34 protein-coding genes and 1 pseudogene are annotated in these 50,592 nt (G+C 64.2%); 14 read left to right on the forward strand and 21 right to left on the reverse strand.

Features of this window, described 5'->3' with window-relative positions; all coding sequences use genetic code 11:
• A partial coding sequence (locus EAH75_RS19300; RefSeq protein ID WP_140653116.1) for an integrase core domain-containing protein occupies positions 1-270 on the forward strand: 270 nt, incomplete at its 5' end.
• A gap of 297 nt (positions 271-567) precedes the next feature.
• Here the strand turns inward: EAH75_RS19300 and EAH75_RS19305 are convergent.
• Positions 568-792 (reverse strand): hypothetical protein, encoded by a 225-nt coding sequence (locus EAH75_RS19305; RefSeq protein WP_140806547.1) that lies wholly within the window; start codon positions 790-792, stop codon positions 568-570.
• A gap of 174 nt (positions 793-966) precedes the next feature.
• On the opposite strand from EAH75_RS19305, the gene EAH75_RS19310 reads away from it, so the two are divergent.
• Genes EAH75_RS19310 through EAH75_RS19320 form a run of 3 tightly spaced genes read left to right on the forward strand, consistent with a single transcriptional unit; the run spans position 967 to position 4,556 of the window.
• Complete coding sequence (locus EAH75_RS19310; protein ID WP_140652041.1) at positions 967-1,413, forward strand: hypothetical protein; 447 nt, start codon at positions 967-969, stop codon at positions 1,411-1,413.
• A complete protein-coding gene (locus EAH75_RS19315) occupies positions 1,410-2,903 on the forward strand; it encodes an ATPase domain-containing protein (protein WP_140652039.1) in 1,494 nt (497 codons plus the stop codon). The genes EAH75_RS19310 and EAH75_RS19315 overlap by 4 nt, the downstream gene beginning before the upstream one ends.
• Positions 2,904-2,927: 24 nt before the next feature.
• A complete protein-coding gene (locus EAH75_RS19320) occupies positions 2,928-4,556 on the forward strand; it encodes a diguanylate cyclase domain-containing protein (RefSeq protein WP_140652037.1) in 1,629 nt (542 codons plus the stop codon).
• Positions 4,557-5,079: 523 nt separating this feature from the next.
• Here EAH75_RS19320 and EAH75_RS19325 read toward each other — a convergent pair.
• Together EAH75_RS19325 and EAH75_RS19330 are read right to left on the reverse strand one after the other, a co-directional pair.
• Positions 5,080-6,756: a ShlB/FhaC/HecB family hemolysin secretion/activation protein gene (locus EAH75_RS19325; RefSeq protein WP_140652035.1), complete on the reverse strand. Its 1,677-nt coding sequence runs from the start codon at positions 6,754-6,756 to the stop codon at positions 5,080-5,082.
• A gap of 44 nt (positions 6,757-6,800) precedes the next feature.
• Positions 6,801-14,393 (reverse strand): YDG domain-containing protein, encoded by a 7,593-nt coding sequence (locus tag EAH75_RS19330; RefSeq protein ID WP_140652033.1) that lies wholly within the window; start codon positions 14,391-14,393, stop codon positions 6,801-6,803.
• A gap of 477 nt (positions 14,394-14,870) precedes the next feature.
• Here EAH75_RS19330 and EAH75_RS19335 point away from each other — a divergent pair, with 477 nt between their 5' ends.
• The gene (locus EAH75_RS19335; RefSeq protein ID WP_140652030.1) at positions 14,871-15,929 is read left to right on the forward strand and encodes a helix-turn-helix domain-containing protein; all 1,059 of its coding nucleotides are present in this window, start codon (positions 14,871-14,873) and stop codon (positions 15,927-15,929) included.
• A 441-nt stretch (positions 15,930-16,370) separates the two neighbouring features.
• A pseudogene (locus EAH75_RS19695) lies at positions 16,371-16,550 on the forward strand (hypothetical protein); the annotation flags it as partial.
• A gap of 177 nt (positions 16,551-16,727) precedes the next feature.
• Here EAH75_RS19695 and EAH75_RS19340 read toward each other — a convergent pair.
• From EAH75_RS19340 to iadA, 4 genes are all read right to left on the reverse strand, one after another.
• Entirely contained in the window at positions 16,728-18,506 is a 1,779-nt protein-coding gene (locus EAH75_RS19340; RefSeq protein ID WP_240046222.1) for a Mur ligase family protein, read from the reverse strand.
• Positions 18,503-21,298 carry a cyanophycin synthetase gene (gene cphA, locus EAH75_RS19345; protein WP_140652026.1) on the reverse strand — a complete coding sequence of 932 codons (2,796 nt, stop codon included), beginning with the start codon at positions 21,296-21,298 and terminating at the stop codon, positions 18,503-18,505. Before cphA ends, EAH75_RS19340 begins: the two co-directional genes overlap by 4 nt.
• A gap of 84 nt (positions 21,299-21,382) precedes the next feature.
• The gene (locus EAH75_RS19350; RefSeq protein ID WP_140652025.1) at positions 21,383-22,231 is read right to left on the reverse strand and encodes a cyanophycinase; all 849 of its coding nucleotides are present in this window, start codon (positions 22,229-22,231) and stop codon (positions 21,383-21,385) included.
• Between the two features lie 79 nt (positions 22,232-22,310).
• A complete protein-coding gene (iadA, locus tag EAH75_RS19355; RefSeq protein ID WP_140806548.1) occupies positions 22,311-23,483 on the reverse strand; it encodes a beta-aspartyl-peptidase in 1,173 nt (390 codons plus the stop codon).
• A gap of 133 nt (positions 23,484-23,616) precedes the next feature.
• On the opposite strand from iadA, the gene EAH75_RS19360 reads away from it, so the two are divergent.
• The gene (locus EAH75_RS19360; RefSeq protein ID WP_140806550.1) at positions 23,617-24,096 is read left to right on the forward strand and encodes a DUF2127 domain-containing protein; all 480 of its coding nucleotides are present in this window, start codon (positions 23,617-23,619) and stop codon (positions 24,094-24,096) included.
• A 6-nt stretch (positions 24,097-24,102) separates the two neighbouring features.
• Here the strand turns inward: EAH75_RS19360 and EAH75_RS19365 are convergent, their stop codons facing one another.
• The 5 genes from EAH75_RS19365 to EAH75_RS19385 form a co-directional block, all read right to left on the reverse strand.
• A complete protein-coding gene (locus EAH75_RS19365) occupies positions 24,103-25,011 on the reverse strand; it encodes a DMT family transporter (RefSeq protein WP_140806551.1) in 909 nt (302 codons plus the stop codon).
• Positions 25,008-25,889, reverse strand: coding sequence for a glycosyltransferase family 2 protein (locus EAH75_RS19370; protein WP_140806552.1), 882 nt, complete (start codon positions 25,887-25,889; stop codon positions 25,008-25,010). Before EAH75_RS19370 ends, EAH75_RS19365 begins: the two co-directional genes overlap by 4 nt.
• A gap of 100 nt (positions 25,890-25,989) precedes the next feature.
• Positions 25,990-26,730, reverse strand: a complete 741-nt coding sequence (locus EAH75_RS19375) for a hypothetical protein (RefSeq protein ID WP_140806553.1) — start codon at positions 26,728-26,730, stop codon at positions 25,990-25,992.
• Positions 26,731-26,759: 29 nt separating this feature from the next.
• Positions 26,760-30,623, reverse strand: coding sequence for a phosphoribosylformylglycinamidine synthase (gene purL / locus EAH75_RS19380; RefSeq protein WP_140806554.1), 3,864 nt, complete (start codon positions 30,621-30,623; stop codon positions 26,760-26,762).
• Positions 30,624-30,732: 109 nt separating this feature from the next.
• Positions 30,733-31,506 carry a DsbC family protein gene (locus EAH75_RS19385; RefSeq protein ID WP_140806556.1) on the reverse strand — a complete coding sequence of 258 codons (774 nt, stop codon included), beginning with the start codon at positions 31,504-31,506 and terminating at the stop codon, positions 30,733-30,735.
• Between the two features lie 253 nt (positions 31,507-31,759).
• On the opposite strand from EAH75_RS19385, the gene EAH75_RS19390 reads away from it, so the two are divergent.
• Positions 31,760-32,434 (forward strand): Fe2+-dependent dioxygenase, encoded by a 675-nt coding sequence (locus tag EAH75_RS19390; RefSeq protein ID WP_140806557.1) that lies wholly within the window; start codon positions 31,760-31,762, stop codon positions 32,432-32,434.
• Positions 32,435-32,504: 70 nt separating this feature from the next.
• A protein-coding gene (locus tag EAH75_RS19395) for an IS3 family transposase (RefSeq protein ID WP_241668998.1) occupies positions 32,505-33,592 on the forward strand; the annotation gives its coding sequence in 2 pieces (ribosomal slippage) (positions 32,505-32,757 and positions 32,757-33,592; 1,089 coding nt in all).
• Positions 33,593-33,645: 53 nt separating this feature from the next.
• Here the strand turns inward: EAH75_RS19395 and EAH75_RS19400 are convergent.
• The 5 genes from EAH75_RS19400 to xerD all read right to left on the reverse strand — a co-directional run bounded on the left by EAH75_RS19400 (position 33,646) and on the right by xerD (position 41,316).
• Positions 33,646-33,912, reverse strand: coding sequence for a hypothetical protein (locus EAH75_RS19400; protein WP_194150636.1), 267 nt, complete (start codon positions 33,910-33,912; stop codon positions 33,646-33,648).
• A gap of 78 nt (positions 33,913-33,990) precedes the next feature.
• Positions 33,991-34,371 (reverse strand): hypothetical protein, encoded by a 381-nt coding sequence (locus EAH75_RS19405; RefSeq protein WP_140806558.1) that lies wholly within the window; start codon positions 34,369-34,371, stop codon positions 33,991-33,993.
• Positions 34,368-36,509, reverse strand: a complete 2,142-nt coding sequence (locus tag EAH75_RS19410) for an RHS repeat-associated core domain-containing protein (RefSeq protein WP_140806559.1) — start codon at positions 36,507-36,509, stop codon at positions 34,368-34,370. Before EAH75_RS19410 ends, EAH75_RS19405 begins: the two co-directional genes overlap by 4 nt.
• A complete protein-coding gene (locus EAH75_RS19415) occupies positions 36,470-40,000 on the reverse strand; it encodes a DUF6531 domain-containing protein (protein ID WP_241668999.1) in 3,531 nt (1,176 codons plus the stop codon). Before EAH75_RS19415 ends, EAH75_RS19410 begins: the two co-directional genes overlap by 40 nt.
• A 398-nt stretch (positions 40,001-40,398) precedes the next feature.
• Positions 40,399-41,316 (reverse strand): site-specific tyrosine recombinase XerD, encoded by a 918-nt coding sequence (gene xerD / locus EAH75_RS19420; protein WP_140656458.1) that lies wholly within the window; start codon positions 41,314-41,316, stop codon positions 40,399-40,401.
• A 51-nt stretch (positions 41,317-41,367) separates the two neighbouring features.
• On the opposite strand from xerD, the gene EAH75_RS19425 reads away from it, so the two are divergent.
• The 3 genes from EAH75_RS19425 to EAH75_RS19435 all read left to right on the forward strand — a co-directional run bounded on the left by EAH75_RS19425 (position 41,368) and on the right by EAH75_RS19435 (position 44,076).
• On the forward strand, positions 41,368-41,871 hold the full coding sequence (locus EAH75_RS19425) for an RDD family protein (protein WP_140656461.1): 504 nt from the start codon (positions 41,368-41,370) through the stop codon (positions 41,869-41,871).
• A 47-nt stretch (positions 41,872-41,918) separates the two neighbouring features.
• Complete coding sequence (locus tag EAH75_RS19430; protein ID WP_140656463.1) at positions 41,919-42,686, forward strand: class I SAM-dependent methyltransferase; 768 nt, start codon at positions 41,919-41,921, stop codon at positions 42,684-42,686.
• A gap of 91 nt (positions 42,687-42,777) precedes the next feature.
• Positions 42,778-44,076: a polyhydroxyalkanoate depolymerase gene (locus EAH75_RS19435; RefSeq protein WP_140656483.1), complete on the forward strand. Its 1,299-nt coding sequence runs from the start codon at positions 42,778-42,780 to the stop codon at positions 44,074-44,076.
• On the opposite strand, the gene ltaE is transcribed toward EAH75_RS19435, so the two are convergent.
• From ltaE to lptF, 3 genes are all read right to left on the reverse strand, one after another.
• Positions 44,051-45,070 carry a low-specificity L-threonine aldolase gene (ltaE, locus tag EAH75_RS19440; RefSeq protein ID WP_140656466.1) on the reverse strand — a complete coding sequence of 340 codons (1,020 nt, stop codon included), beginning with the start codon at positions 45,068-45,070 and terminating at the stop codon, positions 44,051-44,053. The genes EAH75_RS19435 and ltaE overlap by 26 nt on opposite strands.
• Positions 45,071-45,146: 76 nt before the next feature.
• On the reverse strand, positions 45,147-46,262 hold the full coding sequence (lptG, locus tag EAH75_RS19445) for an LPS export ABC transporter permease LptG (RefSeq protein ID WP_240046352.1): 1,116 nt from the start codon (positions 46,260-46,262) through the stop codon (positions 45,147-45,149).
• The gene (gene lptF, locus EAH75_RS19450) at positions 46,259-47,383 is read right to left on the reverse strand and encodes an LPS export ABC transporter permease LptF (RefSeq protein ID WP_140806560.1); all 1,125 of its coding nucleotides are present in this window, start codon (positions 47,381-47,383) and stop codon (positions 46,259-46,261) included. The genes lptG and lptF overlap by 4 nt, the downstream gene beginning before the upstream one ends.
• 98 nt (positions 47,384-47,481) lie before the next feature.
• Between lptF and EAH75_RS19455 the strand changes: the two genes are divergently transcribed.
• On the forward strand, positions 47,482-48,969 hold the full coding sequence (locus EAH75_RS19455) for a leucyl aminopeptidase (protein ID WP_140656472.1): 1,488 nt from the start codon (positions 47,482-47,484) through the stop codon (positions 48,967-48,969).
• Between the two features lie 23 nt (positions 48,970-48,992).
• The gene (locus EAH75_RS19460; protein WP_140656475.1) at positions 48,993-49,415 is read left to right on the forward strand and encodes a DNA polymerase III subunit chi; all 423 of its coding nucleotides are present in this window, start codon (positions 48,993-48,995) and stop codon (positions 49,413-49,415) included.
• Positions 49,416-49,430: 15 nt separating this feature from the next.
• Here EAH75_RS19460 and EAH75_RS19465 read toward each other — a convergent pair.
• Positions 49,431-50,592, reverse strand: a 1,162-nt coding sequence (locus EAH75_RS19465; protein WP_140656478.1) for an ATP-binding protein, incomplete at its 5' end; no start/stop codon positions are given.

Consider the following 50,592-nt stretch of genomic DNA (forward strand, 5'->3'; position numbering starts at 1 on the left):
TTGGTCTTTACCAGCCGACACTACACGCGACTGGTACGCAGCTATGGCCTGCGGCAGGAATTCATCACACCACATTGCCCACAGCAGAACGGCATGGTGGAGCGTGTCATCCGCACGTTGAAGGAGCAGTGCGCGCATCGGCATCGCTTCGAAACACAGCAGCACGCGATGCGCGTGATTGGCGACTGGATCCAGTTCTACAACCACCGGCGCCCCCATCAGGCGCTGGGCATGAAGACCCCCGCCGAGGCTTATGCTTTAGCGGCCTGACCTGTGCAGGAAGTGCTGGGTCATTACAGTTGCGCGTGGTTTCGAGGTAAATATGCGACCGGGTGGGTAGCAATGACGATGCAGTTCAAGGTGGCGTTGGTGCCGTCCCATGAACTCGCTGGTGAATGCCTCAACATGTCTGATCATATTTTCTTGGCTAACCAGAACAGCTTCGAGCCATTTCGCGAAATCCGAATTGTCTTCTCAAAGTTGCGATCGTCGATGCGATCGAGATGAAGAACCTTCTGCATCCCCGGAAGCTTTCAAACGAGTCGCTGCGACAGTGTGATCGGATATCTACACGATGCCCTTTGCCCGATGGTCGAACTTGCGCCATTGACCGTCGATACCCTCGACGGTGATCAGTGCATCGTTACCCTCTTGTTGCACCTTCAGAGCCGCGCTGATTGCGAACCGAAGAGCATCGAGGCGGCTATTGAATTCTGAATGACCATCGTTGCTCGACCCCACACACCATTCGCCAGGATGCAACGGTGCATATGGGATATCGAAGATGATCATAAATGCTCATGCGCAACTGAATCGTCCGAAGTGTGCCTCTATGACGGTGATCACACCGTAAAAGTTAGCGATGGATCGTAGCCAACTTTTGGAGGGGCACTTTGGCTGGCTGGATATCACGGTGCATCATCACGGTACCGGCACTGATCATCAATTAGCCTAATACGTTACTAAATGGGTGCCTTTGCCAGCCTAGTGGAAAGCCAAGAAAGCCATCGGATCGTCGTGACGCTGGTGCAAAGAGCCAGAGATGGCGCTGATGTGCAGCAATTGGCCGAGTTCATCGTCTCGGCCTGGCAGACGATTGAAACTTTCCTTTCGCCCATTATTGGACAGCGCAGCGTCGCAACGCTCTATAAGCGCAGCTTCTATCTCGCCAGCCGAAAGCATCCATGGCTGATGGATATGCATGAAGGCATGCAAGCAACAATGAATCTTGCCGCATTGAAAGCTGCACTTCTTGAGCAAAGTAGCGCCGAGATCGCTGCAGGCGCCGGGGTCGCACTGCAGATGTTTTACGAGGTGCTTACCAACTTGATTGGGGCATCGCTCACCGAACGACTACTGCGATCCGTATGGGCAGATCTGTTACCCGCTCCTACGCAGGACAACTCAGCATGAATAAGACTGTGACCATCAACCGCTTGGCCACCGGCGTGCCTGGTCTGGACGACGTGCTCGGAGGAGGCCTCCCGGAATTCTCGTTCAATCTGATCGCGGGGCCACCGGGTTGCGGCAAGACTACCCTTGCGCACCAGATGATGTTCGCTCTGGCCACGCCGCAAAGTCCGGCAATCTATTTCACCGTGCTCGGCGAGCCGCCGTTGAAGATGTTGCGCTACCAGCAGCAATTCGAATTTTTCGACGACAAGTCGATCAATCAAGTGGTTCGCTTCATCAGCCTTACCGACGACATGATGGCAGGAGGCCTTAAGCAGGTGCTGCGTCGGATCGTGGACGAAGTAGAGACCCAAAGCCCGGCGCTTGTGTTCGTGGACTCCTTCCGGTCAGTGATGCTGGCGAGCGCAGCCGAAGGTCGGGCTTACCTCAATCTCCAACATTTCGTGCAGCAGCTGGGCATGCTGATGACAAGCTGGCAGGCCACGACGTTCCTCATCGGAGAATACTTTAACGAGGCTGATGCCAATCCGGTGTTTACCGTTGCGGACGGTTTGATCTGGTTGAGTCAGAGCGTGCAACGCAACTCCATGGTGCGCAAGTTGCAGATCATGAAAATGCGTGGTCAGCCCACGTTGCCGGGATTGCACACCTTTCGTATCGATGCTGCTGGCTTGCGTGTGTTCGCACCCAGTAGGGTCTCTATTGCGACGCCTTCCGTCTCAGCCGCAACAGACTCCAATGAAAGGCTTCGGATGGGCGTGCATCGTCTGGACGACATGCTGGGTGGCGGCTTGCCACGCGGTTATTCCATGCTTGTGGCTGGCCCGTCAGGGTCGGGCAAGAGCATTCTTGCGGCAGCCTTTCTTGCGGAGGGCGCACGCTGTGGAGAAACCGGTGTCATCGCGGCTTTCGAGCAGGTTCCCAACCGTTCTCATACCCCGATCCTCGCTGAGTTGATCCACAGGGGTAGCGTGGGCCTGGTGAACAACCGGGCACCAGACTTGTCGATCGACGAGATCATGCTTCTACTGGTGTCGGAGATCCGTCGTCTCAAGGCGACTCGCGTGGTGATCGATTCGTTGTCAGGTTTCGAGCTCGCTTTAGCTCCGACCTTTCGCCCGGACTTTCGCGAAAACCTATCGCGTATGATCGCCGCCCTCGCGGCGGAGGGCGTCACGGTGCTGATGACCTCTGAGTTGGAGGATCGCTACACGGATCTGCGCTTCAGTCCGTACGGCACTGCGTTCATGACAGACGCCATCATCGTGCAGCGTTACATTGAGGTCGACAGTCGGTTACTGCGCATGATGGCAGTGGTCAAAGTGCGGGGGAGCGCTCACTCGGATGAATTGCGCCTCTTCAGTATCAACGACGACGGCATCCAAATCAGCGACATGCTCACTGATCAAGAGGGATTGCTGGGCGGCAGGCCTACGAAGAAAGGTGCTCGGGATCTATCCCCCCTCACCGCCGAGAATCCTCATGCTTGATCCCGGCGCGTCAGGTTTTTTTCTATGAGCAGCGGTCCGATCGATGATGCTGAAGCCGTAGCGCTCGCGGCACGTGAACTTGCGCAACTGCAACTGCAGGCCGAGCAGGTGCGGACGGTATTGGACGGCTTGCAACAGAATCTGATTGAAGTAGAGAGCAGCCTGGATAGTAGCCAAGCGGCGCAGCTTCTTGAAGCTAACGAACATTTGATGCAGGCGGCTCTTCTTGCTCATAGTCATGCCGATACCGTTAAACAGGCACTGGAGCAAGTATCACGTGCCGCCGAACTCGATGCGTTGACCAAACTCCCGAATCGCCCTGTGCTATTCGATCGCCTGGCCCAGGCCATCGCCATGGCGAAACGTACGGAACGTCGGGTAGCGATTCTCTTCATCGATCTGGACAAGTTCAAGCAGATCAACGATACGCTCGGTCATACAATAGGCGATGAAGTACTTCAACTGGCGGCACACTGTCTTTGCTCTTCCGTTCGTGACGCAGATACGGTAAGTCGCCATGGGGGTGATGAATTTCTGATTCTTCTCCCTGAGTTGTCCGAAGCATCCGATGCGGCCCTCATCGCCGATAAGGTAATTACGGCCCTGGCCATGCCCAGTCGACTTGGTGATCACGTGCTGCGCTTGGCTGCGAGTATTGGCATTAGTATCTACCCCGATGACGGAGCGGATGCCGATACGCTGATCCACCACGCGGACATCGCGATGTATCGAGCGAAAATGCGCAGCGCAGGCAGCGTTGAATTTTATGGCAGTCAAGCTGCGGATGAGCCCCTTTCCAGGCCGAAAGCGCTGGCATCACTGAAGCGGCCTTTGGTTCGTTACGAGGATGCATTGCTTGAGCACGAGCGTCGACATGCGCATCTGTGCGAGGCAAACGAGCAGCTCCTCATGGCGGTGCTGAATGCGCAGGATCTGCAAGCAGCGGCAGAGCAAGCGCAACGTAAGCAAATAGAGTTTTTGGCGTTGGTGGCGCACGAGCTGCGCACACCGCTTACGCCTATTCGCATAGCAACAAGCCTGATGGTAGAAGTTGGACCGGAGGAGTTGCCCAGAATGCAGGCGATCATCGAGCGCCAAGTGACGCACATCACTCGACTCGTGACCGATTTGCTCGACATATCTCGCATCAATACCGGAAAACTGCGGATCGAGTGTCGAAGGATTGACATCGTCACCATTCTCGATGCCGCCATCGAGGGATGCCGGCCAGCGATGGATTTGCGCTTGCAGAATTTCCGATTGCAGCTACCTGCTGTTGTCGTTGAGGTGCAAGGCGACCCCGTTCGGCTCACACAAGTCATGAGCAATCTGATCACCAACGCATCGAAGTGCACGCAGGAAGGAGGGCAGATCAGGCTACGGCTTGTGACGACTGACACCACCGCTGTGATAACTTTGACCGATAACGGCATCGGCATCAGTGCCACCGCAATGCCCGAGATCTTCAACCCATTTGTGCAGGATGCGCATGCCATTGGATTCAACGGAACGGGTCTAGGTATCGGGTTGACCGTGGTTCGCGAACTGGTTGAAGCGCATGGCGGTACGATCGAGGCCACAAGCAACGGGAAGGGATTCGGCAGTCAATTCGTGGTGACTTTGCCTTTGGCCTCAGCATCCTTGCCATCTTGAGATACAAGGGCCACTACCATGACGCCATGGAGCCGGCCTGTCGTTATTGTTCGCTTTTGGCCGTGGGCTGCCCTTGCGGCTCCCATGACGCCCAGACAAGCTGCGACGGGCAGAGGTCGACCCAATTGAGCCGGTCGCGAACGTCCGCTTTGGAAGAGCCCATTTTCCCCAGAGTGACGGTAAAATTGTGGCTGCGCGAGCAGATCCGAAGCGTTTATGGCCGGCCTCTGGTCTTGCACGAGCTGCGCAACGATGGAGTTTGCGTGGGCAAGAGCCGGTGTGTTCGAATACATCGAGCGGTTCCATAACCCAAGAATGCGGCGAAGGACCGCCAGCCAGGATTTGAAGTTTTCCACCTTTTTTACAATCGCCGCTTTGGTTTGGCCGCGCTGATCTCCCGCCTCATCATCGCTGCCGCGTGGACCCCTCCACTGAGCTATCGCCTCGCAACCTTGGATGCGTGATGTGGGGAATCAGGAGAGCAAAAGACGGCATTCAATTACCTCCGTCCCCTACGCACTGCTCAGAAGCCCCTGACCACCTGTAACCATGCCCGTGCGGAGCTGCGCTTGCCGAGCAATGTGGGTGTGGCGCCCACCGGCGTGGCCAGTTGCACTTGCGCCTGCCAATGGCGGGTGCCGACCCAGCTGAAGCCGATGCCGACGCCATCGAGGTCGAATTGATTGCGGCCGGCGATCCACGGGTCGGCATTGACGCGCAGGCTGCCATGGTCGACAAACAGGCTGCCCTCGCAGCGGCCGGCGCAGTCGAACGGCAGGTCGTGGCGTAGCTCTACCGTGTCCAGCCAGCCGCTAGCGCCGGCGATGCTGGAGACGTCGTATCCGCGCACGCTGTTCGACCCGCCCAGCAGGAACTGCTCGGAGGAGTCGAGGTTGCGGTTGCTGTACTGGCCGCTGAGGCTCACATACACGCGGGTAGCAGCACTGAGGTTCTGCAGGCGGGCGAGGCTGGCATTCCAATGGGTGTAGCTACCTTGCGTGCGTGCGGTGGCAGCGTCGGCGGCCGCTGCCGCGGCGTTGGCGAAGCCGAGCCGACCGTGGCCGAGGCTGAGGCTGGCGCTGGTCAGCCCGCCGCCGCCCCAGTCGTCGCCGTGCTGGCTGACGACGCTGGCTGTCCAGTGGTTGCTGTGGCGGTCGTTGCGCAGGGCGGTGCTGTCGATGCGGTCGCGCAGTTGCTTGCGGTCGAACTGCAAACGGACGTCCAGTCGGCTGTCGTGCGTGCGCACCAGCGGCTGCGTCAGCCAGGCACTGGAAACCCGGGCGGTACCGTGCGCATCCAGCGCATCGAGCGGACCACCCAGCGCGTAGGCCAGCATCGAATACGCCGCGCCGAGCCGGGTGCCATGCCCGTTCAGGGTGAACTGGTAGCCCAGCCGGCCGTAGCGCAGGCCGCGGCCGGAGGTGAGCGTACCCAGGCTGAGCTGGTCGCCGTGGCGCATCGGATTGTTGATGTCGAGATAGGCTCCCACGCGCAGGCGGCCGGTGTAGCGGCTGCCTGCGGTGTCGGCGACCAACTGGCCTTGCAGAGTTGGTTCGGCGTCGGCCTGCACGTCAAGGGTCGAGGTGCCCGGTTCTGTACCGGGACGCAGGATGGCGTGGGGTTCCACGCCGGGCAGGTCGCCGAGCAGCAGCAAGCGGGTATCCAGCGTGGACTGGGTGACGACCTCGCCTGAGTGCAACGGCGCCAGCGTGGCGCGCAGCAGGCCGTCGCCGATGCGGCTTTGGTTGGCCAGTTCGATCTGGTCGTAGCGCGCCTCGACCACCTGCAGGCGCACCGTGCCGCCGCTCAAGGTTTGCGCCGGTACCAGCGCGCGGGCCAGCGGGTAGCCGTGCGCGTGATAGTAGTCGGTGATCCGCTGCGCCAGCACGTTGAGCTGGGTCAGGGTCTGCGTTTCCCCTTCGCCGTCGGCGACCAGAGCATGCAGGGTTGCGTTGCCGAAGATGGTGTTGCCTTCCACCTGCAGGTGCGTCACCGCGAACGGGGTGGCGTCTTCAGTGGTGTTGCTGGTCGGCGATTCGATCACTAGGCCGGGTGCGGCGACGGGTTTCTCCAGCGGTTTCGGCGGCACTTGCTGCAGGATCTGGCCGCTGTTGGGGATCGTCTGTGCCGGCGTGGCCAGCGGCAGGGCGAAGCAGGCCAGTGCCAGCGGGGCAAAGTGGAAGCGGAACGGTGACGGCATGCGGTGATCCTTGCGCGGGGTGCGGGATGTGCGGGTTGCGTGATTCACGGCAGACGAACTCCACCGTTGACGATGTGCACATCCGGGGCATACGGCGCGTGGACAGCATCGGTGTCGTCGGAGGATTGCTGCAGCCCGGCGACGGTGCTGACGACAAGGCGCGGCGCGCTGCCATCGACCACGTGTAGCGCGGTGGCGTTGCCTAGCGCCTGCTCTAGCAGATAGTTGAGTGCGGACAAGCCGCTGCCGTCGATGGCGTACGGCCCGGCCGGGCTGGCCGCGGTGGCTGGCGTCTGCCATGTCAGCGTGCCGTCGGTGGCATCGGCCAAGGTATCGCCACCGACCAGCCCGGTCACGGCACCGCCCAAATCACCCGGCATCTGTCCGATCTTGAAGTGGGCGGTATCCGCGCGGTACGTCAACGTCGCGGGGGTGACATCGGCGGTCGTGGTCGCGCTGGTTTTGAAGCTGTAGTTGATCGCTTCGCTGCCGCTGGCCGTGATGCCGAAGACGCTGACGGTTTTTCCGGTACCGACATTCTTGTTGAGGAAGCTGCCGGTACCGGTGAAGTTCACCGTATCGCCGGACAGCACGCCGGCACTTGCCAGCGTGACCGCATCGGCCGTGCTGCCGTCGTAGACGCGGTTGGTACCGGTGGCATCGACGGTGATGCCGAGCTGGCTGATGTCAGCCGTCGTGTTCGCGGTGGTGTTGTAGCTGTAGTTGCCCGCATCGGCACCGCTGGCGGTGATGCCGCTGACGGTGACGGCCTTGTTGCTGCCGGCGTTCTTGTCGGCGAAGGCCGCCGAGGCGTTGCCGAAGGTGACAGCATCGCCCGCCACTAGGCCAGTTGTGCCCAGTGCTGCGATCGTCGCGGCCGTGCTGCCGTCGTAGACCTTGTCCACACCGATCGCGTCGACCGTGATCGTCTTGGCGGTAATGTCGGCTGCCGTGTTCGCGGTGGTGTTGTAGCTGTAGTTGCCGGCGTCGGCGCCCGTGGCGACGATGCCGCTGACACCGATCGCCTTGGCGACACCGACGTTCTTGTCGGCGAAGGCACCGGTGCCGTTGAAGCCCACCGTGTCACCGACGAGAATGCCGGTGCTGGCCAGTTTCACCGCATCGGCCGTGCTGCCGTCGTAGACGCGGTTGGTACCGGTGGCATCGACGATGATGCCGAGCTGGCTGATGTCAGCCGTCGTGTTCGAGGTGGTGTTGTAGCTGTAGTTGCCGGCATCGGCACCGCTGGCGGCAATGCCGCTGACGGTGACGGCCTTGTTGCTGCCTGCGTTCTTGTCGGCGAAAGCACCAGTGCCGCTGAAGCCCACCGTGTCACCGGCCAGGAGGCCGGTGCTGGCCAGTGTCACTGCATCGGTGGTGGTGCCGTCGTAGACGCGGTTGATGCCGGTCGCGTCAACCGTGATGCCGAGCTGACTGATATCGGCAGTGGTTGCGGCCGTGGTGTTGTAGCTGTAGTTGCCGGCATCGGTGCCGTTGGCTGCAATACCGGCGACGCTGACGGTTTTGCCAGTGCCGACACTCTTGTCGGTGAAACTGCCGGAGCCGGTGAAGTTCACCGTGTCGCCGGCGAGGAGGCCGGTGCTGACCAGTGTCACTGCCTCGGCGGTGGTGCCGTCGTAGACGCGGTTGATGCCGGTGGCGTCAACCGTGATACCGAGTTGGCTGATATCGGCCGTCGTGCTCGCCGTGGTGTTGACGTTGTAGTTACCGGCGTCGGCGCCGTTGGCGCTGATGCCGTTGACGGTCACGACTTTTCCGATGCCGACGTTCTTGTCGGCGAAGTTGCCGGAGCCGGTGAAGTTCACCGTGTCACCGGACAGCACGCCTGCACTGGCCAGGGTGGCGGCATCGGCGGTGCCGCCGTCGTAGATCTTGTTGGCTCCGGTCGCATCCACCGTGATGCCGAGTTGGCTGATATCGGCCGTTGTGCTCGCCGTGGTGTTGTAGCTGTAGTTGCCGGCATCGGTGCCGTTGGCGCTGATGCCGTTGACGGTCACGACTTTTCGGATGCCGACGTTCTTGTCGGCGAAACTGCCGACGCCGGTGAAGCGCACCGTGTCACCGGCGAGGAGGCCGGTACTGGCAAGTGTCACTGCCTCGGCGGTGGTCCGGTCGTAGACGCGGTTGATGCCAGTGGCGTCAACCGTGATGCCGAGCTGGCTGATATCGGCAGTGGTTGCGGCCTTGATGTTGTAACTGTAGTTGCCGGCATCGGTGCCGTTGGCGCTGATGCCGTTGACGGTCACGACTTTTCGGATACCGACGTTCTTGTCGGCGAAGCTGCCTGTACCGGTGAAGTTCACCGTGTCGCCGGCGAGGAGGCCGGTGCTTGCCAGTGTCACTGCATCGGTGGTGGTGCCGTCATAAATGCGGTTGATGCCGGTGGCATCGACGGTGACACCCAGCGGGGTGATGGTGCTGTTGGTGTTGTCGAAGTAGGCCACGGCATAGTTACCGCTGTTGTTGCCGTCGTCCAGGACGTAGCCGCTCAAGTAGCTCACGACCTTGCCGGTGCCGACGTTCTTGCCGTCGCCGCGGTTCTTGACGTCCGCGAAGATGAACTCGTTGGCGGTGAAGGCGTCGGTGCCGAACAGCTTGCCGCTGAGCACCACGAAGTAACTGTCTGCGCTCACACCACCATCGTAGGTCTTGCTGACGTCATGGGGGGTGATCGTCAGCGGGGCTTGGTTCACCGTGAGCCGGCCAGCTTTGTAAACGATGGCATAGTTGCCGGCCGTGAGACCTTCGGGTGTGATCACGTAGACGCCCGCGTTGGTGTTGCTCTGCGCGCCGCCGACATAGCCCAGTGTGCCACCGAGGACGGCGGCGGTATCGCCGTTGACGAAGCCGCTGTAGGTGACGCCGTAGCCGCCGGTGTAAACGAGCTTGTCGTAGGTCTTGCTGAAGTCGGTGGCGGTGACCGTCAGCGTCGCCGGGTTCACCGTCAGTGCGGTGCCGTTGTCTGCCGTTTGCGCGAACACGTAGTTGCCGTTGTTCGCGGTCAAGCCATTGCCGTCGATAGCGTAGCTGCCGACGTTGCTGGTGGCGGTGGCACCGGTGGTGAAACTGGCGATGCCGGTCGTGGCGCTGGCCAGGCTCTCACCGTTGACGAAGCCGGTTACCGTACCGGTCAACCCGCTCGGCGTGTTGCCGTAAGTGGTGGTGGCGGCATCGGCCAGATAGGTCAGCGTCGCCGGGTTCACCGTCCGTGCCGTGCTGTTACCCGCCGCCTGCACGAACACGTAGTTGCCGTTGTTCGCGGTCAGGCCGTTGCCGTTGATGGCGTAGCTGCCGACGTTGCTGGTGGCCGTGACAGCGGTGGTGAAATTGGCGGTGCCGGTCGTGGCGCTGGCCACGGTCTCACCGTTGACGAACCCGGTCACCGTGCCGGTCACCCCGCTCGGCGTGTTGCCGTAAGTGGTGGTTGCGGCATCGGCCAGATAGGTCAGCGTCGCCGGGTTCACCGTCCGTGCCGTGCTGTTACCCGCCGCCTGCACGAACACGTAGTTGCCGTTGTTCGCGGTCAAGCCGTTGCCGCTGATGGCGTAGCTGCCGACGCTGCTGGTAGCCGTGGCAGCGGTGGTGAAATTGGCGGTGCCGGTCGTGGCGCTGGCCAGAGTCTGGCCGTTGACGAAGCCGGTCACCGTGCCAGTCAACCCTGTCGGCGTGCTGCCGTAGGTGGTAGTTGCGGTATCGGCCAGATAGGTCAGGGTGGCTGGGGCGATGGTCAGCGTGCCGGGCGTGAAAGCGATGTCGTAACCCATCTGGCCTGAATACAGGTCGCCAGCCAGCGCGTAGCTGCCGGCATTGGTCGCCGGGGTGCTGGTTCTGGCGTTGGCGTCGCCCAGAATCAGGCTCGCATCCACAGTGCTCGACGGCAGCCACGAGCTCGGCTTCAGCGTGCCGAGGATCAAGCTGCTGCTGCCAGCAAAGGCGGTGCCGTTGTAGACCGTGCCGAGATTGTTGGCGGTGACCGCCAGGCCAGTCATGAAGGCACGCAACAACGGCGCGGTATCACCCGCGTAGATCCGCCAAGCCGCGGAGCTGCCGCCGACGGCACTGATATCCGTGCTCCAGGCCGCAAAACTGACCGGGTCCATCATCTGCACGGTGGTGAGGCCGGTGCCGCCGCCATCACTGGTGGATTGGCCTGTGGTTTCCGTGTCCCAGTAACTGCCGATGATGGTGCCGCCGCCGTAGAGACCGACCAGACCACCGACATAGTTGTTGCCGCTAACCGCCCCGGTGGCATAGGTGTTGGTGATCGTGCCGCCCGCTTCGTTGGATCCAACCAAGCCGCCTACGTAGTTGCCGCCGCTGTTATACAAGATGCCGTTGACCGCCCCTGTGGCATAGGCGTTCGTGATCGCGCCAAGGTTGCTTCCGACCAGACCCCCGACATGGTTGTTGCCTCTGACCGCCCCGGTGGCATAGGCGTTGGTGATCATGCCGCCCGCTTCGTTGAAGCCAACCAAGCCACCGACGTAGTCGCGTTCGTCGGAGGTGAGGCCGTTGATCATCCCGGCGGCATAGGTGTTGGTGATCGTGCCGCCGTTGTCTCCGACCAGGCCGCCGACGTAATTCTGGCCTGCAACCGACCCGCCGAGCAGACCGAGATTGCGGATCGCGCTGCCGCTGCCAGTGACGCCGAACAGGCCGACGTAATCGGTATTTGGCCAATGGATGGTCAGGTTGTTGATGGTGTGACCAAGGCCATCGAAGACGCCGGTGAACGGTGCGCCTGAGACGCCAATCGGCCTGAAGCCGTTGTAGGCGATGATGGGGCGGCCTTGGGCGTCGAACTCAACGCCCACCCATACGATCGAGGCGCTGGCGTCGATGTCGTTGCCCAGCACATAACGGCCGGCGAGGCCGGTGTTCACGGCCTGCAACTGATTCAGATCCAGGATGACGGTGTAGAGGTTGGGCCGGTTGCTGGGCGTCACGGTGCCGGTGGGCAGGTCGTTGGTGTTGAATACCTGATTGCCGGACATGCCCAGCAGGTATGGCGTGGTCTGGTTGCCGACGTTGCCCCACCTGGCGGCCGTGAAACCTCCGGGCAGCGCTGCGATCAGTGCCTTGGTAGTCAGGCCGGTACCGCCGCTGCTGGTGGACTGACCGGTGGTTTCCGTGTCCCAGTAGCTGTTGCTGATCGTGCCAGCATTATTGAACCCAATGAGACCGCCGACGTTGCTGCCGGTGCCGCTGACCGTACCAGTGGCATAGACCTGGCTGATCGTGGTGCCGGATACGTTGTTCCCGACCAAGCCGCCGACATAGTTGCTGCCACTGACCGCACCGGTCGCATAGGCTTGGTTGATCGCGCCGCTGATGTTGTATCCGACCAGACCGCCGACGTCGTTGCTGCCGCTGACCGTACCGGTCGCATAGGCTTGGCTGATCGAGCCGCTATCGTTGGTGCCGATCAGGCCGCCGCCCTCACCGCCGCTGCTGCTGACCGTACCGGTCGCATAGGCTTGGCTGATCGGGCCGTGGTTGTTGTACCCGATCAGGCCACCGACAGTGGCCACGCCGCTGACCGCTCCACTGGCATAGACTTGGCTGATCCGGCCGCTGCTGTCGTTGTATCCGACCAGGCCGCCAGCGTTGGCACCGCCGGGATCGCCCTTGATCGCACCGATGGCGTAGGCCTGGCTGATCGTGCCGTAGTTGTACCCGACCAGGCCGCCTACGTCGCTTTGGCCCTCGATCGACTCGCCGAGCAGGCCGATGTTACGGATCGTCGTTGTGGTGTAGGTGTAACCGAACAGGCCGACGTTGCTGGAGCCGGGCCGGTTGATGGTGAGGCCACTGATGGTGTGGCCGAGGCCGTCGAAGGTACCGGTGAACATCTGGAAATCGGTAGCGTTGAAATGGTGGCCGATCGGCACGAAGCCGGAGCCGATGCTGGAGCCGAAGGCGGAATTCCCCCAGCTGGCCGTGGCGCTGGCGTCGATATTGGCACCCAGCGCGAAATAGCAAGCGCAGTTGAGGGCACCGCTGATGCCTTGCAGGTCCGTTCCGGACGTGCTGCCGGGGGCACCCAACGTCGTGATGATGGTGTACGACTGGCCGTTGATTTTCAGCGTGTTGCTGCCGCCGGTGAAATCCACCCGGCCACTCTGGCCCGGCATGGTACTGATCATGTTGACATTGACGGTGCCGCCGCCAATCGCCGCATCGCCGCCGTTGGCGGTGCTCGGGTTCAGCGCGAGGCCGGCGCTGCCGCTGGCCGTCATCACGGCGTTGATATCGATATCGTGGGCGGCGGTGAGCGTGAGCGTGTTGGCGCCCCAGTTCACTATATCGTTGACGTGGATGTCGCCGCTGCCGCTGGCGTTGGCGCCTTGGCTGGACTGAATGGTGACATTGCCACCACCAAGCTGGCTGCTCAAGGTGCCGCCGCTCATGTCGCCACCGCTGAAGGCAATGGTGAAATCGTGCGGATCGATCAGCCAGGTGCCGGCGTTGCCCGTGGCCGCCAGGGTGGTGATCTTTGTGCCGTCGGCCACTTGCACATGCGCCGCCGAGGTGTCGATGAAGCCACCGTCGCCGCCATTCGGCGCGCTGGCGTCCAGCGTGCCGTCCACCTGCGTGGTGCCGGCGGCCATGCCGCCGAGCAGCACGATCTTGCCGGCGCGGTTTTCGACCGTCCGCGCCTGGATCGTGCCGCTGTTGTTGACCACGCTGGCCAGCAGGGAATCCTTCGCACCGGCACTCATCAGCACCTGGCCGCCGTCGGCGACGATCAGCTGCTTGTTCTCGGCCAGCGCGTTCAAGGTGCTGGCGTCGATCTGCATGTCGAGCAGGTGGTTGCCGTCGAAACTCAAGGTGACCGCGCTGCCGCCGGCAAGCGCCACGCTGCCGGCAGGCGCGTGGATCGCACCCTGGTTGGACGCGGCGTGGCCGAGCAGGGCCACGTAGCCGCCGGGTGCGGCGGTGATCGTGCCGAGGTTGGTCACGCTGCCGACGCTTGCGCCGGTAAAATGCAACGTGCCGCGACCCAGCTCGCTGTCGCTGACGTCGAACGTGCTGGCGACCAGGCCGCCCACGTTGACCTGCGCGCCTTGTCCAAACAGCACGCCGTTGGGGTTGATCAGGAACACCTGGCCGTTCGCGTTCAGGTGGCCGAGGATCACGCTGCCGTTGGGGTCGGCGATGCGGTTGACGGCGATGGACTGCGCGTTCGGCTGCAGGAAATTGACCGTGTCCTGCGCGCCGATGTTGAAGCTCAGCCAGTTCAGTGACAGGTTCTGGCTGTTCTGCTGGATGGTGGTGAGGTGATCGCCGTAGTCGATACGGCCGCTGCCCGCGGTGACCTGACCGCCGGTGGGATGGGTCGAGGATGCCGCCGACGCGATGACCGTCGGCGCGAGCGCCGGACGAGCGGCGACGATGGCCGCCGCCGGACGGGCGGCATCCATCGCCGTAACGCCGGTTGGCGCGGTAGCGAGGGCCAGCATCGGCAGGCTCAGGGGTAGCGCAGCCCACCAGGCCGGGCGCGTGCGGCGCGATGTCGAGGTACGCCCGGCCTTGCCGCGACCGCGGGCGAGTTCGGAAACGACCAGCCAGGTGCGACGGACCTGGCTCCAGACCAGCCGGTAGATGTGATTCACGCGATTCCCCTTTAGTGCAACGCAGATTTCCCCGGTGCAAGCTTCTCTTGGACAGGCTCGGATGACCGGGTTGGTTAGCTGGGAATTTTGCGCGTGAAAGCACAGGCGACTTGATCGGCTGTCTCAGTTGGAAGGGAAGGTTGGGGGAATGACGACGTTGGGGTGACGAGCAATCGCTTGCGACGGCAAGGCCACAGTGGAGGAGCGGCTCGCTTTTTTGGGCAATTACCAGCTTCGCTGTTGTAAAGCACCTCCCGCCTTCCCGGGAATGACGACATGGGGGAACGAGGTTTTTTCGTGGGCAAGACGGCAGGCGGTAGCGAGTCGATACGCCGGGCCTGGCGCTGGTTCGATGCGCCAGCAAGCCTGAGGGCCAGCGTGGGAGGGTGTTGCGGCATGCCACGACAGGCGGCGACATGCGGGGATAAAAGCGGGCGCGCGTCCTGTAGCATGAGCGCGCGCGGACGGGGGCCCGGGATGACCAGCAACAGCACAAGCCATGTCGAGGTCGAGGCAAGCGTTCGCGCGCCGATCCACCACCACTTCAGCACATGCGACGTCGCACGAACGCAGCAACTGGTGGCGTGGCGTGATCAAACCTCCTCTTTTCTCGATATAGCGGTGTCGCACGCACAGGTGGCTGACGGGTTTCGCGCCACGCTCGACCATTACCGGGTCGATGGCATGACGTTTCTCCACGCCTGCACCGACCCGATCACGCAGACCCGCACGGCGCCACAAATTTCCACGGACACCATGCGCGATTATGTTTTTCACGTGTTGCTGGCGGGGGGCTGCGTCGAAACCACAACCGGTCTGTATCCGCGGCGCAAGGCGCTGCAATCCCGGCCGGGCATCCTGGCGCTGGACATGGGCCAGTCGATGCGCATGGAGCGGGAGTACAGGAGCCAGGTCATGGCCTTGTTCCTGCCGCGCGCACTGGTGGAATCGGTGCTGCCCGATGCGGAATCGCTGCATGGCCGCGTGATCGACTACGCATCGCCGCGCGCGCGCATGTTTCTCGGCGAACTGGAGGCGCTTTCCAGCAGCATCGATACCATGAGCGGGGCTGAAGCCCGCTCGATGATGGCCACATGCGCGCAACTGATCGTCGGGGCCTTCGCCAAACAGTGCGGCCTGAGTGGCGACGCGCGCGCCGCGATCCGCGCGGCGGTGTTCGGGAGGGTACGGCGGCATGTCGAGCACCACTTGCACGAGCCGGAACTATCGCTGGAGAGCATCGTCGATGCATCGCGGCTGTCCCGCGCCGCGCTGTATCGCCTGTTCGAGCATGAAGGCGGCCTGGCCACCTACATCCGCAATCGCCGGCTGCGCGAGGCCGCGGACGAACTCATCCGATTCCCGAAGGCACCGGTCGTGGAGATCGCTTACGGCCTGGGGTTCAGGAGTGCGGCGGATTTCAACCACGCGTTCCGCCGCGCGTATGACATGCCGCCCCGGGACTTCCGCGCCCTGGCCAGGGCGCGCGAAAGCCGGGCATCAGGCCAGCAGTCCGTCGCTTCCATCACGCCGTGAATGGCAAGGACCGACACTTGCGGACCGCCGGACATGCGTCGCCCTACCGCTTGGAGTGGTGCACTTCAGAATTGAGTTCGCCCTCTACCGTCTGCTTTGTGGCGCTTCCATTGGACGAGCCAGTGACCGGAGTTAGCCGAACTGAGACATTCGCAACCATGGAAAGTCCCGCTCGAAGCGGGACTTTTTGCTCTTGGCTCCTCAGCTCTCGCTACCGCGCAGCAGCACACTGAATGCGGGCCAGGATGGCCCGCTGCTTTACTCGGGGCCCCTGTGCGGCGGTGAGGTGGGGACGACAGGCCGCGTAGCGGGAGTCGACAGGAGGTCGCCTCCTTTTCGCCAGCACAGGGATGTGCTGTCGAAAAGCCCGGCCCCAGCTCACGGACTTGCCGGGCATGGATGCCCGGCAAGCGCCAAGTGGGGTGTCGTTTTCTCTATGAGGCCTTGAAGGCCCGTGGCAAGCCGCCCAAGGTCGCGCTCATCGCCTCAATGCGAAAGCTCCTGGTCGTACTCAACGCCCGATTGCGCGACGAGCGACTCGCCGCCACCACGGCGCCATCGCGACAGACGCTCAAGACAGTTGCTGGTTACTTCTCTTTTGGACAAGCAAAAGAGAAGTAACTCGCCCTCCGCAGGAGGGTGAAAGCTGTCGCCTTTCGAGAGAAACCAGACGCCGGATACATCAGAGCAAGAGCATCGCGCACAGGGTGCGCTCCTACACGGGCGTTAGAGCAAGAGCATCGCGACTGAAGTCGCTCCCACAGGCAGATTGTTGCTCTCGCGCGCACCCGGCCTGGATTAATTCTCGGGCAGCGCGGTACCTGCAGACCAGCCCGTGGCCTGCAACCCATCCAGCAATTCGACGACGGCCTGTCGCGCCTGCACACCATGCGTAGGCAACACCAGCACATCCGCATCGCGCGCCCACGCAAGCAACCCGCGCACCGCGTCGAGCTCGTCGAGGCATTCAACAATCGCCTCCACCGGCACCGCGTTGTGCACCAGCGCATCGCGCAAAATACCCGCGACCTCACCGGCCACTCGACCACGCATGAACCCGTCGATGTCCTTCAGCACCACGCGTTGCGGTTGAAAGCCGGCGGCGACGGCGGCGAGCTCGCGAATGTCGGCATTCTCGCGATTGCCCGCCTGGCCCAGCACCAGGCCGAGACGTCCGTGGCCCGGCGATGCCGTCGCGACGCCGAGCAAACCGCGCAGCCCTTCCGGGTTGTGCGCGTAGTCGACGAACACCTGCAGCGCGCCGAAGCGCCAGTGCTGCAGGCGGCCGGGATTGTCGGCATGCGCGCTGCCGAAGCGCGCCAGCACGCTGGCGATGGTATCGGCGGGTATGCGGAGCGCCGCGGCAGCCAATGCAGCAGCGGCGATATTCGCAATGTTGTAGCCGGCGCTGCCGGCGAAGCTCAGCGGCATCTGCGCGACCACACCCAGGTCGTGATCGACGCCGTGCTGGAACAAGTGCAGACGGCCATCGTGCACGCCGCAGGTGCTGCCACGCTGTTCGCGCCCGGCGCGCAGCAGCGGATGCGCGTCGTCCAGCGCGAACCAGCCAAGCGGCACCGACAACGCAGCGGCCTGCCTGACCAGCACGGCATCGTCCGCATTCACCACCAGCAGCCCATCGGCGCCGAGCGCGCACGCCACGGTGAGCTTCACCGTCGCCAGGCCATCCAGGTCGTGGATGCCGTATTCGCCGAAATGATCGTCGCTGACGTTGGTGACCACCGCCACGTTCGCGTGCTGCACGGCGAGGCCGCGGCGCAGGATGCCGCCGCGCGCGGTCTCCAGCACGGCGACCTCGACCTGCGGCTGGCGCAGCACTTCGCGCGCACCGGCGGGACCGGAGAAGTCGCCGGAGTCGATCGCGCGGCCATCGACGAACACGCCATCGGTGCAGCTGTGCCCGGCGTGCCAGCCATGCGCATGCGCCATCGCGGCGAGCAGTCGCACCGTCGTCGTCTTGCCGTTGGAGCCGGTCACCAGCGCCACCGGAATATCGTGCAACGTGGGCCACGGCACGGCGTCGACGGCAGGAAGATTTTTCAGCGGCCAGCTGCGGACGCCCGTCCCTTCGCCGATCGAGAACACCTCGTCGTCGATCAATACGGTGAGCCCGTGCGCCTCGGCGGCCTGCAGCAGAACCGGCAGTTCGGGCCGTCGCTCGGCAGCGGCGGACGCGCGCAGCGTGTGCAGCGCGGAAGCTTCGTCCCAGGCGGCGGGATGGCCCGGCGCATGCAGTCCCACATCCATCGCGAGCACGACCGCGAGCGTCGCCAGCCACGCCCATTCGTTCACTTCGGTCGCGCTGAACAGCTGGTCGATCGGCGCTTCGAAGGCGAGCGCTGCGCCACTGGCATGACGACGCACGACAGGCGGCGCGTCAGCCCAGCCGAGCGCATGGCAGGCAAGTGCCGAGCGCGTGCGCCAGCCCTCCAGCAGCGCGTCGTCGATGGCGACACCGACGGTTTCCAGCACCGCGCCAGCGCCATCGAAGTACAGGTTGCAACCGGTGAGGCGACGCGAATCGTCGAACGGCAACGCAGCGGGCAGAATGCTCAATCGTCACTCTCGCGCGAGAAACGCACGCCGCGTTCGTCGCGCACCACGTCACCGAGATTGGCAAAGCTCGACTCGTCGAACGCCGCCTCGGTCACTGGCGGCGTGATCGGCGCCGCGCCGGATTCCGCGCGGAGTTCGGGCGTGCCTTCGGGACGGAACTTGATGATCTGCTTCCACGAACGCACCAGCGCGTCGGCGAACACCAGCAGCAGATCGCCTGAGCGACCCATGTTCAGCGCGGCATCGATCGCCTTCTGCTCGTCCGGGATGATCGAGATTGCCGCGTCCGACACACCCGCCGCGCGCAGCGCGCGCGCCAGGATACCCGGCACCTCGTCGCCATCGCGTCCGCGCAGTGCATCGTCGCGGCGGCAGATGTAGTGATCGAAACGGCCGGCCACGGCGTCGGCGATCGCGACCAGATCCTCGTCGCGGCGGTCGCCGGGACCGGCCAGCACCACGATGCGCCGACCCGTCGTATCGAGGCGCCCGGCCAGGTCGGCCATCACCGCCACCGCGTGCGCGTTGTGGCCGTAATCGAACAGCACCTTGAACGGATGCTCGCTGTACACGTTCATGCGCCCGGGCGCCTGGAAGAACGTGGTGTCGAACGTGCGCAGGCCCTGGCGGATCGCGTCGAGCTTGATGCCCAGCGAGAACGCCATCGACGCGGCGACCATCGCGTTCTGCACGTTGTGCAGCGCGCGGCCTTCCAGCGTGGCGGGAATCAGGTGCGTCCACAGCAGCGGGATGTGGCTGCCCTTGTCGTACAGCGTGATCATCGCGCCGTTGACGCCGGCTTCCAGCGCGCAGGCACGGCCGCCCGCACGCACGTGCTCGCGCACCAGCGCGTGCGAGGGATTCATGGTGACGTAGCAGATCACCTTGGCGTCGGTGTAGCCGGACATCTTCAGCACCAGCGGGTCGTCCGCGTTCAGCACCGCGCAATCGGTGGCCACCTCGACCACGATGCGCTTGACTTCGGCGAGCTGCTCCAGCGTGTCGATGCCCTTGAGTCCCAGATGATCGGACTGCACGTTGAGCACCGCGCCGACGTTGACCTTGGCCACGCCCATGCCGGCGCGCAGCAGGCCACCGCGCGCGGTCTCCAGCACGGCGATGTCGATCTGCGGATCGGACAGCACCATGCGCGCCGACACCGGCCCGGTCATGTCGCCCTCGACCGTGCGCTGGCCGTCGATGTAGACGCCGTCGGTGGTGGTCAGGCCCGGCGTATAGCCGGCCATCTTGGTGATGTGCGCCAGCATGCGCGCGGTGGTGGTCTTGCCGTTGGTGCCGGTGAGCGCGGCGATCGGCACCCGCGCTGGCGAACCGGGCGGAAACAGCATGTCGATCACCGGCCCGGCCGCGTCGCGCGGCGTGCCCTCGCTGGGGCTCACATGCATGCGAAAGCCCGGCGCGGCATTCACCTCGCAGATGCCGCCGCCGATGCTCTTGTAACTCTCAGCGATATTGGTCGTGAGGAAATCCACGCCGCCCACGTCCAGCCCGATCGCGCGGATCGCGCGCTCCGCCATGTCGCGGTTGTCCGGATGGATGATGTCGGTGACGTCGGTGGCGGTGCCGCCGGTGGACAGGTTGGCGGTGGAGCGCAGGAACACGGTCTCGCCTTCCTGCGGCACCGATTCTGCGGTATAGCCGACGCGATCCATCATCATCTCGGCCTGTGCATCGAGCACCAGCCGGGTCAGCACTTTCTCGTGGCCGATGCCGCGACGCGGATCGGCGTTCACCAGTTCGACCAGTTGCGCGATCGTGCTGTTGCCGTCGCCGACCACATGACCGGGCGTGCGCCGCGTCGCCGCGACCAGCTCGCCGTTGACCACCAGCAGGCGGTGATCATCGCCGCTGAGGAAGTTCTCCACGATCACCGAACGCGAATGCTCGCGCGCGGCCTTGAAGCCCTCGACGATTTCCTCATCGGTCATCAGATGTATCGAGATGCCGCGGCCGTGGTTGCCATTGAACGGCTTGGTCACCACCGGCACGCCGAGCCGGCGTGCCGCGCGCAATGCGCCGTCCTCGTTCTGCACCAGTTCCTGCTTCGGTACCGGCAGACCAAGCGAGGCGAGGATCTTGTTGGTCTCCTCCTTGTCGCTGGCCAGCTCGACCGCGATGTGCGGCGTGCGCCCGGTCACCGTGGCCTGGATACGCTGCTGGTATTTGCCATGCCCCAGTTGCACCAGCGACTGCTCGTTGAGTCGCAGCCAGGGAATGTCGCGTTCCTCCGCCGCGCGAACCAGTGAGGCGGTAGATGGGCCGAGCGCTCGACGCTGCGCGTAGCGGATGAACTCGTCGCGTGCGCTCGTCCACTCCCAGCCTTCCGGTACGCTGCCGCGCGGCTGCAGTTCCGCCGGCAGCAATGAAGACAGCAGGCGCAGGGCCAGCTCGCCGGCAGCGATACCTTCCTCTTTCTGCACATATTCGTAGACCACCGAATACACGCCAGGCTTGTCGGCGCTGCGCGTCTTGCCAAAGGTGACGTCTTCACCGGCGACGTTCTGCAACTCGATCGCCACGTGTTCGAGCACGTGGCCGAGCCAGGTGCCTTCGCCCTCGCGCATGCGGCGGATGAAGCCGCCGGGCTCACGATATGAGCAGCCATGCTCGGCCAGCCCCGGCAACGCGGCGACCAAGCCATCGACAAATGCGGCACCGAGCTTGCCGGTCGGCCACTTTTCGAGTTCGCCGAGATCGAGTTCGAGCCGGATCACCGGGAAATGCGCATACAGCGACGGGCCGACAAAAACGGAACGTTCCAGAATGCGCATGGGCTTTATCCTTGAGCCTGAGGCTCGCTTCTTACAAGGGTTTCGGCTGAAGCTTCAGGGTGAGAGTGGCGTCGAAGACTCGCTTCAAGCCGTCTGCTTCGGTGTCGCCAGCGTACCCGCCGAGGCGTGGCGCGTCTGCATGTTGAAGGTGGCACCGGCGATCAGCACATGGATGGTCATACCAAGCATGCACACGGTGTCGTGCTCGCCCGCATCGGCCATCGACGAGAACTGCAGGTTGCCCGCATCCAGCACGGTCACCGCGCCGCTGCCCTCCACTTCCACGGTATTGTCCGGGCGGATGAACGCCGCGGTGTCCTCGTCAAGTCCGATGCCCACCGCGTAGGGGTTGTATGCGAGCGCGGCCATCAGCCGGCCGAGCCGATCACGCTGGCTGAAATGCTGATCGATGATGAAGCGATTGGTGAGCCCGAGCCCCGGCGCCAGCCGCACGCTGCCGGCGGTGGGCGACAGGCCTTCCTTGCCGAACGCAATCATGTGCTCGCTGAGGATGCTGGCGCCCGCACTGGTGCCGCCCACATGCACACCCCGGGCGTTCAACGCGCGGATGCGCTGCGCCACCGGTGTGCCGCCGAGCATGGTGGAGAGCCGCAGCTGGTTGCCGCCGGTGAAGAAGATGCCGGTGGCCTGGTCGAGCCGCTGCAACCGGTTTTTTTCCACCGCGTCGCGGCGCATGTCGAAGTCGAGCACGCCGACCTCGCCGGCACCCAGGCCGACGAACAGCTTCTCGTAACGCGGCCCGGTATCGGCCAGCTGGCTCGCCGTGGGAATCACCACGATGTTCGCGGCGCTGCCGCCGCACAGTTGGACGAAGCGCTCGAGAATGCGTGGATCGTTCTCTTTCTCCTCGGCGCCGCCGATCGGCACGATCCAGCCGCGCTGCTCCCCTTCCACCACCCTGCTGGGACTCATTTGGTTCTCGTCTTCTTTCGATTTCATGCGGTTCTCTGAGTCCGGCGGATCATCCGATCCATGCTGACGCATCGAACGTCTAGATGGCGTTCTCGAACGTGCCGCGATGTTCGATGTGACCGTCGCGCACATGCACGACGCCACTGGCCATTACATCATGCGCGGCGCCGGCGGCGTCCAGCGCGACCAGATCCGCATCGGCGCCGACCTGGATCCGGCCCTTGGCCGGCAGCCGCAACAACCTGGCCGGATTGGTGGTGAACGCAGGCAACGCGCGCTCCAGCGGCACACCGCGCTTCAACACTTCATTGAGGGTTTCCAGCAGCGCGCCGGATTCGCCCACGCCCATGCGGCAGACGTGACCCTCGGCATCGAATACCGGCAGGCAACCCCCGGCATCCGAACTGACCGTGATGCGTTCGGCTGGCGCACCGCTGTCGAGGTAGCGCATCAGCGCATCAGCCGCGCTCCAGGCATCCTCGCCCTCTTCGACCGGAAACGCAGTGAGATCGATCGTGCAGCCGCGCCCGGCCAGTTCCAGCGCCTCGTCGAACAGCGCCTTGCGCCGGTTCACGTGGGTCGGATGGAACACGCGCGGCGGCAGTTCACTCTGCTCCAGCGCGCGGCGCACCAGCTCCAGCCCGCGCGGCCCGTCACCCAGATGCAGGTGCAGCACGCCGGCCTTGCCGGTCATCAGTCCGGCGACGTGCGCGTCGGCAGCGAGCCGCAACAATTCGTCGAGGGTGGGCTGGCTGGAGCGGTGATCGCTGATCGCCACCTCGCCGATGCCGATCAGCGCCTCGATGAACACCAGATCGCCACGCACCGTGCCGGTCAACGTCCGTGGCGGCACGTGGTAACCACCGGTGAACGCCAGCGCCGTGAGCCCTTCCTCGCGCAAGGCATACACCGTCGCCAGCAGGTCGCGCGGCCCGCGCGCCACATCATCGGTGCCGAGCAGGCCGACCACGGTGGTGATGCCGGCGCGGGTGAAGCGCGACACGCCCAGCGGCGGCACGCGCGTGCGGAAGCCCGCCTCGCCACCGCCACCGGTTACGTGTACATGCGCATCGATCAGCCCCGGAATCAGCCGGCGCCCCTGCAGGTCGATCGTCTGCACCGCCAGCGCGGCGGGCAGTTCGGACAGCGTCGCACCCATCCACAGGATGCGACCACCGCCCAGCAGCAGATGCTGCAGTCCCAACGGTTCGGGCGCATGGACCTGCGCATTGCGTAACAGCAAGAGATTCATCGCCGCAGCGTGCCGATCACCCGCGGTGGCGTCAAGCGATGCCGCAAGCCACCTCGACCAATCACGCCATGGCGGCGACAATGGCCCTCCCTTTTCGATCGCCCGCCATGAACGCTACTCCGGCGCTCCCTGCATGAAGCTGATCCCGCCAAGCGAATCCCGGCACGGCGTCGGCCTGCGCGTCATCGCGATCTACGAGGCGATCAAGACGATCGGCCTGATCCTAGTGGCGCTCGCCGCGTTTCATCTGAACCGTACGCAGAACTTCGACCACCTGATGCACTGGCTGGAGCATCTGTCGCTGGCCGACAGCAACGGCCTGCGCTGGAAGCTGGTCGACCTGCTGCAGGATATGGGCCCGAGCAAATTCGAGGCTATCGGCATCGTGGCACTGGCCTATGCGCTGATCTTCGGCATCGAGGGCATCGGCCTGTGGCTGGGCAAGCGCTGGGCAGAATGGTTCACGGTGATCGCCACCGGCTCGCTGATCCCGCTGGAACTGTACGAAACGCTGTATCACTTCGGCTGGCTCAAGCTGGCCACGCTGGTGGGCAACGTGGCGATCATCGTCTACCTGGTGCGCGTCGCGCTGCAGCCCCGAAAAACGGACTGAGGCGGCTCACACTTCGTGATGCACTGCCTCGCTCGGTGGTTCGCTGGTGATGCCGCCGCGACGGGGCATCAGCTCGACCAGATACATCGCGGCCAGGATCAACCCGCCGCCGACCACCATGCGCCAGCCCAGCATGTCGCTGCCCAACGCCACCGCGAAGGCGGCGGCGAACACCGGCTCGGTGGTCATCACGATCGCGGCACGGGTGGCCGGCAGGTGCGACTGTGCCCAGGTCTGCATCAGCATCGCACCGGCGCCGGCGATCAGCGCCATGTACAGCACGGCGAACCACGCACTGTGATCAGGCGGCAGCATCGGCCCATGCGGCGCGGTGGCGAGCAGGCAGACCAGCGCGATCGCCATCATCTGCACCGCCGACAGGCCGAAGGCCTCGCCCTTGCGCGACCACTGGCCGAGCCCGACGATGTGCAGCGCATACAGCGCGGCCGACGCCAGTGTCAGCCACACGCCGAGATCGACCGAGACGCCGTTGAGCGACAGCAGCGCCAGCCCGGCCGTGGACAGCAGCACCGCCAACCACACCAAGCCGGCCATGCGCTGGCGCAGCAGCAGCATCGCCAGGATCGGCGTGAACACCACATACATGCCGGTGGCGAAGCCGCTGACGCTGGGCGCGATCAGCGACAGCCCCCAGGTCTGCAGCAACTGGCCAGCGCCGTACACCACGCCGAGCAGCAGGCCACGTGCGACCTGCCGCCGACCTAGCCGCAGCACCGGCCGGGCAAACAACAACAGCATCACCAGCGCGGCGATCGCGAAACGCACGGCCAGGAAATCCGCCACCGGCATGCGCGCGACCACGTCCTTGATCAGCACGAAGGTCGAGCCCCATACGGCGGTCATCGCAAGCAGCCCGAGGGTCGCCAGCGCGGTGATCCGTCGCGACGCCGTCATCGACGCAACAGCCGCCGCCACAGCTGCCCGGGAATCTGCAGCAGGAAATGCGTCCAGATGCCCAGCCAGACCGCGCAGGCCACCAGCGGGTTGCGCGCCGCCTGATCGTGCTGGCGGAACCAGCGCCACATGCCACGATGCTTGTAGCGGCTGACGAACACCGGCCGGTGCCGGCTGGAGCCGCCCTTGCCGTGCTGCACGTGGATATCGCCAGCGAGCAGCACCTGATAGCCGAGGTCGCGCACGCGCCGGCACAGATCCAGATCTTCGCAATGCAGGAAGTAGCCCTCGTCGAAACCACCGAGCCGCTGGAATATCTCGCGCGGCAACAGCATCACTGCACCGGACACCGCTTCCACCTCGATCACCTCGGCGGGGATCGCCTGCTCCACGTTGATCTTCTCGCCGGGGCGGCCGAGCAGGCTGTTGAGCGAGCGCCGCAGCAGCGGATCGCGTCGCCACGAAGCGGGATCAGGGTTGCCCTCGGCATCGCCAACCACCACGCCGATCAGGCCGGCCTTCGGCCTGGCGGCAAGCAGGGCCAGCAGACGGCGCAAATCGTCCTCACGCAGCACACAATCGGGATTGAGCACCAGCAGTGCCTTGCCATGCGCCTGCTTGGCGGCAAGGTTCACTGCCGGGCCAAAACCCAGGTTGCGCTGGTTGTAGATCACCCTGAACCGCGCATCGTGCGCATGCGCACGCTCGATGGCCGGCGGTATGCCGTCACGCGAGGCGTTGTCGATCAGGATCAGCTCCAGCGACAAGCTGCTGGCCAGCACCGAGCGCACGCACTCCCGCTGTGTGGGGCCGCTGTCGGCGGACACCACGATCACGCTGAGTGCCAGCGAAAAGGGGGAGTAGTTGGAGTCGGTCATGGCCACCGCGCAAGTATGCGCGGAGATCCCCAACGGGAGAACCGGCATCCGCAAAATGAACCGGAAAATTCATGCAGCAACAGGCGCGCAGACAGCGCGATCAGTCCTCGTCGTGCTGACCCAGCACGGCCGGCAGGGACTGCGGCATATCGCCATCGCGGCGGAACAGCCACGGTTGCTCGCGATACCAGCCGCACAATTGCCAGCCGCGCAGGCGGTGTTGCCGGTTACGCTCGCGATCCCACAGCACGATGCCGCGGCCGTTGTCGGTGTGCGCCGCAAACCAGCGGCCAGCGGGACTGAATGCCATCTGCGGCCCCACGCCATCGATCACGCTGCCATCGGCAAAAAGATAGCTGCCGTGGCGATGATCCACGCGGCCGCCGCACGGGTCGATCAGCGTGTCATCGGCGTGCTGCCAGAAGGGCAGTTGCAACTCGATGATTTCTGCGGGCGGGCCGATTGGCGCGTTTGCCAATTCGGGCCATTCGGCAGCTGCCGGTGTCATCGATGCACGGCGCAGGTCGCGATCCAGCCACGCCTCCCATCCGGCCAGCAGCGTGTATCCGGCCAGCGCACCAAGCAAGGCCGCGCCCCAGGCAAACGCATCGCCACCGAGCGCCCGTTGCAACGCGAACAGCACACCCGGCAAACCCCAGCGCAGCCCGCGCCGGATCCATCCGACATGCCCGGCGGCGAGCCGTTGCTGCAGCAACGGTACGGCGGCCACCAGCGCGAACAGCAGTGGCAGGCCGAGCCACCACGGCAACAGAGCCAGCAAGACGAGCCACGCCAGCGCCGGCAGCAGCGGATTCCGCATCAGCCAGCGGCGCCGGGCCATTGCTCAGCGCCGCGTTACGCGATGTGCGATCAGCCGCACCACACGCGCGCATTGCGGAACATGCGCATCCACGGCGAGTCCTCGCCCCACTGTTCCGGATGCCAGCTCAGCTGCACGCTGCGGAACACGCGCTCGGGGTGCGGCATCATGATCGTCACGCGGCCATCGGCGGCGGTGAAGCCGGCCAGGCCACCGGGCGAGCCATTGGTGTTGAGCGGAAAGTTCTCGGTCGGCTTGCCGCGGTTGTCGACGAAGCGCACCGCGCCGCTCGACTTGGACGGGCTGCACGCCTGCGGAAAACTGACCCGACCTTCGCCGTGCGCCACCGCCACCGGAATCCGCGAGCCGGTCATGCCCTTGAAGAACAGGCTCGGCGAATCGAGGATCTCCAGCGTGACCAGCCGCGACTCGTACTGCTCCGACGCGTTGCGCAGGAACTTCGGCCAATGCTGCGCGCCGGGGATGATCTCCTTCAGCTGCGCCAGCATCTGGCAGCCGTTGCACACACCCAACGCGAACTTCGTCTCGTCGGCGAAGAACGCGGCGAACTGCGCACGCAGCATCTCGTTGTACAGGATCGATGTGGCCCAGCCGCGACCGGCACCGAGCACGTCGCCGTAGGAGAAACCGCCGCAGGCCGCGAAGCCGCGGAAGTCGGCCAGCTTGATCCGGCCGCTGGCCAGATCGGACATGTGCACATCGACCGCATCGAAACCGGCGCGGGTGAACGCGGCCGACATCTCGACCTGGCCATTGACGCCCTGCTCGCGCAGGACTGCGATGCGCGGACGCGCGCCGCTGGCGATCAGTGCCGCCGCCACGTCCTCTGCCGGATTGAAGCTGAGCTTCGGCGTGATGCCCGGATCGGCATCGTCGAGTCGCCATTCGTGTTCGGCATCCGCGCTCTGCGGGTTGTCGCGCTGGCGCTGCATCGCGTAGCTGGTCTCGTTCCACGCCTTGAACAGGGTGCTCCAGTTCCACTTGAACAAGGTGTCGTCGCCGAGGAACAGCTTGATGCCGAGCTTCTCCTTCGGTCGACCGATGCGATAGCTGATGCCGGCCAGGTTGTATTTGACCAGCAGCGCCTCGAACGCCTCGCGGTTCGCCTCGGCCACCTGCATCACCGCGCCGAGTTCCTCGTTGAACAACGCACGCAAGGTCGCCTCGGCCCAGCCGTCCAGATGGATTTCCAGGCCGCAATGTCCGGCGAAGGCCATCTCCAGCAAGGTGGTGATGGCGCCGCCATCGGAGCGGTCGTGATAGGCCAGCAGCAGGCCGTTCGCGTTCGCCTCCTGGACCAGCTCGAACAGCGCCTTCAATCGCTTTGCATCGTCCAGATCCGGCGGCACGCCACCGGAGCGGTTGAATACCTGGGTCAGCGCGGAGCCGCCGAGGCGATCGCGTCCGGCACCCAGATCGATCAGCCACAGCATCGAGTTGCCGCGATCGAGCCTGATCTGCGGCGTGAGCGTGCGGCGCACGTCGCTGACGCGGGCGAACCCGGTGATCACCAGCGACACCGGCGACACCGTGCGCTGCTGCGTGTTGCCGTCCTGCCACACGGTCTGCATCGACAGCGAGTCCTTGCCGACCGGGATCGAGATATCCAGCTGCGGGCACAGTTCCATGCCGATCGCCTTGACCGCATCGAACAGCGCAGCGTCTTCGCCGGGATGGTTGACCGCGGCCATCCAGTTCGCCGACAGGCGGATCTCGCCGAGGTTGTCGATCGCCGCAGCGGCCAGATTGGTGATTGCCTCGCCGACCGCCAACCGCGCCGCATCGGCGCTGTTGAGCAGCGCCACCGGCGCGCGCTCGGCCATCGCCATCGCCTCGCCGGCATAGCCATCGAAATCGGCGATGGTCACCGCGCAATCGGCCACCGGCACCTGCCACGGACCAACCATCGGATCGCGATGGTTCAGCCCGCCGACGGTGCGGTCGCCGATGGTGATCAGGAAATTCTTGCTGCCCACCGTGGGCAGACGCAGCACACGCAGCAGCGCCTCGTCCATGCCGATGCCGGTGAGATCGGGCAACAGGTCGATGCGCGGCTTGATCCGTTTCGCGTCGCGATGCATCCGCGGCGGCTTGCCGAACAGCACGTCCATCGGCAGGTCGATCACGCTCAGCTCGCGGCGCGGATCGGTCAGCACCAGCTGGCGTTCGACCGTGGCGTCGCCGACCACCGCGTACGGGCAGCGCTCGCGCACGCACATCGCCTCGAACTCGGCCAGGTTTTCCGGGCCGATCGCCAGCACGTAACGTTCCTGCGACTCGTTGCTCCATACCTGCATCGGCGACAGCGAAGGATCGTCGCAGGGGATCTTCGAAAGATCGATCACGCCGCCGACGCCTGCGTCATTGAGCAGTTCGGGAATCGCGTTGGACAGGCCGCCGGCGCCGACGTCATGCACGCTGACGATCGGATTGTTCTCGCCGCGCGCGCAGCAGGCGTCGATGACTTCCTGGCAGCGCCGTTCCATCTCGGCGTTGTCGCGCTGCACCGAGGCGAAGTCGAGTTCGGCACTCGACGCACCGCCGGCGACCGACGAGGCCGCGCCGCCGCCCAGCCCGATCAGCATCGCCGGGCCGCCCAGCACGATCACCTTGTTGCCCGGCTGCACCGCGCGCTTGAGCACGTGGCCAGCACGCAGGTTCGCGAGCCCGCCGGCCAGCATGATCGGCTTGTCGTAGCCGCGGCGCAGGCCGGCTTCACCGGTCTCGTGCTCGTAGCTGCGGAAATAGCCGCCCAGGCACGGACGGCCGAATTCGTTGTTGAACGCGGCGGCGCCGAGCGGGCCATCACGCATGATCTCGAACGCGCTAGCCATCCGTGGCGGCAGCGGGCGCTCCACTTCCCACGGCTGCGGATGGCCGGGGATGCGCAGGTCGGACACCGAGAAACCGGTGAGGCCGGCCTTCGGCTTGCCGCCGCGACCGGTGGCGCCCTCATCGCGGATCTCGCCACCGGCGCCGGTGGCCGCACCCGGCCACGGCGCGATCGCGGTGGGATGGTTGTGCGTCTCCACCTTGATCGCGAAGTCGATGCGCTCCTCGTGGCCGCGCCACACACCATCGGTCGGGTCAGCAAAGAAACGCTTGCCGGTGCTGCCTTCGATCACCGCGGCGTTGTCCGAATACGCGGACAAGGTATGCGCGGGCGAATGCTGATGGGTGTGCTTGATCATGCCGAACAGGGTCTTGTCCTGCTCCTCGCCATCGACCGTCCAGCTGGCGTTGAACACCTTGTGCCGGCAATGCTCGGAGTTCGCCTGGGCAAACATGAAAAGCTCGGCGTCGGTCGGGTCGCGACCGAGTTCGGCGTAACGCGCAACCAGGTATTCGATCTCGTCGTCGGCCAGCGCCAGGCCCAGCCGCGCGTTCGCCTCGGCCAGTGCCGCCTGCGGATCCGCACCGAGCGTGACATGCACCAGATCGCCGGGCGATCCGGCCAGGAACAGGCCTTGGGCGTCCTCGATCCGCTCCAGCACCGACTGCGTCATCGCGTCATGCAGCACGGCCATGATCGCCGCGTGGTCCGGCGCCTCGGCCGGCGGCAGGCCGGCGACCTGCCAGGCCAGTCCGCGTTCCACCCGGCGCACGTCGAAACCGGCGCCGTGCAGGATGTCGGTGGCCTTGCTCGACCATGGCGAGATCGTGCCCAGCCGCGGCACCACCCACAGCGTGGCCGATTCGGGCGCGGCATCCTTCGCTTCGAGCACGGCCAGCAGCCGCTGGCGCAACGCACCCTCGGGCGCCGCATCGGCGTCGATGAAGTAGACGAACCACGACGCCTGGACGCGCACGCCGCGATGCAAAGCATCCAGGCGGGCATTCAGACGTTCGAGGCGAAACGGCGAGAGGGCGCTCTGCCCGTCGAGTACGATCATGCGGGGAACGGCTGCTGTGCGAAGGAAACGCCTATTCTAGCCGATGCTGCAATACGGCATAACCGCCAGCCCAAACCCGCCCCGCACAGCCCTTCCGGGCCGATGGACCTCAGCTGCCCTTCTGCAACGCCTGCAGCAGCTGTTCCGGGGTGACGTAGCCGCCCAGCTCGCTGCCGTCCGGGCCGATGATCATCGGCGTGCCGGTGACGCCCAGCTTCAGGCCGAGATTGAACTGGTCCTTGACCGGGTTGGCGCACGTCGCCGGCGGTGGCGCGTGGCCTTCCTTCGCGGCGGTAAATGCGGCCTTGCGGTCGCTGGCGCACCATACCGACACCATCTCGGTATAGGTCGGCGTCGGTCGCCCGGCGGTGGTGGTCAGGCCTTCGCGCGGCCATGCCAGATATTCCACCGCGATGCCTTCCTTGTTGAACGCCGCCATGTGCTCGTGCAGCGCACGGCAGAAACCACAGTTGACGTCGGTGAACACGCTGATCGTGTATTTCGGATGCGGCGGCGCAAACACGATCCGCTGGGACGCCGGCACCTTGGCCAGTTCGTCCTTGCGAAAGCGGCTCCAGGCGGAATCGCTGACGTTCTGGCGCCGGCTCAGGTCGATCACATCGCCGTGCATCAGGTACTTGCCGTCGGTGCTTACGTAGATCATCTGGCCGGCGGCGATGACCTGGTAGAAGCCGGGTATCGGCGCCACCTCGATCGAGTCGACCTGGACATTTGCCGACAGGTTCTTGACTGCCTGCCGCACCATCTGCGCGGCGGCCGGCGTCACCGTTGCGCCGACAACAGGCATCGCGCCACTTTCGGCTGCAACGGCGCTCGATGAAAGTCCGCCGATGCATAGCGCCAGCAACAGTTTCTTCAACATCACCAACCTCGTTCGATCTGATCCGCGCGCACGCTGCGACGGTAAGAGCCGCATTCTCGCACAGGCGGCTGAACCCTCCTCGGACGTGGCTGGGGACCACCGCGGCAAAAAGATGCCTCCTGCATCGGCACAACAGTGAACATGGCGCCGTTCGATGGTAAATTTCCACGTTCCAGGCTCCCGAGACGGCTCATCGCCCTCTTACCGTGCACTGGCTTCCCCCCAAGGGTTCGAACCGGCAGACGGAGTCATCTTGATCATTTGTGCTCCCAACGTATTGACCGCCGAGGAACTCGGCGCGATACGCAACGAACTTCGTGACGCTTCGTTCGTCGACGGCGCCAGCACGGCTGGCTGGTCGGCACGCGAGGTCAAGAAGAACCTGCAGGTCGCCATCAACACCGAGAGCTACGCCAAGCTGCAGGACATCGTGAGCACCGCCTTTTTGCGCAGTGCCATGCTGCAAATGGCCACCCTGCCGACCGCAACGACCCAGGTCCTGTTCAACCGCTATGACGTCGGCATGACCTATGGCCCGCATGTCGATGCGCCGGTGATGGGTGGCATCGGCAGTGCGGTGCGCAGCGACGTGGCGATCACCGTGTTCCTGTCCGACCCGAAAACCTATGACGGCGGCGATCTGGTCGTGGATGCCAATGGCATGGAATGCGGATTCAAGCTGGACGCCGGAGCCGCCATCGCCTACCCGGCCAACTCCCTGCACCACGTCAGCCCCGTAACCCAGGGCGCACGTTATGCCGCCGTCATCTGGGTGCAGAGCCAGGTACGCGATGCCGGCAAACGCGAACTGCTGTGGGACCTGGACAACGCCAAACGGCAGATCTTCAGCCGCGAAGGCAAAAGCGCGACGTTCGACGCCATCAGCAAATCGCATGCAAACCTGCTGCGCATGTGGGCCGACGTGTAACGGTAATCCCCCCGCAGGTTAGCTGACGCCAAAAGTGGAATTTTCTCGTAGTCTTTCCCGAGGAGGTTCCATGAAAAAGTCCCGATTTACCGACAGCCAGATCCTGGCCGTGCTCAAGCAAGCCGAGGCCGGCACGCCGGTACCGCAGCTGTGCCGCGAGCACGGCATCAGCTCGGCGACGTTCTACAAGTGGCGCAGCAAGTTCGGCGGCATGGATGCGTCGCTGATGTCCCAGCTCAAGGAACTGCAGGACGAGAACCGGCGCCTGAAGAAGATGTACGCCGATGCGCAGCTCAGTGCCGAGCTGCTGAAGGAGGCGATGGCAAAAAAATGGTGAGGCCATCTCAACGCCGGGAGATGGCCCGATGGGCGGTGGAGAAGGGGCGCACGAGTATCCGGCACGCCTGCCAGACGTTCGCATTGAGCGAGACCGACTATCGCTACCAGGCCAAGGCGAGCGAGGAGAATGCGCGGATCGCCGACTGGCTGATCCGGCTGACCACCGCCTATCGCGACTGGGGTTTCGGCCTGTGCTTCCTGCATCTGCGCAACATCAAGGGCTTCGGCTGGAACCACAAGCGTGTCTATCGAATTTATCGGGAGCTCGAATTGAACCTGCGGATCAAGCCCAGGAAACGGATCGTGCGCGAGCGGCCCGAGCCATTGGCGGTACCTGAGGCGATCAACCAGGTGTGGTCGATGGACTTCATGCACGACCAGCTCAGCGATGGGCGCAGCTTCCGGCTGTTCAATGTGCTGGACGACTTCAACCGCGAAGGGCTTGGCATCGAGGTCGATCTGTCGCTGCCTGCGGCCCGCGTGATCCGCGCGCTGGAGCAGATCATCGAATGGCGTGGCAAGCCCGTCGCGATCCGCTGTGACAACGGGCCCGAATACATCAGCGGCGCCTTGCTGGGCTGGGCCGTACAGCGCAACATCCGGATCGACCATATCCAGCCGGGCAAGCCACAGCAGAACGCCTACGTCGAGCGCTACAACCGAACGGTACGTTATGCCTGGCTTGCACGAACCTTGTTCGACTCGATCGAACAGGTGCAGGACATGGCCACCCGCTGGCTATGGACATACAACCATGAGCGTCCGAATATGGCGCTCGGTGGCATCACGCCGATGCAGAAATTGGCACTCGCCGCTTAGCCCCACTTTTGATGTCAGTGAAAAGTGGGGGGATTACCTAACAAAAGCAAGGGTCAGGCTGGACTTCCCGAGGATGGTGCGGATTTTCTGGGTCTGCCGATTTTGGCGGGACCGGCCCGGCGTGAAAGTTGGGCCTCGATCGCGGCGCGGAAGCAATCGGCTCCATACGCGTGCTGACGCTGCAGATGCAGCCGGATGCTGTCCAGTTCATCGGGCACGATGGCCTGCTCGACAAGGGCGCGATAAGCCGCACAGCGTTCGGCCGGGTTGGCGCCGAGGCCCACATAGGACGGGTGGGGTCGAATCAGTGGACTGACCACGGCCAGCGCATTGCTCGCGTAGCTTGACCACGGATAGTCGGCGGGACTGGCCCCGAGGTTGCTGACCCCAGCTCTCCGCTACTCATCGATCTGAAAGGCGTGATTCGCACTCATTATTTCTGAAATAGGCAACACATCGCCATAAAAACTCGCTTCTAAAAAATCAACGCCGCCGACTGAAGTTAAGAACAAAAGAAAATCCCCACCTGTTGGCAATCCGGGGTGATTAACATGGATGCTAACTTGACGCGGCAAGCTCTCAAATTCACTTAGCAAACTGTTATCGTTGAAATGCAGATAGAATCCAGCACACCTTTCTTTATTTAAGACATCCAAGCTAAATTTTCTGCTCTTAACGACCAAAGATTCGACAATGTGTTTAGTCAAGCCTGGTGTATGGAAATGAAGATCAAGTATCTTCACTATGATATCTTTTTCAAGTGGAGACATATTAATCATGGGATATATGCCGTCCCTAATCTAAACAAGCCATTCACCCCAACTCCTGACACTGTAATGTCAATTCCATTTACATTCACTACAAACACTGTCTTGACTCCGTCTGCTGCGCCCGAAAATGACTTTATCGCAGCATCTGTAATTTGCTTCAGTGCCTGCCCTTTGGATCCGCATGTCTTAACAACGGCATCTAATTTGTGCCCGGGATCATTAAATATATGATTGATCTTGTTCGCATTGGCGGCCGCACGGCTCAGTGCACCGTTGTCCGATACACCCGCTGCCTCCTCAAGCATTTCGATTTGATCAACGTTTCCTTCAAGGATCGCGTTTTCCAATGCAGTGACTGGACTAGGCTGATCTGGATTAACTAGGCCGAGCGGATCGACATAGCTCAGCGGGTTGTTCCCGACATAGGCGTAAGTGTTGACCCCACCCCCCAACCCGATCGGGTCACTCTCCACATACCGCCCCAGCCCCGACTTGTAATCCCTAAACCCGTTATTCCACGCCGACGTCTCCACATCATAGTACTGCCCCGGGAAGCCCAGATTCAGCACGATGCCCGCATTCGTGACTTTCTGCGTGAACGCGAAGTTCTGCGCCCGCCACACCACCGCGCCGCTGCCATCCGTCACCGCTTCCGGCCGCCCTGTTTGGTCGTCGTGAATCGCGTAGCGCTGACCGCCGGCCACACGCCCAATCAACCGTCCGTTGAGCCATACGTAGTCGATCCAGCCGCCACTGCTATATTCTGCCAGCATCGCGCCGCCACGGTCCGGCGCGAAGTAACTGGTCCCCGCCGCCCCCGACTTGCGCAGCCGCTGCCCTTCCGGGTTCACGTAGTAAGCCATGCCACCGGCGCTGTCCATCCGGTTGAACGCGTCGTAGTGATAGGTGGCCGCGCCCGCTACCGTCGTCGTGTTGCCCTTGGCGTCGTAGCCGTACGACTGCGCGCCAACGCTGGCGAGTTGGTTGCTGGTAGGGCTCACCGTGCTGGGCGTCGAAGTGCCGTTGACCACCTGGCTGGTGCGGTTGCCGTTGAGGTCGTACTGGTAGCTTTCAATGTCTGCTCCGCTGTATAGCGAGAGCAGGCGCGACTCGTCGTCGTAGCCGAAATTCTGGCTCACCGAGCCATCAACGCCGTTGGTGACCGCGACGATGCGGTCGACAGCGTCATAGCTGAAGTCCAGACTCTGCACGCTTCCCGCGCTGATGCCGGTCAAGCGGCCGTCGGTGTCGTAGTTGAGCGAGTTGACCACGCCGTTGCTGGACGTCCAACTGCTCATGCCGGCATTCATCGGTAGGTACGTGATGGCGCTGGCGCCGGAGACGTTAGTGCCGCCCACGTTGAGCGTGATACCCGAGACGACGCCTTGAGTGTAGCTATAGATGGCCTGGTTACCATCGGGGTAGACCACGCTGGCTATCTGGCCGAGCGAGTTGTAGCTGTAACCCAGCGAGTACGTGGTGCCGCTGATGGAGAAGCCGCGACCGGTGAGCCAGCCTTCGGGGCTATAGCTGTAGGACGTGGTGCCGGTAGCGTCAGCCGCGGCGCACAGCCTGCCGAGACCGTGGGTGCAGGTGTCGTAAGTGAAGGTCTGGGTCTGGCCTCCGGCAGTGACGCTGGTGATGCGATTGAGCCCGTCGTAACCGTAGCTGGTCAGGGTGTTGTCGGCGCGGGTCATGTTGCTAAGCCGGCCGTAGCCGTCATAGTTGTAGGTGGTGGTGCCGGTATCCGGACTCACCCGTTGCCACAACTGACCCAGGCCATCGTAGGCATAGGTCGTGACCAACTGGCGCGGATCAGTGACGCTGGCGACGTGGTCACCGGCGTCGTAGGTGTACTGGGTGACCGTGGTCGTGGCCAGCGCCGGCATGGCGACGCCGAAACTCCCCAAGACAAACAACAGCGCCAGACCGGTGTTGCGCCCCATGCCACGCACCAATGCATTCCTGCTATTCATGAGTTCCCTCGTAAGCGTCCCGTGACGCCACCTTGATGGCTCGCGCTGATGCCAGCCTGGTTCGATCGCCAGCTGCAGGATCGCCTCGGCGACGGTTGTCGCGTAAGGGCGCCCTTTCATCGGCCCCGCCTTCACTGATTCACCGTGGTCGGTGTCACCGGCGCGCTCCACGCCGAGCACCCACTCGCATTACACGCCTGGAGCGTGACCGAGAGGGTCGGTCCACCCACGTAGAATTCGGGTATGGATGTTGTCGTTGTGGTTGTTGTGCCGCAGACGCCACTTTGCTGGCAGTTCTGGAAGTTGTAACTCGAAGCAGTGGCCACGACTGGCCATGACGCGGCCAGCGAGTATCTCGTTGGTGGCCGCATGGTTCTGTCATAGGTGGCATAAAGCGTGGCAGACAGCCCGGTCGGCGTTGCAGGCACCAGAAGAACACTGATGCTGCCCGTACCGCTCCATGGCCCACATCCGCCCGCATTGCATGCCTGGACGTGGTAGCCATAAGTGCCGTTGCCCTTGCCGCTGGCACCCCAACTGCTGCTGCCATTGGCCTGCACCGTGGTCCAGCCACCGCCGTTGACCTGCTGCTGCAAGGTGTAGCTGGTCGCCCCGCCCACACCCGTCCAGCTCACGGTGTAACTGCCATTGATGCTGGTCGCCGGCAAGCTGATCGCCGGGGCGCTGGCGGGTGGGAGCGTGACGATAACCGTGCCACTAGCTTTGAGAACGCCGTTCCAGCCGCTGGCATTGGTGGCCGCCACCCAATAGTTGTAGTTGCCCGAAACGCTTGCCTGCATGGTCGTCGTGGTCCCAGCTCCGCTATAGACCTGCCGCCAGTCGGTGCTATTGATCTCTTGGTAGAGGTCATAGCCGGTCGCTGTCGCACTGGCCGCCCAGCTGATGGTGATGGGGCCGTTGCTGGCCGCCGGCACACTGATGCTGGCCGGCGTCGGCGGCGGCGGAATCAATAGCACGGTCACACTGGCCACGCTGCTCCACGGGCTACAACCAGAACTGTTGCAGGCCCGCACGTGGTAGCCGTAGCTGCCGTTGCTCTTGCCGCTGGCGGCCCAACTGGTGGCGGCGCTGCTCTGAACCGTCGCCCAGGCGCCGCCGTTGACTTGCTCCTGCAAGATGTAGCTGGTGGCGCCGCTGACCGTGCCCCAACTCACGCTGTAGCTGCCATTGCTGCTGTTCGCCGGCGCGCTGAGGGCAGGCGCGGCGCTGGGCAACAGTGGGCTGGCGCCACCGCTCGAGGTTTTGCGGGTCAACCGATTGAGCGCGTCGTACTGAATGCTGACGGAGTGACCCGCGGCATCGGTGGCCGAGATCACGTTGCCATTGCCGTCGTAGCCATAGGTCAGCGTCTGGCCATGCATGCCCAAGCGCTGATGGACACGCCCCAGTACGTCGTAGCTGAGCGTCTCGGACAGGCTGGTGGTGCCATTGCGCGAGGCGGTATGACCGGTGACGTCACCGTTGGCGTCGTAGCTGAAGCTCTCGGTGGAGGTCCCGTCCTTGTCGTTGCACACGATGGTGGCGATACGCGTCGTTGTCGCGTTACGGTTCCAAGTGGTGACTTTGCCATCCGGGTCGGTTTCGCCGGCTGGCAGGCCGAAACCGTCATAGACGTATGTCCAGGTCGCCGCCACGCCGTTGGGATGCCGGACGATGCTGGCAATCCGGCCACGTGCGTCGTAGGTGTAATCGGTTGTATCGCCATTCGGGCCGACGACCGTTCCGGGCTTGCCCAGCGCGTTGTAGTTGCTGTAGATGGTGGTCTGGCCGAGGCCGTTGGCGACGGCGGTCACACGCCCGAAGGTGTCATAGGTGACGACCTCTGTGTTGCTGCCCGACGGAGGCGTGACCGTCAGAGTCTTCACCAGGCCGTTGCCGTAGAACGTCCGGGTATAGGTCGTGGTGAGCGCTTGGTTTGCGTTGCCGCGCCCCGACAGGTTGGTCGCCACTTCGGACGCCATGAGATTTTGCGCGTCGTAGGTATAGGCTGTCTTTGACCAGCCCTCGACCGTGACGGACAACAGCCGATCCGTACCCGGTGCGGTATCCCAGACATAGTCCGTGGTGCGCTGTACGGACGTTCCGAACGCCTCGACCTTTTTCTGCAGCAGCCCGCTGGCGTCGTAGGTGTACTGGGTGACGTTGCCGTTGTTGTCCGTGGACGACTGCATGAAGCCGTTGGCGTCGTAGGCATTGCTGGCAAAGGTGGCCGCGCAGCCTTCAGAGGCTTGCCCCGCGATGGAAACCAGCAGCCCGGCGCTGTTGAACTGGTAGACGCTCACGTGGTTCAGTGGGCTGGTCACCGTCGCCATCGGTCCCGTGGCGTTCGAGCCATAAACCATCGAAGTCTTTTCGCTACCGTCGGCCAGACTGGTCATGTTGGCGCGGCCGGCACTGTCATAAGTGGTGACGTCATGGGCCACGCCGTTGTAGTCGACCTCGGCCATTTGAGCCACGACACCGGTCATGGTGTCGTCTGGCAGATATTTGTACGAAATCGTGGTGCTTGGAGATCCCGGAAGCGTTTCGGAACTGATCACACCGAGATGGCTGACGGGGTTCGTGAAGCCATCCCATACCCCGACGGTCGACTGGTAGACGTACACGTCACCGGCGGGATCGGTCACATTGATCTGCTTGGCCGACCCGTAGGTTCCACCCGATCCAGCGACCAAGGCGACCTTGAATGACGTCCCATTCGTGTGCGTGACGACGGTGGTGTTGCCGTCGGGATGGGTCAGTGTCCAGCCGATGCCTGAAGAGTCCTTGATCGAAAGCAGATTGCCCTGGCTGTCGAAGGTCAGCGCCTGGGCGTTTTCATCGCGCAAGGTGTAGGTGCCATCGCCATTGTTCGTCAGCGTGGCGGTACCCACGGCATTGAAGGGGCCAGGAACGGGCTCCCCGTCCGGTGCCCCGAAAAAGGCCGTCGTGGACTGGAAATTCAGACTGGATCCGTCGGGCCGTGTAAAGGTCACCGGTCCGCAACGAATGGGGCGATCCGGATTACCCCCCGTACTCTCCGAATAACAGATGAGATCCAGTTTGTAATCCAGATTGGTGGTCCACGTTCCCACGCTCGTCGTGCATGGCGAGCTGGTACCCACACAGGAATAACGGGAGTTGTAATACTTTTCGAAAGTCAGGCCCATTTCGCCGGGTTCGACGAAATCGGTGATCGTGTCTACTTTGGCGCCGGAACTCAGGATGACCGGGTCGCCCTTTCTGCCTGGACAGGGGTTGGGGTCGTTCTTCTTTTGGGCTGCAGAGTCTTTGTTGACGGACGTATGGGCGGTACCACCGCCGTGCGGACCTATATTCCCATCCGGGCCCGCGGCATGGTCGCTGCCGCCACCGCCGTCGCCATACCAAGTCCAATCGCAAAATCCAGGCGTAACTAGCGGAGGGCCACCAGCAACACTCGTACTGGTAGGCCCGTAACACTTGACGGCATAAACCGCCTGCGATGGTCGCGGAAAACATAAAAGAAGAAATGCAACCGCGAGTAGAGCGCCAAAGTGCAAGGCCGTCATTCGAACCCATGGCCATAGCGCACTGGCTCTGAAGTTTCCTCCTTTGTCTTGTATCGCAGTCGAAGCCCACGCGACTGCCGATAGGCAGTTCCCTTGCCAATTCAACTTCATGTGTTTCCCCTGTCCGACATCGCGCCAGATTCCCTGCGAGGAGATTCGAACTTCGATTACCGAATTGTCAACGAGCAAGATATTGCTGGTGGATGGCAAATAATTGCGAATGGCCTGGATGTCTTATGCAAGCGCACGTTGCGACAGATGGTCGCTATAGAGCTTCACAGATAGCACTCAGGCTGCCGAAACTTCACGCAGCGAAAGTGCACGCTCGCAATACATCGCTGATGCAGCCCGAAAATGCCGCGGATCCACGAGTGACATAACTTGATCAGGCAGTGCTCTATCCCCAGCAGCACGTACTCCAATCAAAAATGTATTCCTGTACGGCTCATCGAGCTTGCAGGCAAGCCAACGATGAGTTCACCGCCTATTGCTCGTTTGGCACATGTTACTCAACCGCGCGGATGATGCTGCGCATGCAGCCGCTTCAGCCCTTCCTTCGCCACCAGCGTATAGATCTGCGTGGTGCTGAGCGAGCTGTGGCCGAGCAACATCTGTAGGGCGCGCAGGTCGGCGCCGTGGTTGAGCAAATGCGTGGCGAACGAATGGCGCAGCACGTGCGGGGAGATGCGTTTCGGGTTGATGCCGACCTTCAGCGCGTAGCGTTTCACCAGGGTCCAGAACATCTGCCGGGTCATGCCTTCGCCGCGTTTGCTGAGGAACAGCGCCATCGGTTGCCGGCCTTTGGCCAGCGCCGGCCGCACGTCGGCCAGATACGCGCCGATGCGTTCCAGTGCCAGCTCGCCGACCGGCACCAGCCGATCCTTGCCGCCCTTGCCGGTGACGCGCAGCACGCCCTGGCGCGTATTCAGCGCGGCCAGCGGCAGCTCGACCAGTTCGGACACGCGCAAGCCGGAGGCGTACATCAGCTCCAGCATCGCGCGATCGCGCAAGCCCAGCGTAGTGGTGATGTCGGGCGCATCGAGCAGGCTTTCGATCTCGCGTTCGGCCAGCGCCTTGGGCAGACTGCGCGGCATCTTCGGGCGCTCGATCAGCAAGGTCGGATCGGCAAAGCCCGGCTCGGTGCGCGCGAGGAATGCGTAGTAGCGACGGAATGCCGACTGTCGCCGCGCGATCGAGCGCACCGCGACGGACTGCGCGCCGTGATACGCGGAAATATCCTCGCGTCGGGCCGTGTGCAGGTTGCGACTGCGGCCGGCCAGCCAGCCGGCCAGTGCTTCCAGATCGCGCCGATACGCCTCCAGCGTGCGATCGGCCAGGCCGTCCTCCGACCACACCCGTTCGATGAACGCGGCGATGCTCTGTCGATCGGCTTCGGCGATACTGGCGCGCTTTTCTTCCTTCTCCATGCGCATGATGCTGGCCATTGCGCGCGTACTACGCAAGCGAACCGATAACCCATGCCCGTGACCCTCGCCACCACCGATCTCCCGTGTCCGTTATGGCGCCGCCTGCTGGCGCTGGTCTATGACCTGCTGATCGTGGTGGCGATCGTGATGGTGGTGGGGCTGCTGTGCCAGCTGGCCACCGGCGGCCAGCTGATCCATACCGCAGGCAGGACGGTCGTGCCGATCTGGTACCAGCTGCTGCAGGCGCTGGTGGTGCTGGCGTACTTCATCAGCTCGTGGCGGCGCGGTGGGCAGACGGTCGGCATGCGGCCGTGGCGCATCCGGGTCACCCGCGACGATGGCGGCACGCCCTCCGTGCAGCAGGCGCTGATCCGCGCGCTGGTGGCGGCGGCGCCACTGGTGCTGTTGATGCTGGAACCAATGCTCGGTTTGCGGCCCACGTTGTGGACACTGCTGGGCGTGTGGGCCGCGTGGTTTGCAGTGGCCTTGTTCGATCCACGTCGGCGCGCGATCCATGATTTCGCCGCGCATACCGAGATCCGCCTGCTGGAATGACCAGTCGCTTCACACTTTGCTCAGCGCGTAGAGGATTCAATCCCCCGATGTCCCAGCCACGCCCCGCCGAGAGCCGCAGCGACGCCGAACTGATCCGCGCCAACCGCGGCTTCTACGAATCGTTGTGGGCCCAGGCGAAGCTGATCGGACCGGAGCGCTTCAATACCTGGCCGCTGCTGCGCGAACTGGCTGCCGCCGCGCCGCGTCGACTGGAAGTGGCGCCCGGCCTGCGCCCGCGACTGCCGTTGGACGGCACCTGCTTCGTCGACCTCAGCCACGCCGCCCTGCAGCGCCTGCGTGCGCACGGCGCCAACGCCGTGCACGGCATGATCGGCGCGCTACCCTGCGCGAACGGCAGCTTCGAGCTGATCTGCGCGCTCGACATTCTCGAACACGTTGCCAATGACGACAGCGCGCTGGCCGAGCTGGCACGGGTGGCGACACCCGGTGCCAGCGTGCTGCTGTCGGTGCCCTTGCATCCGGAGGCGTGGACTGCGTTCGACGACTTCGTCGGCCACTGCCGTCGTTACGAACCGGCCCAGATCATCACCAAACTCGCCCGACATGGTTTCATGATCGAACAGAGCGCGGTATATGGCATGCAGCCGAAATCCTCGCGCCTGCTCGACCTCGGCCAGTGGTACCTGACGCACAAACGCGAGCGCGCGATGTGGTGGTACAACCGGGTGTTCATGCCGCTCGGCCTGCACTTCCAGAAACCCCTGCAATGGCGCGATGGCCTGGGCGATACGCAAGGTGTCGATGAGCTGCTGCTGCGCTGTCGTTATCGCCCGGGCCCTGCGCCAAGTCACTGATTGAGCTGGGTGCCCGCTTTTGCGGCATCGCAACACGCATGCCGGGAACGGCGCTAATATGGCTCTTTCGTCTCCCGGCAAACCCACTCCGATGCTTTATCAGATCCATGAATGGCAACGCTCGTTCCTCGGCCCGCTGAGCTACTTCGCGCAAGCCAACGCGAGCATGCTCAACGACAACAGCAGCCCGTTCGCCAAGCTGCCCGGCGCGCAGCGACTGGCCGCCGGCTACGAGCTGATCCATCGCCTCGGCAAGGATTACGAGAAGCCCGAGTTCGGCATCCATACCGCGACCGCCCACGATCACGAGATCGCGGTGATCGAGCGTGTCGCGCTGGAGAAGCCGTTCTGCCAGCTCAAGCGCTTCAAGCGCTTCAGCGACGATCCGGCCACCATCGAGAAGATGAAGAACGATCCGGTGGTGCTGGTGGTGGCGCCGTTGTCCGGTCACCACTCCACGCTGCTGCGCGACACCGTGCGCACGCTGCTGCGCGATCACAAGGTCTACATCACCGACTGGGTCGATGCGCGCATGGTGCCGATCGCATCAGGCACGTTCGGGCTGGACGACTACGTCGCGTATGTGGAGGAGTTCATCCGCCACATCGGTGCGCGCCAGCTGCATGTGATCTCGGTATGCCAGCCGACTGTGCCGGTGCTGGCGGCGGTCTCGCTGATGGCCGCGCGCGGCGAGGACACCCCGCTCAGCCTGACCATGATGGGCGGCCCGATCGACCCGCGACGCAGCCCTACCAGCGTCGACAACCTGGCCACCAACCAGCCGCTGTCGTGGTTCCGCGGCAACGTGATCCACACCGTGCCGCCGAACTATCCCGGCCGCGGCCGCGAGGTCTATCCCGGCTTCCTGCAGCACGCCGGATTCATCGCGATGAATCCCGGCCGCCATCTCAATTCGCACTGGGATTTCTACCAGGACCTGCTGCGCGGCGATCTCGACGACGCCGAGTCGCACCGTAAGTTCTACGACGAATACAACGCCGTGCTCGACATGCCGGCCAGGTTCTACCTGGACACCATCGAAAAGGTGTTCCAGCAATTCCTGCTGCCGCGCGGATTGTGGGATGTCGCCGGCGAGCGGGTGAACCCCGCGGCGATCACGCGCAGCGCCCTGCTCACCATCGAGGGCGAGCTGGACGACATCTCCGGCCTCGGCCAGACCGAAGCGGCGCACGACCTGTGCAGCGGCATCCCGGCCCAGCGGCGTGCACACAAAATGATCGAAGGCGCCGGCCACTACGGCATCTTCAGCGGCCGCCGCTGGCGCGAGACGGTCTATCCGCAAGTGCGTGATTTCATCCGCCAGTTCGACGCCGCGCCACCAGGCGGGCGCGGCGCATCGAAAGTCAGCCGCGCGAAAAAAACGCGCTGAACGCCTCGACGACGCGGGTAATGCCGTCGTCGTCGATATCCAGATGCGTGACCAGCCGCAGCGTCGGCAGATAGCCGATGCTGATGCGGATGCCCGCCTCGCGCAGATGGACGTCCAGTTCGCGCAGGCGCGCGGCGGGTACGTCGATGAACACCATGTTGGTGTGTTGACCGAGCAGGTCGACGCCGGCTATCTCGCGCAGGCGGCCGGCCAGATAGGCCGCACGGTGATGGTCATCCGCCAGTCGTGCGACGTGGTGATCCAGAGCGTGCAGGCCCGCCGCCGCGAGGATGCCGGCTTGCCGCCAGCCGCCACCGGCGACCTTGCGCCAGCGCCGCGCCTTGTCGATCAACGCGTGCGAGCCGACCAGCACCGAACCGACCGGCGCACCGAGTCCCTTGGACAGGCATATCGACACCGTATCGAAGTGCCGCGCGATCTCGCGCGCCGGCACGGCGCAGGCTACCGCCGCATTGAACAACCGCGCGCCATCCAGATGCAGGCCCAGCCCGTGCGAGCGCGCCACGTCGTGCGCGGCGGTGAGATAATCCAGCGGCAGCGTGCGGCCGTGCCAGGTGTTTTCCAGCGCCAGCACGCGGGTACGTGCGAAATGCGGATCGACCGGCTTGATCGCCGCCTCGATGCTTGCCAGCGGCAGCGAGCCATCGGCCGCCTGCACGATCGGTTGCGGCTGGATCGAGCCGAGCACCGCCGCGCCGCCGCCTTCGAACTTGTAGGTATGCGCGTCCATGCCGACCAGGTATTCATCGCCGCGTTCGCAGTGCGCCAGCAACGCCAGCAGATTGGACTGGGTGCCGCTGGGCACGAACAACCCCGCATCGAAACCCAGATCGTCCGCCAGCCGCTGCTGCAACGCATTGACCGTGGGATCCTCGCCATAGACGTCGTCACCGACTTCCGCCGCCAGCATCGCCGCGCGCATCGCGGTGGTCGGCCGGGTCACCGTGTCACTGCGCAGATCAATCACGTGCATCACCGATCCTCTGTCTCTGTGGAAAATGCCGATGCCCGGAGGCTATGCCATGGTCGCCGCGCAGCCGCCGTCGCGGTCAGGCGCTGCGCCTGAAATACAGCCACGCCGCGAGCCCCAGTATCGAGGCCGGCAGCAGGTTGGCGAGCAGCGGCGAAAGGCCGTAGACCGTGCCGAAGTTGACCATCGCCTGTTGCAGGAAATACCAGCCGATCGCCAGCAACATGCCGATGAACATGCGCTTGCCCAGCCCGCCGGAACGCAGTGCACCGAACGCGAACGGCATCGCGCACAACACCAGCACCAGCACGTTGAGCGGATACAGCGCGCGACCCCAGAACGCCACCGCGTAACTGCCCGGGCTTTGCCCGTTGCTTTCCAGATACTGGATGTTGCGGCGCAGGTCGCGCATGGACAGGTATTGCGGCTGGATCACCGACTGCGCCAGCACCTGCGGATTGAGGCTGGACTGCCAGGGCTGGCTGGCGATCGTGCTGGGATGCGTACCCTGCGCATCGAGCGTGGTGTTGCGCACGTCGTGCAGCACCCACTGGTTGCTGTCGTGTTCGGCGGTCTTGGCCCATTCGAAACGACTGAGCTGGCCATCGTTGCTGAAGGTGAACACGCGCACGTCGCTGAGTTGCACGCTGCTGACCCCGTCGTGCTGCTTGAGCGAGGTGCCGCGGGCATTGATGATGGTGTTGCCGTCGCGCGCCCACAGCCCGCTGTTGGTGCCCATGCCGAGGTCGCCGGATTTCATCCGAAGCTGCATCGCCTGCGCCTGCTGGTCGCCCCACGGCGCCGCGGTCTCGCCGAGGATCACCACGCCGACGATAAGCACCGCCACCACGCCCACGGCCGAGCCCGCAATACGCAGGCGTGACATCCCGGCCGCACGCAGGGCGGTCAGTTCGCCGGTGCCGGCCAGCCCGCCCAGACCGAGCAGGCCGCCGATCAAGGCGGCATTGCCGAACATCTCGTAGGCGCGACGCGGAAAGGTCACCAGCACATAGACGATCGCGTTGCTCAGCGTATAGCCGTGCTTGCCCACGCTGCCGAGCTGGCGCAGGAACTGGGTCACCGCGTCGAAGCCGGTCAGCACCAGCCATACCATCAGCAGCGAGCCGAGCACGCTCATCGCCACCAGCCGATCGACGCGCTTGATGTTGAACATGTTGGCGAGAGACAGCGTCATGCCGGCGCACCCGCCTGCGGCTTGTGCGGCCGGGCTGCCTTGCGCGGCGAATACTGTTTCCACAGCATCCAGCCGGCCAGCGCCAGCACCACGGCATGCAAGACCCACAACGGCGCCTCGTTTTGCCAGTGGCCCTTGCCGATCTGCGCGCGGCCCAGCGCAAGCAGCAGGTAGTAGAGATAGAAGCTGACCACGGCCAGCAACAGGCGGCCATACTTCGGCTCGCGCGGGCTCTGTCGCGACAGCGGCAAGGCCAGCAGCAACAGCACCAGGGTCAGCGGCGGCGCATTGGCGCGCCAGGCGAACTCGGCGCGATCAGACGGATCGTTCGACTGGGCCAGTGTCCAGCTGCCCTTCGAGTGAGCCGGATCATCGTCATCATCGGCCTGCACGCTGGAGAGCGAGGTGTCGTTGCGCTGGTATTGCATCTGCCGCCAGTTGTCGGTGCCCAGCGGGATGTCGTATTGCCATCCGTCCTTGAACGCAATGAATCGGCCGTCGCCGTCGCTCTCCTGATACAGCTCGCCGCTGGCCGCGCTGACGACCTTCAGATGCGTCGGGCCATCCTTGCCGGTGCTCTCGGTGGCGACAAAGGTACGCCCCAGCTTGCTGCCATCGCGGCTCAGGCTGTCGACGAAGATGATGCCGCCCTTGCCCGGCAGGTTGGTGAAGCGACCCGCATCCAGTCCGGCCGCAATCACCGAACGATTGGCGGCGGCCACCATCGCGTCGCTAGTGCGCACGGCCCACGGCCCCAGCCACAGCGACACCAGTGCGGTGATCGCCACCAGCGTCACTCCGAGAATCAGCACCGGCCGCAGCAAGCCGGGCGGGCCCATGCCGGAAGAGGCCAGCACATGCATCTCGCTCTCGCGATACATCCGGCCCAGTCCCATCAGCACGCCGATGAAACTGGCCAGCGGCATCATGTTGGTCAGGCCATCGAGCGTGCGCAGGCCTAGCACCTGGAACATCACGCTGGGCGGAAAACTGCCGTTGGCGACCTGCTGCAGCACCTTGGCGAACGCGCTGCCGGCCACGATGACCAGCAGCACCACCACGGTGGCGGCCACGGTCTGCGCCAGCTCGCGCAGGAAATAGCGGTCGAGGATGCTCAGCATGCGATAAACTTGTCCGCTTACCCACCGCGCCAGGTCGGCGCGGCAAATCACAAGTCTAGCCTGTCCGGCTGCCGCCGGGCCCATGCAGGAACATCCCGATGACACTCCAGTTCAGCCTCGACACGGCCGCTCCCGAAACCGTCGACACGGCCTGCGTGCTGGTCGGCGTGTACGAACACGGCGTACTGACCAGTGCCGCCGCTCAGCTGGACAGCGCCGCCGGCGGCATGCTCAAACGGCAGGTGGAGAGCGGCGACATCAGCGGCAAGGCCGGCAGCAGCACGCTGCTTTTTGCGCCGACCGGTGTCGCCGCAAAACGCGTGCTGGTGGTGGGCCTGGGCACGCAGAAGTCGTTCGATGCCGCTCGCTTCCAGAAAGTGAACCTCGAAGCGGCACGTGCACTTGGCCGTCTGCCGGTGGCCGATGCCGTGTCGTACCTGACCGAAGTGGACGTACCGGGCCGCGACAGCGCCTGGCGCGTGCGCATCGCCGCGCTGGCCAGCGATCATGCAGCCTACCGTTACACCGCCACGTTCAAGCCGCGCGACAAGAACAAGCAGCCCGAACTGACTGCACTCGCGTTCGCGGCCAATGCCGACGCGCAAGTCGGACTCGACCAGGCGGTGGCGATCGCCGACGGCGTGCGCTTTGCCCGCGAGCTGGCCAACCTGCCGCCGAACATCTGCAACCCGGCGTACATTGCCGCACAGGCGCAGGCGTTTGCCGACACGCAGGACAAGGTCAGCTGCAAGGTGCTCGACCACGTCGAGATGGAAAAGCTCGGCTTCGGTTCGCTGCTGGCGGTGGCGCGCGGCTCGATCAACAAGCCACGATTGATCGCACTCGAATACAAGGGCGGCAACGATGGCGACAAGCCGTATGCGTTTGTCGGCAAAGGCGTCACCTTCGATTCCGGCGGCATCAGCCTGAAGCCTGGCGCCGGCATGGAAGAAATGAAGTTCGACATGGGTGGCGCGGCCGGCGTGCTCGGTGCGTTTGTCGCCGCGGTGAAGATGGGCCTCAAGCTCAATCTGGTTTGCGTGGTGCCGAGCGTGGAAAACATGCCGGATGGCGACAGCTACCGTCCCAGCGACGTGCTGACCAGTTTGTCCGGCCTGACCATCGAAGTGCTGAATACCGATGCCGAGGGCCGGTTGATCCTGTGCGATGCGCTGACCTGGACCGCGCAGAACTACCAGCCGAAGGCGATGGTCGATGCCGCCACGCTCACCGGCGCCTGCGTAGTCGCGCTGGGCAAACATGCCAGCGGCCTGATGAGCAAGCACGACGACCTCGCCGCCGAACTGCTCGCCGCCGGTGAGGAAACCCTCGATCGCGCCTGGCGCCTGCCGCTGTGGGACGACTATCAGACCCAACTCGACTCCGGCTTTGCCGACGTCGCCAACATCGGCGGCAAGAGCGCCGGTGCGATCACCGCCGCGTGCTTCCTGTCGCGCTTCACCGACGGCCAGCGCTGGGCCCATCTGGACATCGCCGGCACCGCGTGGGACGAAGGCCGCAAGGGTCTGGCTACCGGCCGGCCGGTCGCGTTGCTGGCGCAGTGGCTGCTGGATCGCGCTGGCTGAGCGCACCAAGGAGCCGACCTGCCATGCCACGCGCCGACTTCTACCTGATCGACAAGCCGCGCTTTCGCGAGCAACCGCTGTTGCTGGTGTGTGAGCTGGCGAAGAAGGCGTTCTCGGCGCAGCAGCCGACGCTGATCCTGACCCGTGATTACGCACAGGCCGAAGCGGTCGACGAGCTGCTGTGGGCGTTCGACGAAGACGTGATGATTCCGCACCAACTGGCCGGCGACGACGACGATGCGGCGACTGCCGTGCTGATCGTGCCGCCAGGCATCGACACCGCCGATCGTCCGTTGCTGATCAACCTGCGCGAGACCTGCCCCGGCGGCCGTTACCAGCGCGTGCTGGAGGTGGTGGCCGCCGATCCGGCCGAACGTGATGGTTCGCGCACGCGTTGGCGCGAGTACCAGCGGCTTGGATTCGAACTGCACAAGAACGACATGTAGCTGGCGACGCGCCGCTCATGCCAGGGCAATGACCGGTGGTGACGCCGCAACGATGGTGCGCGCCAGCGCGCTGGCCAGTTGTTCGCCGCTGAGCGGCTTGCACAGGAAGCCATCCATGCCGGCTGCGCGCGCACGCAGTGCGTCCCCGCTGCCCGAACGCGCGGTGACCGCCACGATCGGCAGATGCCGCCCGGCATGCTCGCGCTGGCGGATCAGGCGGGCAATCTGGAAGCCATCGACGCCGGGCAGATCCAGATCCAGCAGCACCGCGTCGAAGCTCGCATGCGCCAGCTCGGCCAGCGCGGCGAGTCCGTTGACGACGTGCACCACGGCGTGTCCCTGCTGCTCCAGCAGGCCGCCGATCACCGCGGCCACGATGGTGTCGTCCTCCACCAGCAGCAACCGGAAGTTGCGGCCCGCCGTGTCCGTCGAGGGCGATGCCGGTGCCGGCTCGGCGAGCGGCAGTCGCACGAGGAACGTGCTGCCATGCGCGAGGCGCGATTCCAGTTCGATGCTGCCGTCCATCATGTCGACCAGTTCGCGGCAGATCGCCAGGCCCAGCCCGCTGCCGGCGCGCCGCTGTGGGCCGTCCTCCTGCTCGAAGCGCTGGAACAGCCGCGCCTGACTGGCTTCGGGAATGCCCGGGCCGGTGTCGCTCACGCTGAACAGCAAGCCGTCGGGCGTGCGCCGCGCGCGCAAGGTGACGTGGCCGTGCTCGGTAAACTTCAGCGCGTTGTTGGCCAGGTTCAACAGCACCTGCTTGATCCGCAGCGCATCGCCCACCAGTCGCGCCGGCAGGTCATCGGCCACCTCCAGCACGAAGCGGATGCCCTTGGTGTGGGCCAGGCCTTGTTCGAGCTGTGCGACATCCTCCAGCAGCTGGCGCGGATCGAACGGCGCCGGTTCCAGCTCCAGCTTGCCGGCCTCGATGCGGGCCAGGTCCAGCGCATCGTTGAGCAGCTTCAGCAGCATGCTGCCGGAGCGCTGCATGGCCTGGGTGTAGTCATGCTGCAACGGACTCAGCGGCGTGCTGAGCAGCAACTCGGCCATGCCCATCACGCCGGTCATCGGCGTGCGGATCTCGTGGCTCAGCGTGGCCAGGAACTGGGTCTTCGCCGCGCTCGCCGCTTCGGCCATCTGCCGTTGCTGCTCGACCAGTTGCATGTGATGGCGCTGC

Source organism: Rhodanobacter glycinis, from assembly GCF_006438785.1.
Lineage (GTDB): Bacteria > Pseudomonadota > Gammaproteobacteria > Xanthomonadales > Rhodanobacteraceae > Rhodanobacter > Rhodanobacter glycinis_A.

What these genes read in the sequence shown, in the direction of transcription:
- EAH75_RS19305 (WP_140806547.1), bottom strand. Translation starts at nt 792, where the DNA reads ATGATCATCTTCGATATCCCATATGCACCGTTGCATCCTGGCGAATGG.
- EAH75_RS19310 (WP_140652041.1), top strand. Translation starts at nt 967, where the DNA reads ATGGGTGCCTTTGCCAGCCTAGTGGAAAGCCAAGAAAGCCATCGGATC.
- EAH75_RS19315 (WP_140652039.1), top strand. Translation starts at nt 1,410, where the DNA reads ATGAATAAGACTGTGACCATCAACCGCTTGGCCACCGGCGTGCCTGGT.
- EAH75_RS19320 (WP_140652037.1), top strand. Translation starts at nt 2,928, where the DNA reads ATGAGCAGCGGTCCGATCGATGATGCTGAAGCCGTAGCGCTCGCGGCA.
- EAH75_RS19325 (WP_140652035.1), bottom strand. Translation starts at nt 6,756, where the DNA reads ATGCCGTCACCGTTCCGCTTCCACTTTGCCCCGCTGGCACTGGCCTGC.
- EAH75_RS19335 (WP_140652030.1), top strand. Translation starts at nt 14,871, where the DNA reads ATGACCAGCAACAGCACAAGCCATGTCGAGGTCGAGGCAAGCGTTCGC.
- cphA (WP_140652026.1), bottom strand. Translation starts at nt 21,298, where the DNA reads ATGCGCATTCTGGAACGTTCCGTTTTTGTCGGCCCGTCGCTGTATGCG.
- EAH75_RS19350 (WP_140652025.1), bottom strand. Translation starts at nt 22,231, where the DNA reads ATGAGTCCCAGCAGGGTGGTGGAAGGGGAGCAGCGCGGCTGGATCGTG.
- iadA (WP_140806548.1), bottom strand. Translation starts at nt 23,483, where the DNA reads ATGAATCTCTTGCTGTTACGCAATGCGCAGGTCCATGCGCCCGAACCG.
- EAH75_RS19360 (WP_140806550.1), top strand. Translation starts at nt 23,617, where the DNA reads ATGAAGCTGATCCCGCCAAGCGAATCCCGGCACGGCGTCGGCCTGCGC.
- EAH75_RS19365 (WP_140806551.1), bottom strand. Translation starts at nt 25,011, where the DNA reads ATGACGGCGTCGCGACGGATCACCGCGCTGGCGACCCTCGGGCTGCTT.
- EAH75_RS19370 (WP_140806552.1), bottom strand. Translation starts at nt 25,889, where the DNA reads ATGACCGACTCCAACTACTCCCCCTTTTCGCTGGCACTCAGCGTGATC.
- EAH75_RS19375 (WP_140806553.1), bottom strand. Translation starts at nt 26,730, where the DNA reads ATGGCCCGGCGCCGCTGGCTGATGCGGAATCCGCTGCTGCCGGCGCTG.
- purL (WP_140806554.1), bottom strand. Translation starts at nt 30,623, where the DNA reads ATGATCGTACTCGACGGGCAGAGCGCCCTCTCGCCGTTTCGCCTCGAA.
- EAH75_RS19385 (WP_140806556.1), bottom strand. Translation starts at nt 31,506, where the DNA reads ATGTTGAAGAAACTGTTGCTGGCGCTATGCATCGGCGGACTTTCATCG.
- EAH75_RS19405 (WP_140806558.1), bottom strand. Translation starts at nt 34,371, where the DNA reads ATGATTAATATGTCTCCACTTGAAAAAGATATCATAGTGAAGATACTT.
- EAH75_RS19415 (WP_241668999.1), bottom strand. Translation starts at nt 40,000, where the DNA reads ATGAAGTTGAATTGGCAAGGGAACTGCCTATCGGCAGTCGCGTGGGCT.
- xerD (WP_140656458.1), bottom strand. Translation starts at nt 41,316, where the DNA reads ATGGAGAAGGAAGAAAAGCGCGCCAGTATCGCCGAAGCCGATCGACAG.
- EAH75_RS19425 (WP_140656461.1), top strand. Translation starts at nt 41,368, where the DNA reads ATGCCCGTGACCCTCGCCACCACCGATCTCCCGTGTCCGTTATGGCGC.
- EAH75_RS19430 (WP_140656463.1), top strand. Translation starts at nt 41,919, where the DNA reads ATGTCCCAGCCACGCCCCGCCGAGAGCCGCAGCGACGCCGAACTGATC.
- EAH75_RS19435 (WP_140656483.1), top strand. Translation starts at nt 42,778, where the DNA reads ATGCTTTATCAGATCCATGAATGGCAACGCTCGTTCCTCGGCCCGCTG.
- ltaE (WP_140656466.1), bottom strand. Translation starts at nt 45,070, where the DNA reads ATGCACGTGATTGATCTGCGCAGTGACACGGTGACCCGGCCGACCACC.
- lptG (WP_240046352.1), bottom strand. Translation starts at nt 46,262, where the DNA reads ATGACGCTGTCTCTCGCCAACATGTTCAACATCAAGCGCGTCGATCGG.
- lptF (WP_140806560.1), bottom strand. Translation starts at nt 47,383, where the DNA reads ATGCTGAGCATCCTCGACCGCTATTTCCTGCGCGAGCTGGCGCAGACC.
- EAH75_RS19455 (WP_140656472.1), top strand. Translation starts at nt 47,482, where the DNA reads ATGACACTCCAGTTCAGCCTCGACACGGCCGCTCCCGAAACCGTCGAC.
- EAH75_RS19460 (WP_140656475.1), top strand. Translation starts at nt 48,993, where the DNA reads ATGCCACGCGCCGACTTCTACCTGATCGACAAGCCGCGCTTTCGCGAG.